44 protein-coding genes and 1 pseudogene (1 of these 45 running past the window's edge) are annotated in these 57,671 nt (G+C 45.2%); 30 read left to right on the forward strand and 15 right to left on the reverse strand.

From position 1 onward, the window contains the following. Positions 1-412 precede the first annotated feature (412 nt). Positions 413-1,624, reverse strand: coding sequence for an MFS transporter (locus tag NBH14_RS04915; protein WP_186958541.1), 1,212 nt, complete (start codon positions 1,622-1,624; stop codon positions 413-415). Between the two features lie 226 nt (positions 1,625-1,850). Here NBH14_RS04915 and NBH14_RS04920 point away from each other — a divergent pair, with 226 nt between their 5' ends. The 3 genes from NBH14_RS04920 to NBH14_RS04930 all read left to right on the forward strand — a co-directional run bounded on the left by NBH14_RS04920 (position 1,851) and on the right by NBH14_RS04930 (position 5,853). Further along, the gene (locus NBH14_RS04920; RefSeq protein ID WP_186958542.1) at positions 1,851-4,268 is read left to right on the forward strand and encodes an ABC transporter permease; all 2,418 of its coding nucleotides are present in this window, start codon (positions 1,851-1,853) and stop codon (positions 4,266-4,268) included. A 70-nt stretch (positions 4,269-4,338) separates the two neighbouring features. Continuing rightward, complete coding sequence (locus NBH14_RS04925; protein WP_186958543.1) at positions 4,339-5,139, forward strand: DUF4846 domain-containing protein; 801 nt, start codon at positions 4,339-4,341, stop codon at positions 5,137-5,139. A gap of 150 nt (positions 5,140-5,289) precedes the next feature. Continuing rightward, complete coding sequence (locus tag NBH14_RS04930) at positions 5,290-5,853, forward strand: DUF4840 domain-containing protein (RefSeq protein ID WP_186958544.1); 564 nt, start codon at positions 5,290-5,292, stop codon at positions 5,851-5,853. 184 nt (positions 5,854-6,037) lie between these two features. Here NBH14_RS04930 and uvrA read toward each other — a convergent pair whose 3' ends face one another. The 3 genes from uvrA to NBH14_RS04945 form a co-directional block, all read right to left on the reverse strand. Next, positions 6,038-8,824, reverse strand: a complete 2,787-nt coding sequence (gene uvrA / locus NBH14_RS04935) for an excinuclease ABC subunit UvrA (protein ID WP_186958545.1) — start codon at positions 8,822-8,824, stop codon at positions 6,038-6,040. A 147-nt stretch (positions 8,825-8,971) separates the two neighbouring features. After that, positions 8,972-10,090: a helix-turn-helix domain-containing protein gene (locus tag NBH14_RS04940; RefSeq protein WP_186958546.1), complete on the reverse strand. Its 1,119-nt coding sequence runs from the start codon at positions 10,088-10,090 to the stop codon at positions 8,972-8,974. After that, on the reverse strand, positions 10,087-11,277 hold the full coding sequence (locus NBH14_RS04945) for a helix-turn-helix domain-containing protein (protein WP_186958547.1): 1,191 nt from the start codon (positions 11,275-11,277) through the stop codon (positions 10,087-10,089). Before NBH14_RS04945 ends, NBH14_RS04940 begins: the two co-directional genes overlap by 4 nt. A gap of 418 nt (positions 11,278-11,695) precedes the next feature. Between NBH14_RS04945 and NBH14_RS04950 the strand changes: the two genes are divergently transcribed. The 12 genes from NBH14_RS04950 (at position 11,696) to NBH14_RS05005 (ending at position 26,794) form a co-directional block, all read left to right on the forward strand. Further along, the gene (locus tag NBH14_RS04950; RefSeq protein WP_186958548.1) at positions 11,696-12,295 is read left to right on the forward strand and encodes a DUF3575 domain-containing protein; all 600 of its coding nucleotides are present in this window, start codon (positions 11,696-11,698) and stop codon (positions 12,293-12,295) included. An 11-nt stretch (positions 12,296-12,306) separates the two neighbouring features. Next, positions 12,307-13,743, forward strand: coding sequence for a DUF3868 domain-containing protein (locus NBH14_RS04955; protein WP_186958549.1), 1,437 nt, complete (start codon positions 12,307-12,309; stop codon positions 13,741-13,743). Positions 13,744-13,791: 48 nt separating this feature from the next. Continuing rightward, the gene (locus NBH14_RS04960; protein ID WP_350464040.1) at positions 13,792-15,528 is read left to right on the forward strand and encodes an Mfa1 family fimbria major subunit; all 1,737 of its coding nucleotides are present in this window, start codon (positions 13,792-13,794) and stop codon (positions 15,526-15,528) included. A 206-nt stretch (positions 15,529-15,734) separates the two neighbouring features. Continuing rightward, positions 15,735-16,769 carry a FimB/Mfa2 family fimbrial subunit gene (locus tag NBH14_RS04965; protein WP_186958551.1) on the forward strand — a complete coding sequence of 345 codons (1,035 nt, stop codon included), beginning with the start codon at positions 15,735-15,737 and terminating at the stop codon, positions 16,767-16,769. Between the two features lie 14 nt (positions 16,770-16,783). Beyond that, positions 16,784-17,926, forward strand: a complete 1,143-nt coding sequence (locus tag NBH14_RS04970; RefSeq protein ID WP_186958552.1) for a hypothetical protein — start codon at positions 16,784-16,786, stop codon at positions 17,924-17,926. Between the two features lies 1 nt (position 17,927). Continuing rightward, on the forward strand, positions 17,928-20,312 hold the full coding sequence (locus NBH14_RS04975; protein WP_250817213.1) for a DUF4906 domain-containing protein: 2,385 nt from the start codon (positions 17,928-17,930) through the stop codon (positions 20,310-20,312). Positions 20,313-20,411: 99 nt separating this feature from the next. Beyond that, complete coding sequence (locus NBH14_RS04980; RefSeq protein WP_186958553.1) at positions 20,412-21,941, forward strand: glycoside hydrolase family 10-like protein; 1,530 nt, start codon at positions 20,412-20,414, stop codon at positions 21,939-21,941. Between the two features lie 9 nt (positions 21,942-21,950). Further along, a complete protein-coding gene (locus tag NBH14_RS04985; protein WP_128134165.1) occupies positions 21,951-22,802 on the forward strand; it encodes an AraC family transcriptional regulator in 852 nt (283 codons plus the stop codon). 125 nt (positions 22,803-22,927) lie between these two features. Continuing rightward, the gene (locus NBH14_RS04990; protein ID WP_250817215.1) at positions 22,928-23,842 is read left to right on the forward strand and encodes a DUF5119 domain-containing protein; all 915 of its coding nucleotides are present in this window, start codon (positions 22,928-22,930) and stop codon (positions 23,840-23,842) included. Between the two features lie 56 nt (positions 23,843-23,898). Further along, a complete protein-coding gene (locus NBH14_RS04995; protein WP_186958554.1) occupies positions 23,899-24,852 on the forward strand; it encodes a fimbrillin family protein in 954 nt (317 codons plus the stop codon). Positions 24,853-24,948: 96 nt separating this feature from the next. Continuing rightward, positions 24,949-25,881, forward strand: a complete 933-nt coding sequence (locus tag NBH14_RS05000; RefSeq protein ID WP_186958555.1) for a fimbrillin family protein — start codon at positions 24,949-24,951, stop codon at positions 25,879-25,881. A gap of 7 nt (positions 25,882-25,888) precedes the next feature. After that, on the forward strand, positions 25,889-26,794 hold the full coding sequence (locus NBH14_RS05005; protein ID WP_186958556.1) for a fimbrillin family protein: 906 nt from the start codon (positions 25,889-25,891) through the stop codon (positions 26,792-26,794). A 1,191-nt stretch (positions 26,795-27,985) separates the two neighbouring features. On the opposite strand, the gene NBH14_RS05010 is transcribed toward NBH14_RS05005, so the two are convergent. Both NBH14_RS05010 and NBH14_RS05015 read right to left on the reverse strand, forming a co-directional pair. Continuing rightward, entirely contained in the window at positions 27,986-28,522 is a 537-nt protein-coding gene (locus NBH14_RS05010; RefSeq protein ID WP_128134162.1) for a DUF3868 domain-containing protein, read from the reverse strand. A 7-nt stretch (positions 28,523-28,529) separates the two neighbouring features. After that, positions 28,530-29,090 carry a DUF3575 domain-containing protein gene (locus NBH14_RS05015; RefSeq protein ID WP_186958557.1) on the reverse strand — a complete coding sequence of 187 codons (561 nt, stop codon included), beginning with the start codon at positions 29,088-29,090 and terminating at the stop codon, positions 28,530-28,532. Between the two features lie 118 nt (positions 29,091-29,208). On the opposite strand from NBH14_RS05015, the gene NBH14_RS05020 reads away from it, so the two are divergent. After that, a complete protein-coding gene (locus NBH14_RS05020; protein WP_186958558.1) occupies positions 29,209-30,339 on the forward strand; it encodes a clostripain-related cysteine peptidase in 1,131 nt (376 codons plus the stop codon). Between the two features lie 65 nt (positions 30,340-30,404). On the opposite strand, the gene NBH14_RS05025 is transcribed toward NBH14_RS05020, so the two are convergent. From NBH14_RS05025 to NBH14_RS05035, 3 genes are all read right to left on the reverse strand, one after another. After that, on the reverse strand, positions 30,405-30,743 hold the full coding sequence (locus NBH14_RS05025; protein ID WP_186958559.1) for a hypothetical protein: 339 nt from the start codon (positions 30,741-30,743) through the stop codon (positions 30,405-30,407). A gap of 3 nt (positions 30,744-30,746) precedes the next feature. Continuing rightward, entirely contained in the window at positions 30,747-30,914 is a 168-nt protein-coding gene (locus NBH14_RS05030; protein WP_186958560.1) for a hypothetical protein, read from the reverse strand. Between the two features lie 121 nt (positions 30,915-31,035). Continuing rightward, on the reverse strand, positions 31,036-33,423 hold the full coding sequence (locus NBH14_RS05035; RefSeq protein WP_186958561.1) for a lamin tail domain-containing protein: 2,388 nt from the start codon (positions 33,421-33,423) through the stop codon (positions 31,036-31,038). A 129-nt stretch (positions 33,424-33,552) separates the two neighbouring features. On the opposite strand from NBH14_RS05035, the gene NBH14_RS05040 reads away from it, so the two are divergent. Continuing rightward, complete coding sequence (locus NBH14_RS05040; protein WP_186958562.1) at positions 33,553-34,563, forward strand: aspartate-semialdehyde dehydrogenase; 1,011 nt, start codon at positions 33,553-33,555, stop codon at positions 34,561-34,563. A gap of 484 nt (positions 34,564-35,047) precedes the next feature. On the opposite strand, the gene NBH14_RS05045 is transcribed toward NBH14_RS05040, so the two are convergent. From NBH14_RS05045 to NBH14_RS05060, 4 genes are all read right to left on the reverse strand, one after another. Continuing rightward, positions 35,048-36,607, reverse strand: a complete 1,560-nt coding sequence (locus NBH14_RS05045) for a sulfatase-like hydrolase/transferase (protein ID WP_186958563.1) — start codon at positions 36,605-36,607, stop codon at positions 35,048-35,050. Positions 36,608-36,946: 339 nt separating this feature from the next. Continuing rightward, positions 36,947-38,122 carry a helix-turn-helix transcriptional regulator gene (locus NBH14_RS05050; protein ID WP_186958564.1) on the reverse strand — a complete coding sequence of 392 codons (1,176 nt, stop codon included), beginning with the start codon at positions 38,120-38,122 and terminating at the stop codon, positions 36,947-36,949. Next, complete coding sequence (locus NBH14_RS05055; RefSeq protein WP_186958565.1) at positions 38,112-39,329, reverse strand: helix-turn-helix domain-containing protein; 1,218 nt, start codon at positions 39,327-39,329, stop codon at positions 38,112-38,114. Before NBH14_RS05055 ends, NBH14_RS05050 begins: the two co-directional genes overlap by 11 nt. Positions 39,330-40,134: 805 nt before the next feature. Then, on the reverse strand, positions 40,135-40,308 hold the full coding sequence (locus NBH14_RS05060; protein ID WP_250817217.1) for a hypothetical protein: 174 nt from the start codon (positions 40,306-40,308) through the stop codon (positions 40,135-40,137). Here NBH14_RS05060 and NBH14_RS05065 point away from each other — a divergent pair. The 10 genes from NBH14_RS05065 (at position 40,307) to NBH14_RS05110 (ending at position 52,919) form a co-directional block, all read left to right on the forward strand. After that, a complete protein-coding gene (locus NBH14_RS05065) occupies positions 40,307-41,302 on the forward strand; it encodes a DUF3575 domain-containing protein (RefSeq protein ID WP_186958714.1) in 996 nt (331 codons plus the stop codon). The genes NBH14_RS05060 and NBH14_RS05065 overlap by 2 nt on opposite strands. Before the next feature lie 3 nt (positions 41,303-41,305). Then, a complete protein-coding gene (locus tag NBH14_RS05070; protein ID WP_186958566.1) occupies positions 41,306-42,343 on the forward strand; it encodes a DUF6562 domain-containing protein in 1,038 nt (345 codons plus the stop codon). 53 nt (positions 42,344-42,396) lie between these two features. Continuing rightward, positions 42,397-43,902 (forward strand): DUF6562 domain-containing protein, encoded by a 1,506-nt coding sequence (locus tag NBH14_RS05075; protein ID WP_186958567.1) that lies wholly within the window; start codon positions 42,397-42,399, stop codon positions 43,900-43,902. Between the two features lie 237 nt (positions 43,903-44,139). Beyond that, complete coding sequence (locus NBH14_RS05080; protein WP_186958568.1) at positions 44,140-45,621, forward strand: hypothetical protein; 1,482 nt, start codon at positions 44,140-44,142, stop codon at positions 45,619-45,621. A 134-nt stretch (positions 45,622-45,755) separates the two neighbouring features. Then, a complete protein-coding gene (locus NBH14_RS05085; protein WP_186958569.1) occupies positions 45,756-45,974 on the forward strand; it encodes an HU family DNA-binding protein in 219 nt (72 codons plus the stop codon). A gap of 477 nt (positions 45,975-46,451) precedes the next feature. Continuing rightward, positions 46,452-47,306, forward strand: coding sequence for a helix-turn-helix domain-containing protein (locus NBH14_RS05090; RefSeq protein ID WP_186958570.1), 855 nt, complete (start codon positions 46,452-46,454; stop codon positions 47,304-47,306). A gap of 817 nt (positions 47,307-48,123) precedes the next feature. Continuing rightward, the gene (locus NBH14_RS05095) at positions 48,124-48,723 is read left to right on the forward strand and encodes a DUF3575 domain-containing protein (RefSeq protein WP_186958715.1); all 600 of its coding nucleotides are present in this window, start codon (positions 48,124-48,126) and stop codon (positions 48,721-48,723) included. A gap of 6 nt (positions 48,724-48,729) precedes the next feature. Beyond that, positions 48,730-50,241, forward strand: coding sequence for a DUF3868 domain-containing protein (locus NBH14_RS05100; protein WP_186958571.1), 1,512 nt, complete (start codon positions 48,730-48,732; stop codon positions 50,239-50,241). Between the two features lie 46 nt (positions 50,242-50,287). Beyond that, the gene (locus NBH14_RS05105; protein ID WP_186958572.1) at positions 50,288-51,862 is read left to right on the forward strand and encodes an Mfa1 family fimbria major subunit; all 1,575 of its coding nucleotides are present in this window, start codon (positions 50,288-50,290) and stop codon (positions 51,860-51,862) included. 88 nt (positions 51,863-51,950) lie between these two features. Then, a complete protein-coding gene (locus tag NBH14_RS05110; protein WP_186958573.1) occupies positions 51,951-52,919 on the forward strand; it encodes a FimB/Mfa2 family fimbrial subunit in 969 nt (322 codons plus the stop codon). Here NBH14_RS05110 and NBH14_RS05115 read toward each other — a convergent pair. Beyond that, on the reverse strand, positions 52,876-53,223 hold the full coding sequence (locus NBH14_RS05115) for a hypothetical protein (protein WP_250817219.1): 348 nt from the start codon (positions 53,221-53,223) through the stop codon (positions 52,876-52,878). The two genes, NBH14_RS05110 and NBH14_RS05115, sit on opposite strands and share 44 nt — an antisense overlap. Between NBH14_RS05115 and NBH14_RS28770 the strand changes: the two are divergent. Then, positions 53,107-53,391, forward strand: a pseudogene (locus tag NBH14_RS28770) (fimbrial protein); the annotation flags it as partial. The gene NBH14_RS05115 and the pseudogene NBH14_RS28770 sit on opposite strands and share 117 nt — an antisense overlap. Positions 53,392-53,439: 48 nt before the next feature. Here NBH14_RS28770 and NBH14_RS05120 read toward each other — a convergent pair. Further along, on the reverse strand, positions 53,440-53,886 hold the full coding sequence (locus NBH14_RS05120; protein ID WP_250817221.1) for a hypothetical protein: 447 nt from the start codon (positions 53,884-53,886) through the stop codon (positions 53,440-53,442). 63 nt (positions 53,887-53,949) lie between these two features. Here NBH14_RS05120 and NBH14_RS05125 point away from each other — a divergent pair, with 63 nt between their 5' ends. Beyond that, positions 53,950-55,377, forward strand: a complete 1,428-nt coding sequence (locus NBH14_RS05125) for a hypothetical protein (protein WP_250817223.1) — start codon at positions 53,950-53,952, stop codon at positions 55,375-55,377. Between the two features lie 263 nt (positions 55,378-55,640). Then, positions 55,641-57,671, forward strand: the 5' portion of a protein-coding gene (locus NBH14_RS05130; RefSeq protein WP_250817224.1) for a DUF4906 domain-containing protein. 615 nt of this gene lie beyond the right edge of the window; only the first 2,031 of its 2,646 coding nucleotides appear in the window; its start codon is at positions 55,641-55,643; its stop codon lies beyond the right edge, outside the window.

Here is a 57,671-nt window from a genome sequence, read left to right on the forward strand (position 1 = left end):
TTTCATTCTTTTCTTGCCGGCACATATTCAATTACTGAAAGACAGAGATACGAAAAATTTCCTCTTTAAAGAACGTTTGGAACGAATTCGACTCAAGGATATCAATGAATGGGCATCAAAAAACTATCGCCAAACCTAGTCTCCATGCGGAATCAAACACTAAAAAAAGTATGCTAAAATGAGAACACTTTACTGAACACCCTACCTGTAGGGGTGCGACAAGATTGAAAGGGCTGATATTTATCTTGTGCCGCCTCTACAGGGCGGAAAGGGAAGAGCGGGTTTTCATAAACCCAGGGTTAGAACCCTGGGCTGGTTTGTTAAAGCCTTACAGGCTTACATTGACACCGTAAGGGCGGTTCGCGAACCGCCCCTACCAACGACGCTACATTCATTTTTGATAAAAATTGAATTATCTAAACGCCTTGCTGAACGTGGTCATCAACAGAATACAAAGTCCCAGCAAGCCGACCACCATATAAGCATATTCCATATTAAAAGCCTGCGAGATTGCCCCGATCAGTAATGGTGCGACAAGCGAACCGATAAAACTAATACTTGAAAGAATGGTAAGCGCAATCCCTACCGGTGTTTTCGACTTTGCTCCGACAAGGCTATAAATAGTAGGAACCATACTCGAAATCCCCAGTCCGACCAACATAAATCCGAATGAGTTGACAATCACCTTCAAGGCCATCGAATCAACCGTACTGCCTAATAAGGCGGAAGTAAAGAACCCGATAAAAATAAAAGCGCCGGACAATTGCAACACCCGCTGCTTTCCCCATATCCGGTACGCATAATTAGCCAGAAAGCGACCGACAGTCATCATCACCATAAACACCAGAAAGCCAATCTGCAATGATTTAGGCACCTGCAAAACCGATTCAAAATAGACACCGCTCCAGTCAAACATCGCACTCTCAACCACCAAAGCGAACAAACCGACCAGCCCCAACTTAATCAGCAGCATCTCCGGCTTCTTTATATATTGCCATTTCTCCGACTTATCTTCTACAGCTTCCTCCTTCACTTCTGCAGTAGATACATCATCCTGCAAATACCTGCGGCTCATCATGGTAAGCAACAGTATCAATGCAGCTACCAACGTAAAATGCCAGAACGGAGTAATATCCGAAACGATCATAATAAAACCGATCAACGCCCCCAGACAGGCAGCCAGACTCCATCCCCCATGAAAAGAAGCCATGATCGTCCGCCCGTAAAGCCGCTCTATCCCGATCCCCTGTGTATTCAACGATATATCACACAGATTCCAGAACACGCCAAAACAAAACAGAAACACCCCAAGCATATAAATATTCAATGCCGTCCCAATCGCAAATAGAGAAAGGGCATATCCCATAATACTGATCTGCACCATAATACGACTTCCCAGCTTAGACACCAGATAACCCGCCAGCGGGATCGCCACAAACTTCCCTACCGGAATCATAAACAGCACAATCCCCCAATACAGAGCATCATTCACCGTAAAGATTTCCTTAATATCAGGAATACGACTTGCCCAACTTGAAAAGCAAAGCCCCTGAGCAAGAAAAAAAGAAAGAACCGCAAAACGTATATGTTCTTTCGAATAAGCTACATGGTTATTAGAATCCATTTCGTCAGATATTTATTGAACGGTTAAAAATAGACATATTTTCGTTATACCGGGCACCAATCTGTGAAACAAAAAATAAATATACAATTCAAATTGTGCGTTTATGAACACCAAACGTGCGATAAAGCACTCACCCTTCAATAGCCACAATAGAACAAACAACTATATAACAGGTATTTAATTCATGGCACATTTTTTGATTATTATCATTCAATAATACTTTATCATGATTAGACACTATTTCAAGACAGGATTCAGAAACCTGCTAAAATATAAAACCCAATCCTTTATCAGCATAATAGGATTAGCAATCGGATTGACCTTTTTCACCGTTGGGTACTATTGGTATAGATATGAAACATCTTACGACAGCTTTTACCCGGAGTCGAAACATACCTATAATATTTATACGATCGACAAACAGACTGGAAAAATGCAGCCAGGTGCCCCCGTCATTTTATGCGCTGAATTAAATGAAAACTTCCCCGAAGTTAAATATGCCGCTACTTTATCCAATGCTGGGGGCATATATACTTCTGATAATAAAACAATCGGTACCCCCTTATTTAAATGGGTAAATCAAAACTATACCCGGCTTTTTCCTCCCAAAGTTATAGCCGGAAACATGACTGATCCCATCCCTACAACCGAAGACGGAACAAAAACGAATCTGATGGTAACCCGCAAATTCGCTTTGAAATACTGGAAAACCCCGGAAGAGGCTATTGGTAAAATACTCACCGACCAGAATAAATTCACAAAGACAATAACGGCCGTTATTGAAAATCCACCCTCAAACAGTATTTTTCAGGCAGATGGCTATTATAGTATCCAAGTCGATAAAAGCCATTATACTACCCGTTCGCCGGAATATTACTGGAATTATCCACCTAATGAAATGTATGTATGCCTCCATGAAAATACAAATGTAAAAGCATTCAGTCGGAAGCTACGCACCTATTCGATAAAAAATCAGCTAAACCCTAATTTATATATCGAAATAACCCCTATCACTAAAACAAGATACCAATTGGGAGCGGAGATGTCCTTCAATCTAAACTATATCCGAACCTTTGTTGTTTCCGGATTATTATTGCTATTCTGTACTCTGTTCAATTTTATCAACTTACAGGTCAATCGCATCTTTGAGCGTTCCCGCGAATTTAAGCTACGAACCTCTCTGGGAGCAGTAAAAAAGAACTTGTTCTGCCAGATCATCATTGAAATTTCTATTCAGGTACTGTTAGCTTTGTTAGTCGGGGTTTCCCTGATAGAACTGACAACCCCTTATATCGAACAATTATTGGATACATCTATTCAAAAACAAGAATTATTCATAGATTTATTACAGACAGGAATATTCGGCTGGACTCTTCTGTTATCAATCGTCCTGCTTATCATCAGCCGCTTTATCCATAGGCAATCAAACGATTTCAAAGTGGGTCCCCAATTATTCCATACGACCAACAATGAATGGATCCGCAAAATCAGTATCGGACTACAGTTAGGTATTTGTGTCGGCTTCATGTTTACCGCACAAATATTATTCCTACAGATCAACCGGATGAAAAATACAGCGATGGGATTTGATACCGACAACCTTATACAGGTTAATATATCCTCACAAATCTACTCACAATTCACTGATGAGATAAAACAAATACCAAGTATTACAGATTGCATTCGCGGAGGAAACTTCCGGCTAAGTCATGATAACTGGCATACCGAAAAAGAAATAGGATGGGAGAACAAACCAGCCAATGCTTCTTATGAGATTCAGATGATACAGGCTGGCATAGACTTCGCACAGAAGATGAAAATTACATTGCTGAAAGGACGTTACCTGGAAGATACAGACATGCAATCAGATGATCCGTCCGGTATCGGATGCCATAAAGTACTTATCAACGAACAAATGGCCAATCTGCTTGACACCACCGATCCGATCGGAAAAATGATTAGCAGAAAAGATTATCTTCTAAGAGGAACGGACGAGACACCTCCCCTTTATTTTGAAATAGTAGGAGTCGTAAAAGATTTCCACGGGCTAAGCCTTCGAAATCCAATACCTCCTACAATCATTGAATATTGGAATTTCTATGATTACTATTTATATTTACGGACTTTACCCGGAAAGGAAAAAGAAGCATTAAAAGCTGTAAAGGAATTGATCAGTCGTATAACCCCCGAAGGATTTCCGTTGAGCGAGACAATGACAGTTAACGAACAGTTGGAAATACTGACCCGCACTGAAAACGCCAGTCTCCGGTTATTCACCTTACTGGCTGTTTTATGCGCATTAATTTCCATCTTTGGTATTTATTCTATTTCTTCGTCCAATATGCAGCAGCGAAAGAAGGAAATAGCCATCCGCAAAGTGATGGGAGCTACGTCGCGGGAGATCATTGATATGTTCTTGAAAGAATACACAATAATCACTTTGACTGCCAATGCCATCGCTTTACCTGTCGGCTATCTGTTCGCCCAAAAATGGCTGGAACAATATCCGCAGAACGTTCATATCCAACTCTGGATGTTTATAAGTATCCTGCTGGCTACTATTCTGTTAGTTATACTGACAGTCTTAGGACAAGTGATTCGGGCCGCAAACGGAAATCCGGCAGAAGTTGTAAAAAGCGATTAAAACTAAATGATGGGGACAAGAACCGGAAATAACAGAAAAAATCCGTATGTTTGCCGTAAACCTTCCGAGTATGACAAACAGAATATTACTGATTTTCCTGTTGTTTTTCTGCAAAACCTTGCTTTCAGGACAAACTATTGCAGAACGAATAATGCCTCCCGAAGGATATGTCCGAACAGAGGTAACAGCAAATTCTTTTGCTTCATATCTCCGTCAGCTACCTCTGCAACCGGAAGGAAGCAAAGTTCTGCTTTATAATGGAGAGGCAAAGCGTAATCAACTGGCTGCTTATGCCGTCGTCGATCTGGATATCGGGAAACGTGACCTTCAGCAGTGTGCCGATGCCGTTATCCGGCTGAGGGCGGAATATCTTTACGGACAGAAACAGTATGCAGCCATCCACTTCAATTTCACGAACGGCTTCAATGCCGAATATACCAAATGGGCAAAAGGCAACCGTATCCGTGTGAACGGCAATACGGTGTCGTGGTATCCATCCAAAGGCGAAGATTATTCCTATAAAACATTCCGTTCCTATCTGGATATGGTATTTTCCTATGCAGGAACAGCCTCCCTATCAAGAGAACTGGCTCCGGTCAATTACCAGGATATGAAGATAGGTGACGTATTTATCCAGGGCGGTCACCCGGGGCATGCCGTTATTGTCGTCGATATAGCCGTTCACCCAAAGACAAAAAAGAAAGTATTCCTGCTGGCACAAAGTTATATGCCTGCCCAACATATCCATATACTGACCAATCCGGTAAACTGGAAAAAATCCCCCTGGTACGAACTGGGTGACTCGGATGATGGAAAAGTCTATACCCCGGAATGGGTCTTCAATAAAAAAGATCTGAAACAATTCAAATAAAAAAACGTTTCAAAAGCAGCTACATATCAACGCATTACATTTAAATATATTATTTTTCTCATTTATTATTCAATAAAGATGCAGCCTTTTTGCAGCTTCTATCATCTTATTAGTCGTACATAATTTATTAACACTAAAATAAAAGAAAAAATGAAGAAGACGTTGAAATGGTCGCTTATGATGATGTTAGCAGTAGTTGGTTTAACTTTTGCTTCTTGCAGTGATGATGATGATGACACTCCAACAGTAGGAACTGTAGAAGATGTTAATGGCGAATTTACAGGAAAGATGACTTATGCAAAAGAAGCAAAAGAAGCAGCAGCTACAGGTACGACCCTGGAACTGAAAGTTGCAAATGACTCAATTCAGTTTGAGAAATTCCCTTATCAAGCATTAGTTGTAGAACTTTTGGGTGAAGAAGCATCAAAACCTATCATCGAAGAGATTGGCGAATCACTGAGTTACAAAATCAACTATACAGCAACAATGAATGCTGCAAAAGATTCAGTTGTAATGACTTTAAAACCGGAACCATTAAAAATCGATGTTGCTGGTGTTGAAGTTACTATTGAAGCAGAAAAGACAGCTTCATATGCAGTTAAAGACAAAAACTTAAAGTTCACTATTAAAGCTGCTAATGTAAAAGTAGGCGGAATAGACTTCCCTGGTGGTTGGACTCCGATGGACTTGTCTTTCGATATGAAGAAGAAATAAGACTAATTCTATCCAATATTAACGGAGGATGTTTCATTGAAAGCATTCTCCGTTTTTGTATTCCAACAATAGGTTCTATATAATTATGTATAGCGCGTCAAACTTTTCTCTCCTTCCGGCATGCGAATTAACATGTAACCGGAAGGAGATTCTTATATTCAACAATCTTTTCAGGATTGGTCTACTACAATTTCTCTTTCAAATAATGCCCTGTATAAGATTCCGGGCATAGGGCCACCTCTTCCGGCGTTCCGGCACAAACCAGATAACCGCCGGCGTTACCTCCCTCCGGTCCTAAATCAATCAGGTAATCGGCACATTTAATCACGTCCATATTATGTTCGATGATTACTACCGTATGCCCTTTATCAATTAATGCGTTAAATGCTTTCAGCAGGGTCTTTATATCATGGAAATGCAAACCCGTAGTCGGTTCGTCGAATACGAACAAAGTCGGCTGCTGCTTTTCCTGCCCCAGGTAATAGGCCAGCTTCACACGCTGGTTCTCACCGCCGGACAAAGTCGAAGAAGTCTGTCCCAGTTTGATATAACCCAGGCCGACATCCTGCAACGGCTTCAACCTTTTGACGATCTTCTTTTCCTGCGAACCGGTATGTGCTTCGAAGAACTCGATTGCCTGGTTGACAGTCATTTCCAGCATATCATAGATATTCACACCATGATATTCCACATCCAGCACGTCCTGTTTGAAACGCTTTCCATGGCAGCTTTCGCATTCCAGCGTGATATCCGCCATAAACTGCATTTCCACCGTGATACGACCGTCCCCTTTACATTCTTCACAGCGTCCGCCTTCCTTATTAAAAGAGAAATAGGCAGACGTATATCCCAGCTGTTTTGCCAGCGGCTGTTCACCGAACAGTTTACGGATCTCGTCGTAAGCACCGATATAAGTCACCGGATTCGAACGCGAACTCTTACCGATCGAGTTCTGGTCGACAAACTCGATACCCTGTATCATCTTCATATCACCTTCCAGGCCGGAACAATCCACCATCAGCCGGGCCGCATCATCCAGATAATGCTTTACCCCTTCGTAAAAGATATCCCGTACCAGCGAACTCTTTCCCGAACCGCTGACACCGGTAACAACCGTCATCACGTTCAACGGAAATTTCACATCCACCCCTTTCAGGTTATTCTTACGGGCCCCTTTCACCTCTATATAATTATTCCACAAGCGGCGGAAAGCGGGAACTTCAATCTTATCTTCACCGGTCAGATAACGGACCGTATAACTGTCGCTGCTGGTTTGCAGGTTATTCACATCCCCCTGGTAGACCACTTCGCCACCCAGACGTCCTGCCTTCGGACCTATATCTATAATATAATCGGCCGAACGGATAATATCTTCGTCATGTTCCACCACGACCACCGTATTACCCAACGCCTGTAACTGACGCAACACCTTTATCAGCAAATCGGTATCTCTCGAATGCAACCCGATACTCGGCTCATCCAATATATATAAGGAACCGACCAGGCTGCTGCCCAACGAAGTCGCCAGGTTGATACGCTGGCTTTCACCACCCGACAACGAAGCCGAAAGACGGTCAAGCGTCAGATACCCCAGCCCGACATCCAGCAGGAACTGCAAGCGGTTCATAATCTCCGTCAACAGACGTTTTGCCACAGCCGCATCCGTTTCGTCCAGCACCAAGTTATCAAAAAAGGCTTTTGCTTCCGTGATAGGCAATGCCACCAGTTCAGCAATATTCTTGCCGCCTACTTTCACATAGAGCGCTTCCGGTTTCAGGCGGGCCCCTCTACAGGAAGGACAAGTCGTCTTTCCCCGATAGCGAGCCTGCATGACACGGTATTGTATTTTATAAAGATTCTCTTCTACAAACTTGAAAAAGTCGTCGATGCCGTGCAAGCCGCGGGCACCATGCCACAACAGGTCTTTTTCCTTCTGCGTCAGGTCGTAATACGGACGATGTATCGGGAAGTTGTATTTCTCGCTCTTGGCGATAAACTCCTTCAACCACTCTCCCATCACTTCGCCTTTCCAGCAGACCACCGCCCCCTGAAAGACCGACAGGCTCTTATCCGGTACCACCAGGTTCTCATCGATACCCAGCACTTTTCCGAATCCTTCACAGACCGGACAGGCTCCCAGCGGATTGTTAAAGCTGAACATCATATCGGTCGGTTCGATAAACGTGATACCGTCCGCTTCAAATTTCTTGGAATATTCTTTTACCACCGTCCCTTCGGCAGCATAGATACGGATGATACAGGTATCATGCCCTTCAAAGAACGCCGTTTCCGCCGAATCAGCCAGACGGCTTTTCAATGTCTTGTCGTCCGAAACCATCAGACGGTCGACCAGCAATTCAATAGTGGGAGAACCGAGCAATGCCTCATCCGCCAACACTTCCTGGATACGGTAAGCCGTGTCGTTGATCGACAAACGGGTATATCCTTCTTTCTGTAAAATCTCCAGCTGTTCCTTCATGCCGCGACCTTCCGGCAGAACTACCGGGGCGAACACGGCAAAGCGGGTACCGGCCGGATATGCCAGAACCTCCTTCACGATGTCTTTCACCTGATGCTTTTTCACTTCCATCCCCGACACAGGCGAAATCGTCTTGCCTATCCGGGCATAAAGCAGCCGCAGGTATTCATATATTTCGGTAGATGTACCCACCGTCGAACGCGGATTGCGGGTATTCACCTTCTGCTCGATCGCAATAGCGGGCGGAATGCCTTTGATATAGTCGCACTCCGGCTTGCTCATACGCCCCAGGAACTGGCGGGCATAAGAAGAAAGACTCTCCACATAGCGGCGCTGCCCTTCGGCATATAACGTATCGAAAGCAAGGGAGGATTTTCCGCTGCCGGATAATCCGGTTATCACGACCAGTTTGTCGCGCGGGATCTCTACATCAATATTCTTCAGGTTATTAACACGAGCCCCTTTGATAAATATAGCATTATTTTCAGACATAAATCTTTTCCTAATAAGGATACAAAAATAGCAAAAAGAAACGAGAACCTGAATTTAGTACAGAGGTATTCGGGTTTGTTATTATTTATTATCTATTATCTTTGAACCGGATAAGAGACTTTCGCATATCTGTCTGAATTACATTTTTTAATCTACGGAAACAGAATCGTTTTTTACCATTTTTTTAGCTCGGAAATAACTTCGATAATTACTGAATCCAGCATGAATTACAATCTCCATCAAAGATATTTTTTGCTTTCTTTGTACAGCCTCCGCCTGTAATCTTTCAACTTCCTTCAATCGGTAATTATTGATAAAACGATTGAAATTCACCTCATACTCTCTATTTATAAATGCTGATATATAAGTTCTATTGGAGAAAAGATCCTTGGCCATGTCGGTTATTTTGAATTCCGGGTTTAGATAAGGTTTCTTATCCTCTAAATACTTCTCGACTCGCTCCCGCCCCAATTGCGCATAATTCCCCAACGCAGTCATTTCCTTTTCTTTGGCAGTAACAGGTTCGATAATCACATAATTCTCCGAAAGGATATTCAGGCACAGCACAATATGAGTAAAGACTGCCGGCAACGTTGTAAATATCCAAATAAACCCCAGCTTATTGAATAACCCGATACCCAATATCAATCCGGCTATCGGCAAAGTTTGCAGCAGGACCCTGAAGATAATGATAAAGGATAGCCAATCCAGCGACATCCGGTAAATATCAGCGGAATAATCAGTTACCTGACGTTTATAGGATTTTATGCGAAGCAAGCTCAATACAGAATATAAAATACTCAGCAAAATACAGACGATAAACGTAATGTCGATTATCGCACTTGTCAAGCTTACCTCATTATCGTAAATAGCAGTCCATCGTTGCTGGAACGGCACTATAAAGGCAATCACACAAATAGTTACAGTCAAACACGACGGAAGGATGAAATGGTATACCGGAAAACGCCTCCGTTCGCCTATTCCCGTAATAATATAGGTAATCAGGTACAGGAATATGGGAATAAAACTGAACGAGGAAAAGAAAACAGGCAGGTATGTTATGAAAGCGTCGCGGGCGACAGAATGCATAACCAATCCACTCCAGTACAACATTATCAAACAGTACACAGTGATTATGCTGTAATGTATTTTCCGATTGACTGTATTGGAAGAGCGAGTTATGTCAAGCGAAATCATGATGAGGCCGACCGCAGCGCTTACCACAGGTATTGAAAAAACTATTGCACGTCCGATATCTTGATTCATCCTTTTTTATTTATTGGTGGTTCCTTGTCAGTCTGTTCTTTATATGTATTTTCCAATTGAATCGCACGCTGGAAATGTCTAGAGTCTTTGAACCCCGCCATGGTCATTACCTGATACGGATTTTTTCGTTCGTTCGAAGGATGCGCTATCAGAGTCTGGTATTCCCTGATCCGACATTGGTTCAGGTAACGCCTGAAATTCACCCCGTAAGTTTGATTGATGAAATTGGACATCACGGTACGGTTTACCCCCATCGCCTCGGCCATATCAGTCAGTTTGAAATCAGGATCGAGGAATGGTTTTTGTTGAGACAAATAGTTTTCGAACGCCGTCCTGTTCAATTGTCTGCGGGTGTCATCCAGCGTAGGGTACTGTTTAGCGATCAAACCGTTGGTCCCGATCTCATTTTCATTGCCTGAAAACAAATCAAAGGTCTTGTAAGAGAGATATTGTCTACGGATAACCTGATATGTAAGCAAGATCTCCTGAGCCATAATGCATAACGCATTCAGCCGAATAATCCATTGGCTTGTGCCGACCAACGAAGGCAAAAAAGCGATTAGAAATATCGCGATAGAAAGTATGAAAAACACGATGAGCCAACGCGATGACTTTATACTGAGATATTTTCGATCCGTATCAGCCTTTTGAAATACCGTCTGCCTATAATACCGCAACAATAACAGGCCGGTCGGAACAATATAGGCCACCGCTGCGATAAACCGCAGTAAAAGACTGGATATAAAAAACGCCGTATATCGCTCAAATAATGACAATCCGGTAAAAATTCCTCCCTCGGGAGGCGATATCCAGGCTGCTGTTATCAGGATAATAGCGAATGTGGGTACCGGCCAAAGATAATTCAGTACGGGAAAGTTTTTCTTTTTCCCTAAATAGGCCAGGTAATAAACGATGTTGTAGAACAATACGGGAATATAAATATACGACAGGGCAAAAGGAATATCGACCGGAAGGAATATCGGATCGTCAGAGAGCACATGCCATAAAGCAGATGACCACCATATAGCTATCAGAATACAATAAATGCTCACGACCCGCCTTAATTTCCTTTCGGCAAGATTGCGATAATTCCATATCAATAATAAAGTAAAGACCGAACATATGACCGAACAAAATATCGGTAAAATATAGGTCATCAAGTTGCTGTATGTGACAAATGCTCCCATGTCAATCGAATTCAAATTATTCTTCTCGAGTGTGTGTTTCTGCTGGCTTTTTCCGGTGCACTTAAATTGCTTAAGTAGACAGTCATAAACTCACTGACATTACGGTATACAAAGATAGCCTTTTTTACTGCACTTATTTGTATTACAACTGTTAATAATGACTCCGCGCACTTCAAAAATGAATCAGACTTTGATGATTTGACATGCCCGTTACAAAATTGCAACTTGCGTAAAATGGTCATTACGATTTTACCGATATGATTTATACGTTTTGACACTATGCGATAACAAATACGCCGTTCCTTTGTGCAAAACAAAAATAAAGAAAGCGAGGTCACCGCAACTGACCTCTTGAGACTGTCTATGCAAGAACAGACTATAAAATTTACAACGTAATAATTAACTATAGCCATAAAATATGCACAATGGAATTATAAAACGAATATTGGTCCTGCTGGTAGTTGCCACCGCCGGTATGATGCAGGATACGAAAGCCCAGGACGTGGCCATCAAGAGTAATGTTCTGGCAGATGCTTTCCTGAATCCGAATTTGGGAATAGAGATCAGACTCGCACCTAAATGGACTTTGGACGCTACGGGACAGTTCAACGCATGGACACTCTCGCACGACCGGCGCTGGAAACACTGGGCCGTTCAACCTGAGGTCAGATACTGGTTCTGCGACCACTTCTCAGGGCACTTCGTAGGTGCTCACATTCATGGCGGACAGTATAACATCGGAGGTTTTGACGGAAAAATCAACATCCTCGGCACGGATGCCCGCAAGCTGAAGGATACCCGTTATCAAGGCTGGTTCGTCGGCGCGGGTATCGCTTATGGTTACACGTGGATACTGGGGCGGCATTGGAACCTTGAGGCGGAAATAGGCTTGGGCTATTCCTATACACGCTATGACCGCTTCCAGTGTGCCGGGTGCGGCAGAAAGTTAGAAACGGACAAACCACACCACTACGTGGGGCCAACGAAAGCGGCAATCAACCTTGTTTATGTATTTTAATCGTGTACAAAATGAAAAAGACAATATATATCCTATCAACCCTTTTGGGCATGGTTACGGTAGCAGAAGCACAAATCGCAATCGACATGCGGAAACAGGACATCGTGGACGGTGTTTCCGTGGAGAATCTTAGAATGGAACGCAACGGCGGGTACATCGCCATAGACATGCTTTGGGATTTGTCAGGGCTTGACGTGGACGATAATCGTGCCGTGCTTCTTACACCATGGCTAGTTAATGGCAATGACTCGCTCGACCTGCAATCGGTAGGGGTTTACGGCAGGCGACGTTACTATTTCTATGTACGCAACGGCGAGAGCATGCTGTCGGGCAAGGATGAAAAGAGCTATAAGGTCTCGGAGAAGCCCAGTACCCTCGAATACCACAATATGGTGCCATACGCCGAATGGATGAACGGCTCCGTGCTCTCGCTTCATCGCAACGACTACGGGTGTTGCAACACTTTGTTGGCAGAGCAGAACGGTATGCTCGGACGACACACCGAAGCATTTTTCCCCGAACTGGTATATGTACGTCCACAAGGACAGATCGAAAAACGAGATTCACTCGAAGGCTCGGCGTTCATCGATTTTCCGGTGGACCAAACGGTAATTTATCCGGATTATCGACGCAACACCGCCGAACTTGGAAAAATACAGTCGTCGATCGACTCCGTACAAGGCGACATGGACATAACCATCACTTCGGTATGGCTGAAAGGCTACGCTTCGCCCGAAAGTCCTTATGCGCATAATAAAGAGTTAGCTATCGGACGTACGGCAGCACTGAAGAAATACATACAGCAACTCTACCAGTTTGAAGACGATGTAATAACGACCGACTACGAACCGGAGGATTGGGCAGGATTACGCCGCTACGTGGGACAGTCGAATCTTGAACATCATACGAAAATCATCGCCTTGATAGACAGCGATTTAGAACCAGACACCAAAGAGCTGGAAATAAAACGTGCCTATCCTGCGGAATACCGCTTCCTGTTACAGAACTGTTATCCGGCATTGCGTCACACTGACTACCGCATAGTCTACACAATCCGCAGTTACAGTGACGTGGAGGATATAAGACGAATCATACGTGAACGGCCGCAGAAACTAAGCCTGAACGAGTTCTATCTCGCCGCACAGGAGTATGAACCCGGTACGGATGAGTTCGCTGAAGTATTCGAGACAGCGGTGCGCATGTTTCCGGATGACACCATCGCCAACCTGAACGCCGCCAACGCTGCCATGCGACGTGGCGACCTCACGGCCGCAAAGCGTTACCTTGCCAAAACGGACAATTCGCCCGAGGCTGTTTATGCCCGAGGAGCACTAGCCATCCGGCAAAAGGATTACGACAGTGCCCGACGCTACCTGAACGAGGCGAAATCGCTCGGATCAGAACAGGCCGGCATCACGCTTGAACAGCTTGAAAAAGGGAAACATTAAGGATAAACAAGATAATATATTATTAACAAAATTAGATTACAAACATTTATGAAGATGAATAAATTATTTTTAGGTTTGTTCGTATGTACCGCATTGTGTGCATGTTCGAACGATGAATCGGGAATCATTCCGGATGACACACCGAATGTTTTCACAGGAGACGAAGCGTACATCAATGTCCGCCTCGCTGATGCAGGCACACTTACAAGGGCGCAAGAAGGTGGCTTTGAGTACGGAATAAACGAACAGTCCGTAAAAAACGCCTACTTCTACTTTTATGATGTAGACGGTGCATTCGTAACACAAGGCAATGCTTGGGCTGGTGGTAACGCCTCGACGACAACCCCTGCCGGAAACATCGAATTTGTAAGCAACAATGTAGTTGTATTGAAAGGGCTGGACAAAAAGGACTATCCTAAGTATGTGGTAACGGTACTCAACAAACCGACCAACTTCGTGTATGGAAAAACACTCGACGAAATGCAAACGGTGCTTGCAGACAATAACGCGGAAGGTATTTATTACCCGGAAACGACCAATAACGTCACTACCAATTACTTTACCATGAGTACTACGAGCTATACCGATACCAATCGGACAAAGTATTTCGTGACGGAAGTTAAAGAGGATAATTTCTCCCTTGAACCGATAACAGATGTGAGTGCCATTAGCAATGCGGTGACTGTATATGTGGAGCGTCTGGCTGCCAAAGTAACCTTGAATGTATCCAATGAACTTCCAAAGGATGTAAATGGGCGTTATCCGATAAAAGTCACTGTAGCAGGCGAAGACAACTCAGCCGGAAGCGGTAATATCGCTTCGGAAGACCTTTATGTGGAACTGCTCGGATGGAAATTGAATGCCACGGCGAAGAAATCGTACATGGTCAAGAACATAGATGCAACTTGGGCAGATAATGACTTGGGGTTTACATGGAACAGACCGATTGACTATCGTAGCCACTGGGGCAAGTCGTTCAACTACGGTTTGTCCGGCTATCCTGAAAATGCAGCGGGAGTTCCCGCCAATTCCACATATCTGAATTATGTCGATTTGGAAAACGACTTAACCGCATTGGGAACCCCTGCCTATTGCGCCGAGAACACCAACACAAACACCATCGTGACTGGCAACTTTCCTTCTGCCACTACGAGTGTCCTGTTGAAAGCCAAGATATGCGATGCAAGCGGTAATGCACTCGACCTCGTACGTTACAATGGTGTACTGTTCAAACAGGACTCCTTCCTCGAATACGTACTCAACGTACTGAAGACGAAAAACCAACTGAACATGTGGTATGAAGACGGTCAAGATGATGGAGGTAATACAAAATATACCCAGATTGGTAAAGAGTATGTGAAGTTGGAGAATATGGGTGACGGAAAAGTGAAAGTGGTATTTACGAATGAGAATGAAACCTCATTATATACAGAAGACGGCTCCAACAGCTCGGATCAAATCATCGCCGCTCTTAACGATAATTTGGCCGCTGCTTCTGCAGACGCCATCGCTTACAACGGTGGATCGATGTACTACAATATACCTATCGAACACCTCAACAATGGCGATATCGCAAACGGAACTATTCCGGAAGCCAAATACGGTGTGGTGCGCAATCACCACTACGTAGTCACCATTGACAAATTGGAAAATATAGGCAAGGGGATCTTTGACGAAGACGAAAAAATCGTTCCCGGCGAAGATCCGGACGGTGACACTTATTACGTTGGCGCGAAAATCAATATCCTTTCCTGGAAGATTGTCAGCCAAAATGTGGAACTTTAATTTTTCTTGAAACAACCTTTATCTTATAAAACAACCATTCCATGCGGGATAAACCCCTCATGGAATGGCTTTAGAAAAGCGCTTCCGCTCCGGCGCAAAGAGAGGACGGAACCGGAAAGGGTGCATCTGCCATTTCCCACCGAAAATGAAAATCCCCTGCGGTATTTTCCGCAGCATACATATATAAAATAAATAATATAAATCAAATGAATATACGGTCTTACATAAGAAAAATAAACGTCAAGTCGATGGTGGTCATCGCTTGCACCTCAATGCTATATGCCTGCGACAGCTTAATCTATGACGATGAGGGCGACTGCTCAGTGAACTACCGTGTGAAGTTCCGCTACGATTACAACATGAAGTTTGCCGACGCCTTTGCCCACGAAGTGAACGTAGTGACACTTTACCTGCTCGATGTCAACGGCAAGGTGGTTTGGCAACGTACCGAACAGGGAGAATCCCTTGCGGCAGATGATTATGCCATGACCATAGATGTAGAACCAGGCGAATACAACCTGCTCGCTTGGTGTGGCACAACTGACAAAGGTTCTTTCTCAAGACCTGCAACAACCGTCGGCAAAGAACTGACCTGCACGCTTAACAGACAATACGATGCCGGGAACAAGGCATTCGTCAATGAAGACCTCGACCGCTTATTCCACGGGCGACTGCCGGAACAGACGTTCGGTGAAACCGAAGGTACGTACACTTATACTATACCGTTGGTGAAAAACACCAACAACGTCCGAGTGGTGTTACAACACCTCTCGGGAGAGGCAGTGGACAAAGACAAGTTCATCTTCACCATCACCGATACTAACGGGAGCATGGACTGGGACAACACATTGCTACCCGACGAACCGGTGACTTTCTTCGCATGGCATACCGACGCCGGGGAAGCAGGCATAGACTCCCAGTCCGAAGAAATACAGACTGTGTCTCGCGCCATTTTCAGCGCAGCCATAGCCGAACTGACCGTACCACGTCTTGTAAAAGGACAGAAAACACAGCTCACCGTGACCAACAAGGAAACAGGAAAACCAGTTTTCTCCATTCCTCTTATCGACTATGCCTTGCTTGTGAAAGGTTTCTATAACCGGGATATGAACGATCAGGAATATCTCGATAGGCAGGACGTATACGACATGGTGTTCTTTCTCGATAAAGGTGACCGTTGGCTCGATGCCTACATTTACATCAACTCTTGGAAAGTAGTACTGCAAAACAACGAATTGTAATAGGAGGAATACGAATGAAGAATGTGGTAAAACATATCATCATGGGGACTCTGATGCTCCTTGCGTTGTGGAATACCTCATGTAGCCATGAAACGGAAGTCTTCGGCATATCCGATAAAGAAACAGCTCTCGGCATCGGTCTCAGATTGCCCACTAGAAGCCCGGAGACCGGTGATGGCTATGAAGTTGGCGAAACCTATGAAAACTATATAGACATAGAAAATAACAACTACAGGATTTATTTTTTCACTTCCGACAATAAGCTCATCGCTCGTTTTGAGCCGGACGGTTTCGTAGTAACTGAAAAAAACGATTACAGGGATTATAATGTGCTTGGCAAGGCACCCGCCGCTTTGGCCAATCACAAAAACTTCAAGATGGTCGTGCTGGCCAACTGGCCGCAATATGGCGACGATACGATGAAAACCGGAGAAACGTTGCTTGCGGATATCTGTGATGCCGGCTGGGGGCAGTTCGATAGTTTTTCTTCTTTCGAGTTGAAACCGGAACGACTGATTCCTTTCTATGGTGTCCACGAATACAATAATATAGAGTTCAAGTCCGGAGAGGCCACATTGCTACCCGAGCCTGTCACTCTACTCCGTGCCGTGGCAAAAGTGGAGATGATACTCAAAACGGATGACTATTTCGACTTGTCGTTCAGTGAGGTGAAGGTTCGTCGCTATAATAAGAAAGGAAATTGTGCCCCAAAAGACATTTTTTCACAGGACGACTACGACCACGGTGGTAAGTGGAACAACGATTACGTTAACGACTTGCACCTTGTGGGAAATAGCAACGATGCGGAAGAAAAAATACAAAACTTCCGCTTTGCAAGCCAGTGGATTGATATTGACGGAAATAAATATGAGAAATGGATTGCTTACCTGCCTGAATACCAAAATATCGACGCAGGCGACAAATACGCATGTATTGAAGTAAGGCTCGATGCCCAGACTGGCGAGGACGAACCGTATAAAGTCTATTTCGCAAATTACGATGAGAGTGGAAAGACAGATAATAACGACAATACCAAGCGTTTCGACATCAACCGAAACATCCTCTACCGTTTCACCATCACCGTCCGCGACAACAGGCTCACTGTGAACGTGCAAGAATGGAAATATACTTATGATAATGAATATACTTTTGACTGATATGAAACATTACTTTTTAATCATACTTCTATTGGGAACCATCGCAATGGGAGGTTGCACAGAAGAACTGCAACTGGAGATAAGTGGAACAAATGGGGCAGGTCTTGATGAAGGCGAACTGACGGAAGCCGTATTGAATTTATCTGTCAATACATTTGCCGTTGAAGCACAAGCAGAGACAAGGGCGTCTATACCAAGCGGCACACCTGAAAAGGAGACTTCGGAAGAAAAAGAGATATACAACATCTGGGTGTTCCAGTACGATGCGACAACAAAAGAACTGCTGATAAAGCCGCGTTACTATACCATCGCCGACCAAGCAATGTTGCAAAACCTACCCGTATATCTGAAAGCCGGAGTTCCGTCCATTGTATATGTCGTAACCAACACGAGCTATGACAACTGGGCCAACGATGGTACGGATGCTTCATGGCAAAAGTTTGAGAAATTGGAACAACTGAAGAAACAGACCCTGCCTACCGCTTTTCCATTACGGTCGATAGATCTGGTGTCGATACCAATGGACGGAGCAAGCGAAGAAGTGGAAGTAACGACAGGTATTACGGTCACAGTACCGGTTACACGTATGTATGCCAAACTCAAAGTAAAGGTAGAAATGCTGAAGGAAGAAATGAAGCTGAACAACGTCAACGTAAGGCAAATTCCGAATATTTGCCGGGTAGAGACATTCGCCGGCGATGGAAATGGAGAGCCGATGGATGCAGTTCCATTTCCTGACGGAACGACATTCAGTTCCATAGCCTTTGCCGCCTCGGATTTGGAAAAAAATGAAGATAAAGAATGGGCTGTTTTCTATGTCCCAGAAAACCTGCAAGGGGAAATAGAAACTCAGGGCGGCAACAAGTCTGATGCAGCTCCCTCCAATGCGCTTGTGGTAGATGTAACCACCGAAATCGGTGGTGAAAGATATCTCTATGCAGCTTATCCCGGAGGAAACTCATTCAATAATTTTAATATACAACGTAATCAAGTTTACCGTATGACTGTGACTGTCACAGGAGAGAAAGGCCAAAATAATCCATCATCCAACTGTTTTGTTATAAAACCAAACGATTTCCTCTCTTTTGAGCCTTATTATCGTGTAGAGACAGGAGGCGGATATAATTTTGCAGACTATTTAAGTCCTCATGACGAGAATCTAAAAATAACTCGTGTCGGCATTATCTGGCAAACCAAAGACTGCATCGGTGATAATACGAATGGAACGTTGGTACAACTCGGTGAGAACACAGGCGACATTCATCAGAAAATCTATGTTAGAGCGCAAAAGAAAGGGAATGCCTTGATCGGTGCTTATAATAGCAAGGGAGACATTATATGGTCCTGGCACATCTGGGTTACAGACCATGAGCCGGACAATCTCGGCAGAGCTGTTACTTATTACACATACGACTGGGACAAGAACGGCATATATCCCGAGAAGCCACGCATTCAGGGCTATGCCGTCATGTCATGCAACCTTGGCGCATTGGCGGAGAATCAAAAAGGTCTGGAAAATGGTCTCCATCGGTATCCGGATGAAACGACGCAGGCTTTCGGCATGCTGTATCAATGGGGACGAAAAGACCCGTTCCCTCCATTACGCAATATTATAGGTGAACATCAGGATTATAACGACGAACATACAGATCTGCATTATGACAACTCCAACCAGATTGAAGTGCATAAGACATCCCTTACCGATGAAAACAAGCTGTTCCATTCGGTGATTGGAAGCACCCTGACCGGAGCTGTCAGACACACCATCGCCAATCCCACGGTTTTTATCAGTGGAACGAACGAAGTTAACCGAGGTGAAAATTATGTGCAAACAAGGGGTAACTATTTCAATAATGGAGACTGGTGTCCAACAGGAGAAAGCGACAACAAACTTTGGGGTGGACTGGAACCGGCCTCCGATGGAATGAAGGCCTACACAATTAACCAGACTAATAATGTACATATATACGATAACTACGGAACGGAAAAATCCATTTTCGACCCCTGCCCCACAGGCTGGAGGGTTGCCTCGGGTGAATTGTGGCTCGAATTTACAAATACGGGGCTCAATCCGGGATCTATGAGTGATATCAATTATGACGACAAGTTTCCGGACGGATATGGAATGAATATGTATATGCAGCAATGGAAAGACGGTCCGACGTCTTATTTCCCGACACAGGGAACACGTGTGGGCGATGGAGGAGGTATTCGCACAAACAGTTGCGGGAACTACCATAACGCAACCACGGACACGGACAACCGGGTGAACATTTTGCATATTCATGAGAATTATGGTCTGTTCCATATATTCGAATACCAATTCTATTTTTATTATGCAAAGTCGGTAGCTGGACCGATCCGATGCGTACGCGATTCGAAGTGAAACAGCCCTCTTTCTTCTGCGCTCAGTCTCACTTTTATTTCTTATCTTTGCCGTGGAAATGAAGAAAGTGTTACAATAATCTCAAACCAGACAATATTCATGAACAATCAATATATCCGCCTGCTTCTGGCAGTGGTCCTTTGTGTAGTTACCTCCTGTTCGACTACACGCCAACTTCCTGTCCGTGAGACAGAAGGAAAAGACAAACGGGAATTCAGAGGAGCCTGGATACAAACAGCTTTCCAGGGAGAATATAAGGATATGACTCCCGCCCAGCTACGGAAAGATTTCGTGCGTAAGTTGAATTACCTGCAATCCTGCGGTATCAACGCCATCATCTTCCAGGTCCGTCCCGAAGCCGATGCTTTCTATAAATCGGACATCGAACCCTGGAGCCGTTTCTATACCGGACAACAGGGCGTCGCTCCGGCAGGCAATTTCGATGTGATGGAATTTCTGATCGAAGAATGCCACAAACGGAATATGGAGTTCCATGCCTGGCTGAACCCTTACCGCGCCAGCACGGCTGGCAACACCCGTTTTGCCGATTCGCATATTTATAACAAACACCCGGAATGGTTCGTTACCTATAATAAACAGATCCTGTTCGACCCGGGATTGCCCGAAAGCCGCCAGTTCATTAATAAGGTAGTACGCGACATTGTCAGCCGTTACGATGTGGACGCCATCCATATGGACGACTATTTCTACCCCTATCCGGCAGCCGGCATGCCTTTCCCCGATGATGACAGCTTCCGCAAATACGGACTGAACAAAGGATATACCAATGCACAGCGCAGTGACTGGCGCCGGGAGAACGTGAACACCCTGATCCGCGAACTGAAACGGACCATCCTGCTCACCAAACCCTGGGTGCGTTTCGGCATCAGCCCGTTCGGTATCTACCGTAACAAGAAAAGCACGTCCGACGGTTCCGGTAGCGACACCAACGGCCTGCAAAACTACGACGACCTCTATGCCGACATCCTTCACTGGGTGAAAGAAGGCTGGATAGACTATAACATGCCACAGATATATTGGGAGATAGACCATCCGGCAGCCGACTATATCACCCTGATCCAATGGTGGAATAAGAACGCAACCCTCGAAGGTCCCCATCTCTATATCGGTCAGGACGTGGCACGCACCATGAAAGCCAGCCAGCTGACCCGCAAAATGCGTTACGAACGCGCCCTGTCGAAAGTCAAAGGCAACTGCTTCTGGCCTGCCAACGAACTGTTGTGGAACAACAAAGGCGTAGCCGACAGCCTGAAAAGGAACTACCACCGTTATCCGGCACTGATCCCGGCCTATACCCATATGCACAATCGGGCACCGCAGGAGGTGAAAAAGCTGAAAAAAGAATGGACTGCCGACGGTTATATGCTTCACTGGAAGGCCGAACAAAGCCCGACAAATCCGGAACTTGCCTCCTACTTTGTCGTCTACCGTTTCGAGGATAAAGAACCGATCGACCTCAGTAACCCGGCAAAAATCGTAAAAATCACCCGTAACACAAGATATTTAATGCCTTATGATAACGGAAAGAAAAAATATCGCTATATTGTGACCGCCGTAGACCGTTTTCATAACGAGAATACGGGAAAAAGTATAAAGGTAAAATTATAATGACCGTCTATGTTCTCTCCGGACCTTAGATACAGCAAATTTACGGATTGTGGCTCCTGTGCCGAATACAGGAGAAACATCTTTAAATATCGTTCCTATCCCAAAGGACTTATCATCCCACGGGAACGTTGTTTGCAGAATACATTGTATTTTCTGCTGAAAGGTTCCGTGCAAGTCAATAGCGAAGAACATCCCAATACCATTTTCAGTGCAGGCCAGTTCATCCTGCAACCGATCGGCTCGAAGGTCGAATTCAAGATCCTCGAAACCGCCGAATGTATCCTGTACCTGTTTGAACGCCCGATCAATATCTGCAACGAACGTTTCAACAAAGGGGCCAGCATAGCAGAGACCTCCCGTATCGAACCGATTGTAATGAATATGTGCCCGCCGTTACAGTATTTCGTGGAAGGGGTACGGATGTACCTGAACGACGACCTGCTGTGCGCCGGTTTCCTGAATGCCAAACGGACGGAACTGGTCTACCTGCTCAATTGCTACTATACATTAAAAGAACTGGCCGCTTTCTACTCGCCGATCTACCGGTACAGCAAAAGCTTCCGTTACTTCGTCATGCAGAATTATATGAAGGTAAAAGATGTGGAAGCCTTCGCCCAGATGGGTGGCTACAGCACACCTACTTTCCGCCGCCTGTTTAAAGAGACATTCGGCGAACCCGCTTACCAGTGGATGCTGAAAAAGAAATGTGAAGACATCCAGAACGACTTAACCACCACCGAAATGTCTATTTCAGAGATCAGCTACAAATACGGTTTCGAATCGCTTTCCAACTTTTCCCACTTCTGCCGGACCAATTTCGGCATGTCTCCCCGTGCACTTCGCAACAAGAAAGAGGAATAACCAGTAAAAATCAACAACTTTCGCAGTTTTTACAACTTATTGAATAGAAAAAGCAATTTTACGTCTGCTTTTTCCCGATACATTTGCGTCAGAAACAAGAAGAATTGACTTTCAACGCATATTAAATGATGATAAGAAGTGAACTAGGTTGCTCGTGCGGAATCGCAGTCTGTATATTAATGATCATTACATGTTTCATTAAATGCAGTTCGGAAGAAAAGCCAGAGCAGTCTTCCTACGGTTTCATTTGGTATTCGTTGAAATGGGAACAGGCCATGAGCGGCTATGAAAGTCCGAAGAAAGTTCGTTATTGCTTTTATCCTTTGGAAAAGGGTGCAATGATACAGATCGAGAGTGACACAAGCGGTCTGAAGTTCACACTGCCACCGGATACATACCGTTTACTGGTTTTCAATTGCGATGCCGACAACATCCAGTTCCGCAATATGAATTCATTTGAAACGGCAGAAGCATTTATCCCGGAAACGAAAGCGGCCGGGGGCACGACATCGGGACGCATTCCTTTATATGGAATAGCCATCGACAACCTGGTAGTGGAAGCCAACAACGGGACAAACAACCAACGTGAGTTCAGTCCGGCTTCATTGATCCGCGAAGTAACGCTCGACATAAAAGTCGAGGGTATGGAGTACATAAAAGAATGCAAAGGGCAGCTGACAGGCGTACCTGCCGCTTTCAACCTGAGCAAGCAAGAGATCGTATTGGACAGAACAACAACAGTTAACTTTGAAACAACAACCTCAGCGGAAGGTATAAAAACAAATGTATTGATATTAGGCACTCCCCCCAAACAAGGAACAACCCCACCTGCCCTCCCCAAAAACGAAGTACAGCTGGATTTCACCCTCAATGACGGAAGTACCACCACTTCCACCCTCGACCTGGGCAACTCGATCGGAGAAACGGAAGGAAACAAAGTAAATGTAGACGTATCAGTAACGGTAGAAAAAGACGCATCCTTCACAGTCACAATCAACAAGTGGGAAGTCTCTGCCGGCGATAACATGGTCATCGAATGAATTGAATGATAAAAATAAGCAACGAATAAAGTAATAACAATCTAATTTTTATAATTATGAAGACATTAGTATTAAGTATGATTTCAATTGCTGCAACAATTGCAGCAATGACCGCTTGTACAAGCGAAGGTGATCCAATAGATAATATTGATAATGGACAACCGGTGGAGATACAGTTGAATGCTGGGATAGTTGCTACAACTAAAGCCGCAGTTCCAAGTACACTAACAGCAGATCTAGATGTGATGTTTATCAGAGCGACAGATGCAGCTAGCGCAGATTGGACAACGGCAACTCCTCTTTTCGCTAAAATAGCAAAGGATTCTCCAAATGGAATAACATTCTATACAACAAATGATAGAGATATTAAAAGTAAACAATATTACAACACCAGTGAAACCCTTCCTTCTTGGTTAGCAGGTTATTATATAGATAATCTCGAAAACACCTCAACAGATAAAAATAAAATTAAATTTACTATAACAGGTAATGAAGATATTTTAGCAACAAAAGGTTTATCAGGAACCAAAAAAGTAGCTTTTCAATCATTCACCTTCAATCACCTGTTATCACAAGTAGAAATAACGCTAAAAGGAGATGCTGCTGCACAGGCAAACTACGGTGAAATATCCAAAGTGGAACTTACTAATTTAGCAACAGGGTTGGAACTTACATTATCTGAAAATGCTCCTGTTATTGCTGCAAATGGTTCAGAAACCAGCACCATTGAAATTTTTAATAATACCAGTACGGGAGTAAATATTACTGCCGACGGAAATACATTAACAAACATTCCCATGATTTATAAAACAGGAACAACTCTAAACCTCAATGTTTATTTAAAAAATGATCAAAGCACACCCATTCCAGTTACAGCAACAATAACAGACGGGTTAGAATCAGGTAAAAAACATGCTATCACGTTAAATTTCAAGGAAAAAATAACAGCAACAGCAAGTATAACTGCATGGGATGAGAACGGCCATACAGGTTCTGGCGAAGTTGATTAAGCATATATATAGAGACTCATCGTTTTTCTATAATATGAAAACGATGAGTCTTTAAACTTTATAATTCACATCACATTCACCCCTAAGTGATCATTTATGAAATTACCAATTTCATTTCTATTGAGCTTCATTCTCATCCTCACCGGATGCAGCAATGAAATCGGGATAGAAGAGGAACCTCATCCGATAAACGAAGTTCCTGTTCCCATCCTGATTATGCCAAAAGGGATTGATGCTACAACTAAGGCATTAGTAGATGTATTCACAAATGATAATATTAATGAAATAGGTATTTACGGTACAAGTAGTACAAAAGTTATTTACAACGGAATCTCTCCCAGCCAGATAGGAAGCAATCAGGAATTAATCTTTACAAACCCATCACTGGTTTATCCGACAGAAGGAAATTCAATCACTTTAGCCGGATATTATCCCCGCCAATCAAAAGGTACAGCCTATACAATCAATAATAACTCTTTAGAGTTCACATTGACCGGTGAAGAAGATTTAATGCATGCCGCTCCAATCAATGCCGGAAACAAAAAAACACCGGAAGCTGTCAACCTAAACTTCACCCACAAACTAACCAGTGTAAAATTCAACCTGGTAAACGGGACAGAAAATATGTTGCCTGACGGAAATATATCCATTACGACCGATGCTCCCAATAGCGGAAGTCTGGATCTGTCGAATGGCATAGTAACAATCGACCAAACTTCCACAACAACATTCACATTATCAACCGATATCAATGCAAACACAATGGCCAGCAAAGAGACAATATCCGTAAACGGAAATCTAATGCTATTCCCCAAACTAGCTTATACTTTCAAACTAAAGATTGGCGATCAATCTTATAATATACAGATAGACACAACCAACTCACCAGCATGGGAAGCAGGCATTTCCTATCTGTTGACAATCACAATCAAGAAATTAAACACTCTAAAATCATTCACTAAATCGGACAACAAAGCCGGATCGTCATCAGATTCTTTCGTTCAAGGCAATATCATACAAATAAAATAATGACAAAATGAAAAATATAAAACTATTACTCTCTGTTCTTTTCTTTGCGACTTTCAGTTGCAATAATGATGGCGATATTATAAAATCCACCGATGGTCAAGGAAGTATTATACGCTTTGGAGGTAATATCATTCTGACGAAAGCGATTGTCGACAATACAGCTTTTCCCGATAACTCCCAGGTCGGGATATTGGGTTGGGGATATAATAAAAACAATTCCGGAGGAAATATGACTCTCCGCAAAGACCTCAACAACTCTCCCTACACCAAAACCGCCGGCAGCAATGAACTCACCTGCGACGCCCATGCCCATTACCCCATCAACCCCGACACCTTACTAAACTTTTACGCTTATTACCCTTACACCGAAGCAGCGACAGCCGCTCCGTTAAGCATCCCCTTTGAGTTGAAGAAACAAGACGACATCATGTGGGCAACTCCCGTACTGGACCGGGATAAAACTTCTGGCGATACCCCTGTCAATCTCTCTTTCAACCATATCCTTTCCGCCATTACGCTTAAATTCAAGAAAGCGGATGATATTAAGGAAGAGATGATCCTGCAAAGCATTTCGATGGAGAACTATCCGTCAACCATACAGCTGAACGTACAAACTGGCAAGCTAAGTGCCGCTCCCTCAACTACGCCTTATACACTTATCGACAACCTGAATAAAGAAATAACTCCGACCGAAGAGACAATCGTTACCAACCATCTTCTTTACCCGGTAGAGAAACCTGTTTTCATTGTCCGGATGAGTAACAAAGATTACCGCATCGAATCGACAAAAGCATTCGAAGGAGGAAAAAAACAAACCTACTCTTTCACCATACAAGCCCAGGACATCAGCATCTCAGGCAGTATCAATCCTTGGCTGGACGGTGGCACCAGCGATGAAACAGTTTATTTCTAAGCATCATTTTTTACACACTCCAGAGTCACCCAACAATAAAACTCCTGGAGTCCCTGTATTTATCAGATATGAGCTATCCGATTATCGACCGGTTGTACCTGGCTCCCCTCTCGAGAGGGGGAAGGGGGGTGTGTCATATCCTTACCTATATAACTTGCCTTATCACAGCCATTTAGCCATTTCAGGTTTATTTGCCGTCTGCTTCAGCTGACGGTTTACAAGTTGTTTCTCTCTTTTGGCTTCAGCCACATTTCTCTTAGATAGAGACCTGTAAAAAATGTGACTAAAGTCCAGAGAAATAGATTATTTACCAATCCGTCAGCTAAAGCAGACGGCAAATAAACCTGTAACAAGGTCTGTTTTTATTGACTGGCTTTAACACACACCCTGCCCCCTCTCCAGAGGGGAGCCAGTTACAACCAGTCGCCATAACAACAAACTAAATAGCTCAATTATTTCTATATTGGAATTTCATAATAATGTTTCGTCAAATCCACTATCATACTATCACATTTTTACATAATACACATATAATCAATGTGTTATCCTATGATAGTTCCCATTTTTAACTATCATAATACTGTCATAAAACTATCATTCGGACTATATTTTAACTAAACATACATTGTTCTAGGACCTAAAAGAGACTTTATAAATAGGGTATATCGCACTTATATATCGCTTTTCCTCCTATATGTTTTGGTAAAACATATAGACTAATCTCACAGGAATACATACTTTTTGTTCTCAAGATGCCCTTTTCAGCCTGTTTTACACCCGGATATTGACTATGCCCAGACCCGGGTCTCAATATTGTCTACACCCGGGTCTCGAACAACATAAGTAACTACTTCTCTGAAAATAAGTCATATACTTCAGTAAAATAAGAAGCATGTATTGGGTTTCAGGACAAGATAATGATAGTTGCATGATAGGTAAATGACAGTTGAAAACAGGAACTATCATAGAATAACATATTGATTATATGCATATTATATAAAATATGATAGTATGATAGTTCTTTTATATCTGTGATGGTTCTGAGAAACGCCTTGCATCTATTTAATAGCTGTGTTCATAAGTATCTGAGTCTATCCTCTCAAGATCTTCATTAAAACCCTGATGAATACAAAGATAAAAGGCCTCACCCGGAGAGTGAAGCCTTATTTCGTAAAACTTTTTCAGGAAAAACTATTTTTCCTGCCCCTGACGAATATACAAACGATCGGTCAAAACATTTGTATAAGTCTGAACCGGGATATCATCGTAATCTGTCAGTTCGCCGAGAAGGATCAACTCTGCATTTTCCATCCACGGACGGAAAGAAATCTCTTTTTTATAGTTTACCTCCTGCAACAAAGTAGGAGCACTTTTCAATACAACATAAGCATCTCCGTCGGCCACCTGTTTACCTTGAAAAGCAACCGTGCGCTCATACATTTTATGTTTATTTGCTCCGTTGATACGGATGGGTGACAAACGAAGCAGGTAATTGTCCTTGCGCAAAACGGGAGTCAGTATCAATGTCTGATAACGTCCGACAGACAGGCCGCTCAGCAAAATATCCATATCCAGCTTCAAAAGGTCGCCTTCTACCTCAGCCTTATTCTGTTTGATATTAATCAGGCCGTTATAAGTAGTAGCCGGAGCTTGCGTCTGCGACTGTGCCTGAACCGGGAACAGCAGCGCAACCAGCAGAAAAATAAATATATAGACCGGAGTTTTCATCGTTCACTTATTTAATTATATATACAATACTGACACCGAGTTTAGTCGGTCCGAAGTAGTTATTACGGTATTTATAAGCCTTTTCATTATCCGAAGGGTAAGCAGACTTGTCATATTCAAAATGCAGGAAGCCGACTCCCGCCGAAAACTCGATGTTCCAATGCGGAGAAAGATACAACTGATATCCGTAAGAGATACCGCCGCCATAAGCGTTGCCGTCGTAAGCAAAATCCTTTTTCATTACCGACATGAAATTCACATGAGACATATCGTAGTCCATATAAACACCATGAACCCCGAAATAATGGCCGTTAAACTTTTCATGCAGCCAGTAACGAGCCTCAGGTTGCACCATCCAATGCTGCCACGACTTGTCGCTCGCAACATCCCAGCCATTGTAATTGCCGGAGATATCCAACGACCAGTGTCGGTTGAAAGCAACTTCGGCACCCAGGTTCACCGTTGCAGTTGCATCATACAGAATATTAGACTTGACTGCCACAGTCTGCGCTTTCGCTCCCCACCCGATACCGCACAACAACAGTGCGATGAATAATACTTTTTTCATATCAGTGTCTTTTCTCTACATGCTTTAAAATCTATTAGCACACAAAGATAGAAAAAAGAAATATAAAACATTAGAGACAACCAAATTATACGTAACTTTGTAATTTAAATAATAAGGCATGAGAATCAAATATATTATATATAGCGTTTTGTTCGCGCTATTACTGGGAAGTTGCAGTAAAGAAGACATCGAAATAAAAGGACCGGCCAAACGGACCGTGCTTGCTTATATGGTTGCCAGCTATAATCTTGGAGGTGATATACGTGCCAATATCAGACAAATGATGACAGTAGCCTCCAACAAAGCACTCAACGGAGGAAATCTGGTTGTATACTATTCGGAAAGCAAAAGCAGATCTTATTTGTTCCAGATAAAAGAAGACAAGAAAGGGAATATAGTAACAGACACCGTCCGTTTTTACGAAAACCAAAGTGCTATCCTGCCGGAAACCATGCACAAGGTAATCAAGGATGCAACAGAATTATTTCCCGCAGAAAGTTATGGCCTGGTATTATCCAGCCACGGCACATCATGGCTTCCGGGCAATTTCGGTTCTTTACGTTCTTTCGGAGAAGAAGACAGTCAATATATGGAAATAACTGAAATGAACGAGGCGCTGGAAGGTTTTCATTTCGACTTCATGTTGTTTGACGCTTGTTATATGAGCGGCATTGAATGTGCTTATGAGTTGAAAGACAAAACGGATTATCTCCTGGGATCGCCAACCGAAGTCCTTGCCCGCGGATTTCCTTATGAAGATTTCCTGCCTGCCTTGTTTAAAGACAAAGCCGATCTGGAAGCAGTTACCAAAAGTTTTTATGAATACTACAGCAATAACGGCAATGCTTCATACGGTACAGTATCTCTGATAAAGACAAGCGAATTGAACGAATTGGCACAAATTGTCAATGACATATTAAAAGACAAAACTGAAGAGGATATTTATGCTCTCCCTTTGTCGAATATGCAGATACTTGAATATCTAACTGCCAGGCAGCCACATATGCTTTATGATTTCGATGATTTTATCAAGTATCTAGCAAACGACGAACAGTATCAGCGTTTTTCCGCTTGTATGGAAAAAGCGGTCATCAGCAAATATACAACACCTTATTCATACTATGCGGCATTATATGGAGCAAGAAAAATCGAGCGTTTCTCCGGCCTGTCGGTCTTCGTGCCCCAACCCTCTCTGACGAAGTTGTCAGACTGGTACAAGCAGCTTGCCTGGTATAAGGCGGTTTATTAACTAAAAAATAAAAGTAGCTGTGAAGGGATTATTGTTAAAGTCTCCTCATAGCTACTTTCACCCTATTATAGGCTCGCAATATTATTCAGCTTTTTGCGTATATCTTCCCAGGTTACTTTATTCTGCTTCTTTGAAGCTTCCAGCATCTTCTTTTCATAAACCAGTTTAGGTATTTCCACTTTGGCAAATTCGATCAGCAACTCAGTTCCTTTCACCACATTATTCCAATCTTCCTCACGCTCTTCCGGTGACATTGCTTCTATTCGCTTTTTATCTTCTTCTGAAAAAAGACGACGCTCTTCTTCATCCATATCCATAAAGCGCACGAAATCATCATACATTTTCTGCGTTGGAAACAAGTTCCGATATTCCGGATGTGAATTCAAATATTCTATATTATCCATAGATTATTCCTCCTTTTGTTTTAGTAAAGCATTATACCAATCTAAAATGACATCGATATTTTTCATAACCATGTCTTTCTCCTGACCTGAACGATTATTTATCAAGCTGGAATACCTCATAAATAGTCCTTTCAATAGTTCTTTCTTTGCTTTAAATTCATCTTCTTTCATAGGCATTACAATTATTTTGATTAATGTTCTATGCCCACTGGAGATATTACAAAGGTAAAGCATCTGAACATCTCCAACAAACATAGAGCGATTTATTAATAAACGAGTTATCCACATTCTTTTACCGGACAAGGAATACCTGTTTATATCTTTTTACTGTGCCGCTGGTATGATACAATTCAGCATAGAAGATATAAACACCTGTCTGTAGTTGCTTCCCGGACAAGGCATAACCGTCCCAGGTCAATTTTCCCGTCAACCCCAGCAATTCGTGATTAGCTATTTGTGCTACACGCTGACCGGCGATATTGAAGACAAAAGCACGGCAGTTATATCCCGGCTGGTCCAGATAATAGGATATAGTATAATGGCCGGCACTTTCATCCCACTGCGGTGTCTTGATGCCGGTCGGTTCATCCGGAGTATCCGGATCATCGGGCAGGGAAATATCCGATTGTGAATTAGGATAACCGGGAGTTCCATAACCCACTGTAGCAGATGCAGAAGTCCAGTTCGAAGGCGATTGCGTTTCCGCATCGGGATCGATCCGTTCCAAGGAGACACCTTTCTGATCTTTTATTGAAGAAGCATGCCATTTGGAGGTATAGGAAACTTCATCGATCACTGTTCCGTCTTTGCTCCGGAACAGGACAAGCGTAGAGGAAGTATTCGCCAATATAGGAAGTTTAGGGACTTCAAACAGTGAAGAAGGAGACTGGATTGTGTAAAAATCGGTAACGCCCTCCAGATTCTTCGTCAACAACACATAACCATCCGACTCGATTGTTGCAGTAACGGAAGATAATGGATAGCGGGTATTTAATGTTCCATCGGCTTTCCTGACCGCGACCGATAAGCCGGATACCGGCAAGGCACGATCGGAACGGTTGTACAACTCGATATATTCGCTACCACCGGCAAAAGGATTGGGAAGTAGTTCGTTAAAAACAAATTCTCCCGGTTCTACGGTAATATCAGGGAGAGACGGATCGTCGGGGGTATCCGGCTCATCGGGGTCGTCAGGTGTAACAGGTTTATCCGGTTCATTAGGGGTTTCCTCACCTTTACCGGACGAGTTAACAGAGCCAGGAGTTCCGCCACGCGGATCGGAAGAGAGATGCCAGCCGGAAGAAGAACGTTCCCAGGATTTGGCAGGGGTGGCTTTTTCATAGGTTACTTCATCAATCAGGTTATTATCGCCATCAAACAGCTGCAACAACTTTCCGGTATTAGCCAGTGCAGACGGGAAATTATCCAACGGCACCTTCACTGCAGAAGGACCAGCCACAATATCCCTGCCGGAACGATAAAGTACCGCATACCCTTTTGTGGGAATTTCAAAGGTCGTCATAGGCTTCGCTTTTCCACCATATGAAAATTGCCAGTCTGTAAGCACAAATACATTATCTGTAGTGTTATAAAGTTCTACATATTCTGTTTCCGGCAACTCTTCCAGCCCCTTGGGATCGGCCATTATTTCATTAATAAGTATAGAACCGGGTTCAGCCTCCTCTTCATCTTCCCCTTCCAATACAAATTCTTCTGAAAAGGGAACCAGTTTATTTCCTTCCATATCAGTAAGACCATCATAAGTGATCGTATAATTAACGCCAGCAACCATCTCTTCCGAATATTTGGTATTGACAACAGTCTTCATCTGTTCATCAGCATATCCTATACGGTCAGCTTTCCCAATGTCGGATATCATAAACCTGGCTTCGCTTATATCGACAGGTCGGTCGAAGGTAAATTGAAGTTCACATAAGTTTAATGGCTGTACGGAAAGAAGTTTTGGTAATACAACCGGAGATACGGGCTCTTCCGTGTCAGGATTTTCCGGTTTTTCCTCCGACGGAGTTATATTTGAAGAGATTTCAATATTGTCAATGAAGTGACCTCTTACTTTCTTTGAATAATGACATGCCAATCCTGATTCTATATACTTTATCCCGGAAGATATCTTTTGTTCTTTTGTATCTAATAAAGTATATGTACTTTCCCCTTCTTCACGAACATATAAGGACCAAAGGCTACTGTTTTCCAGCGTTACTTTCACACTAAGCGAAACAATATTTTGTTTCAACACATCCAATTCTTTTTCTATAATACGCACAGGAGCCTTTTCCGTTTCACGAAAACGACGAAGAGTTATAGTTTTCTTAGTGCTTCCAATTTGTATATAATACTCACTAGATATCCCTAACAATGACAAGTTCTCTGTCAATAAATAAAAACGTATATGATTCGGATCACTTGGTGTGAAAGTCATTTTCACGTCAAACTTCCACTCCATATTATTAGAATAAGGTAGAGAGATTTTAAGTCTTGAATATTTCTTATCGGGATCTCCGACTAAAGAAAGCCATCCATCATCCGTTATTTGGAAATCAGACAAATCACCTTCCCATAAATTATTCGAATCGATCTCCGGACCATCAAATGTTTCTGTAAACTGTGCGAATGCACAAACAGGAAGTAATACAAGGATAATAAGAATAAATTGTTTCATAGTTATATAGTTTTGTTATAAAATTATCTATCTTTGCACGCTAATAGCTTACAACTATTATTGTGTCCGATTTTGGATGCGGTAAAGTTATAACAATTTTTTTATATTACAATTTAATTAGTGCTCAAAATGAAAGTAGCAATTGTTGGCGTGAGTGGTGCTGTAGGACAAGAGTTCCTGCGCGTGCTCGACGAAAGAAACTTCCCAATGGATGAGCTGGTGCTTTTTGGCTCATCTCGCAGTGCCGGACGTGTTTATACCTTCCGTGGTAAACAGTACACCGTTAAGGAGCTTAAGCATAACGACGACTTTAAGGGAATCGATGTTGCTTTTGTTTCGGCCGGTGGCGGTACATCTGTTGAATTTGCAGAAACCATTACAAAACATGGTACTGTGATGATCGATAACTCCAGCGCATTCCGTATGGATAACGATGTACCTTTGGTAGTTCCTGAAGTGAACCCGGAAGATGCACTGAATCGTCCTCGCGGTATCATTGCCAATCCGAACTGTACTACCATCCAGATGGTCGTTGCATTGAAGGCAATCGAAAAGGTATCGCACATTAAGCGTGTACATGTATCAACTTATCAGGCAGCCAGCGGTGCGGGTGCAACAGCTATGGCCGAACTAATCAAACAGTACGAACAACTGTTGAAGGGCGAAGAACCGACTGTAGAAAAATTCGCTTATCAGCTGGCCTACAACGTGATTCCTCATGTTGATGTGTTCACTGAAAACGGTTATACGAAAGAAGAAATGAAGATGTATAACGAAACACGCAAGATCATGCACTCCGATATCGAAGTAAGTGCTACTTGTGTCCGTGTTCCGGTTATGCGTGCCCATAGCGAAGCAACCTGGATTGAAACAGAACGTCCTATCAGCGTAGAAGAAGCACGCAAGGCTTTTGCTGAAGGCGAAGGAATCATCCTACAGGACGATCCGGCAAACAAGGACTATCCGATGCCGCTGTTCGTTGCAGATAAAGAACCGGTTTACGTTGGCCGTATCCGCAAGGATATCAGCAACCCGAACGGTCTGACATTCTGGACTGTAAGCGACCAGATCAAGAAAGGCGCTGCCCTGAACGCTGTTCAGATTGCCGAATACCTGATCAAGGTGAAGAATATAGGATAATAATCTTACAATCTTTCTATATAGAAAGGGACGGTCTGTTGGAGATCGTCCCTTTTCGTTTGATAGGATACAAACATATTTCTGTAAACATCGCCTCTATACCTCTTTTATCTTTTATGATCGATAAAATTGATGCAATATTATCTTTTATAATCGATAAACAGATAAACTACTCATCATTACTCACGATGAAGAAGAAATGATTGTGGAAGACGGAAAAGAGATCGCTGTTGTTCCGATTTGGAAATGGCTACTTGAACAGGACAGCCTGTTGGAAAACAGGTAGTGCCGACAGACGCCCGGAAGGAATGGATTAGCCTCCTGAACGAACCGACGAAGCCAAATGTAGAGTCAGCAAAATGCCAAAGTTTATTCATATCACATCTGTGATACAAAAGAAACTCAACCGTGATACAAACGGAATCCATCTGTGATATGAAAGGAACACAGATGTGATATGCATTAATCTGTGTTCCCTGAGTAGTTATCCGTATCTGTTTACCCCATTTTCCAGGCTTCCGTCACATTCCTTCAGCATAATAGCTTTCAGTTCTTCCGCTTTCTCCGGATATTTATCAATCACGTTCTTGCGCTCCTGCGGATCGTCAGACAAGTTGTACAACTCATAAACGCCTTGTTTCCTGTAATAACGGAGTTTCCAGCCATCGTTCATAACAATGCCCGGTCCGAGATTGGAGCCATATACGACATACCGTTTCGGATCTGTTTGCTTCCCATTCAGCAAAGTAGGCAGGAAAGAGATACCGTCTTTCTTTACCGGGAGCGAAACGTTTAACAGATCAGCCATCGTAGACAGGAAGTCGTAATTGGAAACCAATTCCTTGCTTTTCACGCCAACCGGTATCAATCCTTCACCGTAAAAGATCAGCGGGATATGTACGCCGCCATCCAGATTACTCCGCTTCATTCCGGCCATACCGGCATTCCCGTTAAAGATATCGCCTGCCAGGTCGCTGTAATATTTATCTGTATAGTCATCAAACAATTGGCCGGTTTGCAGATTCTTATAAGGTTTTTCACATCTTCCTTTCTGCGAATAATAGATCTCATGCCCGTTATCGGCGGCAAAGACTATAATCGTATTTTTATCCAACCCCAGATCACGAAGCTCATTCATAATTATCCCCACATGATCATCCAGCAACTTAATCATAGAAGCGTATTCTTTTTCTATCGGTGTTAACTCAGGGTTGGCCGCCAACTCCGGATGAACGGCCGGAATAGCTACCGGACCATGCGGCAACTGGGTCGGATGAAACAGGAAAAAGGGCTTATCCTTATTCTCACGAATAAAAGACAGCATCTTATCCAGAAAAAGGTCCTGCGAATAAACAGCTTTACCATTTCTATCCCATCGTTCCCGCAAAGTCTCATCTGTTTCATTTTCCGTACTCTTTCCACAGTTCGGAAGAGTATTCCCGTCAATCGTTACAATCTCACCGTTGTCAAACAGAAACGGCGGATAGAAACCATGGCAACGTACATGGTCGAGATAACCATAATAATAATCCCATCCATGTTCCTTCATCTGTTTGCGGGTAGCCGTAAAACCCCATTCCAGCTTTCCGATCTCGGCGGTTACATAACCGGCTTGCTTAAATACCTGCGGAAGATAATAATCGCCTTCCCCTAAAAGAATATCCCCATCGTCTATCTCTTTCTCAAGAGCCGGAATCAATGAGAGGTTATCAGTCGGAGGAATAAACTGTCCTCCCTTCGATATCATCCATTTATCCGGATGACAATCGTGATAGCCGGTCAGCAGAGAGGCTCTTGCCGGAGCTGACAACATACAACCGTATGCATTATCGAAAGAAGTCCCCCGGGTAACCATCGCATCAATATGAGGTGTCGTGAAATGCCGTTGACCATAAGCCGACAGCATACCTTTTCCCATATCGTCGGCATAGATATAGATAACATTGGGTTTAACCGGCTGCTGCGCCTGTACATAACCGGGTATGGAAGAAACGCCTGCCACAGACAAAACCGCTGCAAATGAAGATGAGAGAGTTTTATTCATACTATTTACTATTAAACCAATTCCATTGTACAGGATACAAATATACTATTTTACAAACACTAAAAAATCTACATTTCTAAATAAATATACCCTCAAAAGAGATAAGGTTCGCCTTTTCTCTAAACAAAAAAAGTTGCCCCTTTTATTGAGGCCCCTTTTTTAGTAGAAACCCCTATTCTACGATGTAGGTTCTCATGTAGGCTAATTAATAGCAACTGAGAGCAAATGGACACAATTAAATTAATGCGTTATATCAGGCCGTCAGGCGTATTTTGGATGATAAAAGAGTAGAAATTCACATAAAACCGCTTTGTACCCGATATTCGTTTTGATTATATATCACTCGTCGAGAGGTAGCAATTTCAGTTTATCCTGCTGTTTTTTAGCCCGGTAGTAGGCATGGTAACTTCCGAACCCCGCTTTATGAATGAGTTCCAGATTATCCAACCGGATATATTTCCCATCCGCTCTCAGTGCGTCCAACTCGCGCAGGCGGTAACCGTTTATAAACTGTGAGAAGTTCATGCCATAGGTCGTATTAATGAATGAAGAAAGGTAGTTTCGGTTCGTTTTAAGCGGCCCTGCCAGATCAGTGATCTTCAGGTCGGCTTTCAGGTAAGGTTTCGATGAAGTCATAAACTCCTCCAACTGCTGTCGCTCGATTTTCCCCGCGGTTATCTCCGTACCGGAGTCGGTATCCGTCGCATCGGTTTGCATCAGCAGCACATAACGGTGTGTGACCGTGTAGTAGCAAAGCACCGGCAACTGGATGAATATGACGATGGCAGGAAACGCACCCAGAAATGTTACCAAGGCTTTATAGGGGCTCGCCAAGGCGACGATCACCGGTGTGAGAAATAACGGAAAAGCCAACGCAATAGTAAAGAGTAACCATCCCAGGGAAGTGTTCTCCGTATCGGCGGAAAAATTCACGATTCTTCGACGATACCGCAAAATACGCCTGACCGCCAGAATTGAATATATCAGGCTGTAGAGTGTGCGGACAAGCGGCTTGGAACGGACGGCCGCATTGTACCAGGCAAGGGAAGGATCATTCAGGGACAAGTTACAGGTATAAAGTCCCGAATCACCGCTTTGGGCGGGTACGGCTATCGAGGCCATACGGGCTTCCGGCGGGACTTGTGCCGCCCAGAAGGTCAATCCGACAAATATGACGACCGGTAGTATGTAATGCCAGAATGTGAACGGCTTCTCGCCGGTATCGGCCGTAAGGATATATAGATAATGATATAAAAATACCTGTACCAACAGCAGGAGCGAGTAAACCAATCCATTCAGGCCGGCCACCACGGCGGGAGCGAAAAGCAGCAACATGGCAAATGTCCAGTTGACAGCGACTGTGAGAAAATAAGCCGTCAGTGGTTTACGGAGTTCCATATCCATACTTCCCTGTTTCCTGTTTCCGGCCAGATGCAGGAAAGCGATGGATAGCAGGCCCGAAACTACGGGAGCGCTATACACGAACAACATCAATAAGAATGTATCATTGTTCATCGTCTTCCTCCTTTCCCTTGTATACTTCCTTTGCTCTACGGTAACTATCGTAACTGCCGAATCCGGCTCGTGCGATCAGTTCGGTCAGCGGACGCTTGCTGTATTTCTTGTATTTGCGCAAGCGTTCCAGTTCTTGCAGCCGCCACTCGTTCACCCATGTATTGAAGTTGATCCCGTACGTCCGGTTGATGAAACCGGAAAGGATTACCCGGTTCGTACCCAGTTTTTCCGCCAATCCTACGAGAGTCAGTCCGGGGTCGAGCCACGGCTTTTCGCTGCGAAAATAAGATTCGAGATTTCCCTTAGTCAGTTTTACCGGTCGTTTTTCTGTCGTCAGCGGTTTCCGCCGCGCCTCTTTCTTTTCCGGTTTCATCTCTAATGCCGCGGAGTCATGCGCGTCTTCCGGCACAGACACGGGCACGAGGGCATTCCTCCTTGTTTGGCGGGGCGGGTAATTCTTTCGCAGGATATTCAGGGTAAAGATAAACAGGATGGTTATATTGGCAACACCTTGCGTTCCCGTCTTTAGCTGGTTGAAATAAATATGGCGGTTTCCGGTGACAGATACCAGACCGCCCGACAGGGCGAACAGGATGGAAAGTGCAAGGACGGCACTCATCCACCGCATCCGGTAACGGGAGTTGGGATGGCCTTCCATTGAGGTCGCCTTGCGGTAAACCAATAACCCGGCACAAGAGAGCGGAAGATATATCAAGCCGAAACCGAAGATGTGCAGCGACAGGCTCGTAAAGTATGCCGACTGCCACTCGTAACCGGGAGCCGGCTGCGCGAAATTCCGGATAATGTCCACCCGTACATCGAACGGAACCGACAAGGTGGTTATCACGGTCCATATCACGGTTATGACAACCGGAACAACAAAATGCAAGCGTGAAAACCGCTTTCCGCCTTTCGTATTTGTGAGCCCGTAAACGATTTTATAGAGCAGTACGGGGGAGATCACCAGTACAAACAATACCAGCGGAGCGATGCAGACATAGAACGCCGGATTTAAACGATAAACCACCCCGAAAAAGAATGGTAAGAATAAAACCGTAATATAAGCAATGACGGTTTTCAGGACACTCCGGTCGCCGGAGGTTTCACAGGAATGCAACACCAATAGCAGATACACGATGCAGCAAAGTGCCGTAAGCACTTGCACGACCCATCCTATTTCAGTAATCATACTATTGTTCAACTCCATTTTTGCTTTGTTTCTGACTTTTCAAAAATAGAACAAAAAACTTGAATAATAATGCCTTTCCCCCTTCTTTTTAGCCTTTTTCTTGCAATTCGTTACGCGTTTGTACGATCTGCAATAATTTTTCTGCCGATATAACGATTTGCGTAGTGAGATAGGTACAATCTGCAAGCCCTCCCAAGAAAATTCATCCCATCTTTGCGACAGGCGTTTTTTTATCGGAAAAGTTTTTCTCACCTCAAATTCAGATTGAGCAGACCGGACAACTTTTTATAAAATTAAGCCTGCATTTTTGCAGCATAACAAAACAAGATTGAAAAGATGACGAAGCGGTTATATGAAATACGGTTATCGAGGTATCGGGATCTAAGGGTCGCGAACATATCGCCGTATTGTGCCGCCGTGAAATCTTCCGCTCGGAAAAAAACATCTTTTCCTGTTGTTTTTGTGCCTGAAAATTTGGTTGTTTCAGGTTATTTGCTCACACACACACACACACACACACACACACACACACACACACACACACACACACACACACACACACACACACACACACACACACACACACACACACACACACACATTCCACCGCCCATAACGCGCGTCAATATACTTATTTATCAGCGAGTTCGCAAGAAAGGGAAGTCTCTTTTTTGCGAACTCGCTTCGTTTTTTTCATACCCGGAGTCTTGGGAGAATTTACCGTCCCGTCTTCGAGGGTCCGGCATTCCGACCGATATGCCCGGCACCTGCTTGCTTTTCAAACTACAAATCCTTTAAATCAAAGTGAATATATGAGAATACTTTACACATTATCATTAGCCGTCGTCTTGGCTCTGATGGCATTAGCGACACCGATGGAAGCGGTGGCAGGGAATCCGCCTGTAGCCTGTTTCAACCTCACGCCGTCCACTTTGCCGCAACCGCCTTCCTCCGCGGACACGCTTGTACGGTTCCGCTTCGTGGGGGGAGACGACATGCTCTACATTCCGTGGGCAGGCAACGGAACGGAACTGGAAAGGCTATTCATCCTGATCGACCGGTTTCATGACCGGATAGCCGAAGGTCGTATCCCGATCCGCGTGGACGGTTACTGTGCCTCGCTGCCGACAAGGAAGGAAAACCTCAAAACGGCTTTTATCCGTGCCAACCGGGTGAAGTCGGAACTGATAACCCGCAAAGGGTTACGGGAAGAACACTTCATCACAAAAAATCATGTTTCGGATTATAACGGGCATAAAGATGTAGTGGTGGTTACAATTTCTGTTCCTGCCGCAATTCTCGTTCCCGTAACGGAAGGGAAAACGCATCCAGAACAAGAGCATAAGCAGGAGCAAGCGTCGAACACCGAATCCGACAAGGATGCAAGGGAAATCCGCATAGCCGGGAAAGACGTACCCAAAGAGGCTGAAAACGCTTTTCAGGATACCTGCAAGCAACAGCCCGGCACGGTTATCCCTGAAACACCCGCATCACGCTACATTGCCGTTAAGACCAATCTCGCCGCATGGGCGGGTACGATAGTGAACATTGCAGCCGACGTGCAGGTGGGCAGACACATCTCCGTCGAACTGCCTGTACTGTGGTGTCCGTGGTACGCGAGCGGCGAACATGCCGTGAAGACCTTCACCATCCAGCCCGAAGGACGTTGGTGGCTTTCACGCCCCGGTGAAGGGCATTTCTTCGGGGTACACGCGCACATGGGATGGTATAGCGTGAAGTGGAAGCGTGACCGCTATCAGGACACCGGGCGGCCGCTGCTTGGCGCGGGTATCAGCTACGGCTACCTGCTGCCTTTCAATGCACATTGGGCAGGCGAATTTACCCTCGGCGCGGGTTATGCCAACACCCGGTACGATACCTATTATAATATAGACAACGGCGCACGGATAGATACCCGTACAAAGAATTACTGGGGCATTACCCGTGTGGGCATCAGTGTCGTTTACCGGTTCAACCTAAAAAAGCAATAGCTTATGAAACAGAAACACTACATAGGATTTATCACGCTGGTGACCGCAACCTTGCTTGCCGCCTGCGTACACGACTACCCGACGATGACACCGGAGGGAGAGGAAGGCATCGACCCCACGCTGGTGGTGGTAGATACCGAAGTGACGTTTGACCTCGACCTCGAACCCTTCGGGAGTATCACGAACAAAACCCGCTCGGGAGCCACGGAAGCCGCCACCGGCGACCACCGCCGCCGCTTCATCATCGAAGCCCGGAGGAACGGACGGGCGGAAGTCCGGCAGGTAGCGGTGATTGAAGACGCGGAAGAAACCGGCAAGACGCTGACGCTCCCTGTCCGCCTGCGCCTGCACGCCGTGGAATACTCCCTGGTCGTGTGGACGGATTACGTGCAGGCGGGTACGGACACCGACTTGCATTACAACACGGGTGACCTGAACGGCGTGAGGCTAAACGAGCCCTATGCCGGCAACACGGACTACCGCGACTGCCATTATGCCACCGTGCCGCTCAACCTGCGACCTTACCGTGACCAATGGAATGCCCGTGTGCAGTTGAATATGGAGATGGTACGGCCTCTGGCTAAATATCAGATCGTAGCAACAGATGTGAAGGATTTCATAAAAACGGTAGAAAAGAAGTACCCCGGCGAAACGGAATTCGGTATCCGTTTTTCTTACGATTTTTATTTTCCCCTTGCCTTTAACGTGTGGGAAGGTAAACCAACCGGTTCGCAACTTGGCGTAGCATTTACAACCCGTCTTACTCTACCCGCCGCCGGCACGGAAGAGATGACACTGGGCTCCGATCATGTTTTTGTCAACGGCTCGGGTTCGTATATTCCCCTTTCAATGGAAATCACCTCTCTACAGGATGGAAGTGTCGTAGGACGTTATAGCGGATTGAATGTGCCCTATCAGCGGGGACACCTCACCACCATTCGCGGGCGCTTCCTGACGGCGATGTCCGGTTCGGGCGGCATAGGTATTGACCCCGGCTATGATGATAAGGATATAGATATTGATTTAGATAAACTCCGATAAATAAAATATAGTGACAGTAATAATAATTTTCAAACCTTTTAAAAAGTAAAACAATGAAAAAGTACAAGTTCTTAGTTATGTTGTTCGCCCTCATCGGACTGGCTACATCGTGTAGTCAGGATGATTCTATCAACCTGCAAAACACCGGCAACAACCGTGTGGTAATGAATGCAAGTCTTGATGCCGAAACACTGACGTCTTTGAAATCAGGCCCCGCGACCCGTGGCGCTTCGGGTGACCTGCAACTGGATGGATATTCTTTGCGCTATATCCTTGAAGTGTTTCAACCCAATAACAATAATACTGTTTACCGTGAAGAAAAGTTGGTTTCCGATGCCACACAGGCGGTCGTTTTTGATTTTACACTTTCCAACGCCGCTGGTTACTGTGCACTGCTTTGGGCGGATTATGTGGCTGGTGATGCTGCCTTCGCGGACGGACATTATGCAGACCTCTATTACAAGACCGATGATGTTAATGGTCTGCGGGCAATAAGCCTTATCAGTTCTACTTATGCAGTCAATACCGCCTCTCGCGATGCTTTTTTCGGTAAGCATAGCTTTACGAAGGAACCTGACAAACCCGCTAATCTCGGAAGCGTAGAACTGAAACGCCCTTTCGGACGCATCAATATTATTGAAAAAGATGGCCTCATGCAAGAAGAACTGACCAGTATGGACATTTCTTACGATGTTCCGTCAACTTTCGATGTGCTGGATGGCAGGACTGTGAGTGGGACTCATTCCGTTTCTGTAAGCGGCATAACTGTTTTCCCCGCAGCGACTACCGAAAAAGCAAACCTTTTCTTCGACTATATTTTTGCTCCTGCCACCGGACAGCAATTACTGGGCGAAATGTCGATAGATTATCAATTAGCTTCCGGGGAGGATAACTCTTTTACCATTCCTGCCAATATGCCGGTTGAGCGCAATAAACGTACAAATATTTCAGGATATATCCTGTCAATCCCCGTTGACCCCACAGCAACCAGCATATCGGTGGAAATTGATGACACATGGACCGATCCTGGTTTTGAATTCGAAGCGCCGGCTGTCGGTTCATATTATTATGAAGGAGGATCGTTTTCTCAGCAATATATTCCTGCACTAACCTGTCTGGGAGTTGTTTTTCATGTCGATGACACACAAAAACATGGGCTGATCGTGGGGCTGGAGCAAACTAAGGCACAGTGGAGTACAGTTGAAGCTGCTTCAGGAACAAATATACAATACACTGGTCCGGAGAACCTGTCGAGCATAAAAGGTTGGGGGCAGTGGCAAGACCGATATCCGGCTTTTAAATGGTGTGTTGACCAAGGTCCGGAATGGTATATTCCAACAGTTTCGGAATTGCAGTTATTAGGTGAAAACAGTTCTGCGGTTAATATCGCATTGGAAGCTGCCGGAGCAGACGTAATAGATGTTGATGCTCGATTATGGTCATCTGCAGAATCTGGCACTCCGAACAGCTACTTCGTATTTAAGATAAGTCAAAAATGGACGTATGGAAACATCTCTAAAACTGAGTCCAATAACGTACATATCGTGAGAGCTTTTTAAACATCGGAAGTTTAGTGAGTCATGAATAAAAAGATGACATTAGAAACTTGTTCCAGGAAAGGGGTAATACGGGCAGGTAGGTCATTTATTTTCATATCTATAGTATTAATCATAGTTGGATACCATATTCTGGGCAAAATAAGACCATTCCCTTTCAGGAAATGCAGAATAGCGATCTCCTATGCCGGGCGGGAGCAAGTGCCCGGCAAATTTTCTCAAACTTAAAAAACAATAGTTATGAAACCATTAAGAAAAGAAAACGATCCTCACACTAATGCGGATATTACATCTTCCTATTTAGAGAGTATCAAGAGAAACTATGCCGCACTGCGCCAGTTCTTCACCGAAATGCCCAAAGGTGGCGATGTACATAACCATTTGACAGGTTCAGCTTATGCCGAAACTTACTTTGAGCTGGCTGCAAAAAAAAATATGTACGTTAATCTGGAAACAGGCAAGCTTTATGCTCAAAAGCCGATGGATATAGAAACCATACAGCTTTCGAAGGACATGGACGACTTACATAATCACCGTATGGCACTTATCGACAAATGGAGCATCCGCAACTTCCAGCCCTACAAGTATCCCCTTGGCCCGGACGAATACTTCTTCGGCACATTCGGTTTGCTTTCGGCATTGACCGGAGACATTAATGACCTTGCCTACCTGATGCATGAACTGAAAGTTCGTGCTGTGAAAGAAAACGTGCAATATCTTGAAGTGATTGGGACTTCCCCCAGCGTTCCGGAAGACTGTTTTCTGGGTGATGACTACGAACAGTTTGATAAGCAACTGAAAGAATGTGTAAAAGACGGGAATTATGAAGATGTTCAAGACACATTGGACGAAGTTTTCAACCTATTCGAAAAAAACTCAGAGAATACTGTTGAAACCTATAACAACTTTATAAATGAACTGGATAATATGAGCAACACGTTCGGCAATCATTTGAATGTGGACACCTCAGACCTTGTATGCCGTTATCAAGGCTATTCCTCACGTGGTAGTGAGCCTCTCAAAGTATTCGCTCAACTTTATGTAGTTCATAAAGCATGCTTACAAAAAGAATATAAAGGCAAGGAGAATGTTCTGAAAGGATGTAACATCGTAGCCGCAGAAAATGGAGAGAAGTCGATGATGTATTATCGGTTGCACATGGAAATGTTCAAGCTGCTGAACAGTAAATTCTCCAATATCCCTACTTCACTTCACGCCGGAGAATTAACCATAGGACTGATGCGTCCCGAACACCTGACCTATCACATAAGTCTTGCCATAAATACGGGTAAAGCTAACCGTATCGGGCACGGTGTAGATTTACCTTTCGAACAAGACAGCAATGATACATTGAAAATGATGGCGGATAGTAAAATCCCGGTAGAAATCAATCTGACCAGCAACGAGTTTATCCTTGGTGTGAAGGACTCTGAACATCCCATCATGCTCTACAAAAATGCTGGTGTCCCTGTGATTATCTCTACCGACGATCCAGGTGTTCTGCGTACATCGCTTACCGAACAATATACCTTGGCGGTATTACGCTATGGATTCTCGTATGAAGAAATCAAGTCATTTGTTCAAAACAGTATTACTTATGCTTTTCTTGCCGATGAAGATAAGGCATCCATAAATGAAGATATGAAGATTATGTTCACCGATTTTGAAAAGAGAGTCTCCTCGCGACATCCTGCGCCTAATGTTCCGGTAAGTGAGGATTAACCCTTGTCCGGTATATTCCGGCCACTAAATATTCTGATATGTGCCACCGAGTATAATCTATGGTTCTGCCTCGATAGCTTGGAGGCACTTATCTGAAGCCTGTAAGATAAAGTAATTTTAAGTTTGGAAAAACAATGAATAAAAAGCAACTTATAGATGCTCTTAGCACAAAACTAAAGCAAAAAAACATACATTACCCCAAGTGGGAACTGGAATCTTTTGTAGATCCGGTATTAGAAGTAATCATCGAAACATTAAGTCATGGTGAAGAAATCAAACTAAACAAATTCGGTCGTTTTTCCATAAAGCACAAAAAAGGTTCTTCGTATACCCGTAGATTGGGATTAAGGTAAGGTTTCTTTTCACGTAAATAATGTTCAAATTATTTTCTTCTAAATAGGGAGTATTAGCCGTTACATTTCATGTTTTTCTGTAATTTTGAAGTAAACAGAGTCAATATAGAAATGAAATTTTTATTCCTATATAATTGGCAGTTTTTATGCGTATATTGGTAACAATACTTTTGATTTTATTATGTAGGTTTGCAACTTTGAATTAAATGGAAGACAAATATCAATTCTCTATGGGAGATTCTTGATTGCGGAGGTGTACACGTAATAAACAAAAAACCGCATGAAACAGATACTTGGATATTTAGATATCCACTGTAACACATTAAAAAAGGTATAAATTAACAGATGTTGAAATTACCGAATCAATTAACGTTGAATTATCCCTGAATATATTTTTCATTGGTATAATCATATGAATGAACCACTATATATTAATCGTTTCAAATAGGTAATATAGAAAAAATAAAATTGGTAAAAATGCAGAAACCTAACAACAATCAACAAGCATGTCCCTACTATTCTCCAGAATACAAGGTTATGCCCCAGTATATTGAAATGGAAGCGGGAGAAAATATAGAGTTGAACAGTAAAACATCCAATCATCTTATATTCGTACTCACGGGTGGCATTCTCATTGATTTTAATCAATACGTCAATCGTCCTATATCAGAAAATGAAATGTTCTTTCTTTACAAGAATAGCCATTTCAAATGGAAAGCTGTTTCAAAAACGACTCTGATTCTTTCAGGATATAATACAGTTACTTTTCCATGTACCAGCGCGAAGTCCAGAGTGCTGTATGAAATAAAAGCCACCACGAAGTTCCAATGCCGTGGGATTCCCATGAATGAGGAAATTAAAACCATAGTCTGTCAAATGAAAAAGTACATTGACCTTGGGATAAGCTGCCACCACATGTATCTTCTCAAACAGAAGGAGATGTATTTGGTTTTCAAGCACTTTTATACCCATGAAGAAGTAACGCAGCTATTTTATACGTCATTAGGAAGCGATCCGCTTTTTGCCGAGCAGGTTTTGGAAAACTATTTAAAAGTAAAAACTTCAAAAGAATTAGCTTGCCTCATGGGGTACAGTATAAGAACCTTTGAAAAACTTTTCCGGGAAAATTTTGACGAAACTCCATATAAATGGATGCAGAATCGTAAAGCCAAACAAATTCAGCAAAAGCTTATGAATCCCAACATTCCGTTAAAGCAAATAATGAACGAATTCAAATTCGCAACCTCTTCTCATTTTAATTTCTATTGCAGGCAGCATTTAGGTGGCACTCCCATGCAAATAAGAAACAGCAATAAAGATGATTTATATTAAAATTCACTTAACTATCATTGTAAATGGTGTATAACTAACATTTGGTCTACATAATAAAAAGAGACTTTAAAGAGTGGTCTTATCCGTATAAGCTTTTGTCTGTGAAGATACGAGCTTATTTTGTTTGTGTTAGAGATGTGACCTTTTCAGCGGAGAAAGTCGCATCTCTTTTTACTAAAATCGAAAAGCAATACTCCTTAATTACTATCAAATATCATTTTTTTTGAAGCCGTCCGTTCGATTGGTAGAATTTCTTCGCGAATTGGAAACTAGGCAAAATGACATATTCGATAACTTTGTCGCCACATTTGTGTGATTACAAACTATCAGAGAGAAAACTCACTTTAAAACACTATAATGGTAACATAAACCAATATGCGTAGAGGGTATAATAATAAAATCGGCTTTAAGTGGGGTTGTATGAAAGAAAATAATATTTTTTCTTCTATTTTTATGCTTGAAAATTTGGAGGTTTCGAAAAATTATCTAACACACACACACACACACACACACACACACACACACACACACACACACACACACACACACACACACACAAGAGCAGACGTATTTAACGTTCGCCCGTGCGCGCATAATATACTACATAATAGTCATTTACAATACATGTCCGTCAAAAAAGGTATTCCTTTTTGGCGGATTTTTGTGTCTAATATCCTGCCTTTTATTTTACCACGCACCCGTCGTCTGATGGTGCAGGTGGCAACTATGAAACCGGAAATACAAACGAACGAAAATCAAACAGTATATGGCATACGAACAGAAAATTAACATCAGTATCATAAGAAAGAAGAAAACGATGGTCCGTACAGCCATCGCGCGAATAGTGGGGATATTCATCCTCGCCCTGCTTGTTCCGCAGGTTGCGCACGCCCAGAAAGCGGCGGTCAAGACCAACCTGTTGTACGGAGTCTATACCCGTACTCCCAACCTGGGTATGGAGTTCGCTCTGGGAGACCGTCACACGCTGGATCTCGGGGGCGGCTATAACCCATGGAACTGGAAAGGCTCGCCCGGCGACAATAAAAAGCTCGTCCACTGGCTTGCGCAGGCGGAGTACCGCTATTGGCTGTGCAGCAAATACAGCGGTCATTTCCTCGGCCTGCACGTACTTGGCTCCCAATACAACATCGGGGGGCACGAGTTGCCCCTGCTGTTCGGCAAAGGCTCCAAAGAGTACCGCTACGAGGGATGGGGTGCCGGAGGCGGAATCTCCTACGGCTACAGTTTCTACCTGGGCAAACGGTGGAGCTTGGAAGCCAATATCGGAGTCGGGTATGTCCGGTTGCACTATGACAAATACGACTGCGTGAAGTGCGGAGAAAAAGTCGGCACCGAGAGCCGGAACTACTTCGGCCCGACTAAAGCCGGTATATCCTTAATCTATATTATTAAATGAACAGGCATGAAGATGAAAGCAATTTATATCCTCCTGATCCTTCTGGCTCCGGCACTGGCAATGGCGCAATACAAAGGCAAAATCAATGTGACACCGTTGAAACTGGAACAAAAGGGAGATTCCCTATATATAAGCATCGACATAAACATGCAGGACGTCCGCGTGGACACCCGCCGGTCGGTCGAACTTATTCCCGTGTTGACAGCCCCGGAAATGGAAAAGGCACTGCCCGCGGTACTGCTGAAAGGCAAATCAAATTACCACATCTGGCAGCGCAAGCTTACCTTGATGAACAGGAAGGAACGTCTCGGGTATTTGCAGGACGCTCCTTACACCGTTGCCAAGGGCTTTAAATCCAAGGACGAAAGACGTATAACCTATAACAAGGTCATTCCTTTCGAGGCGTGGATGAAAGACGCCCGTCTGGACATTCGCAAAGACGTGTGCGGTTGTGGAAATCCCCCGAGCATCCTTGAAGTGTCCCAACTGGCACAGGTACAACTGGAGAAGATCGTGGTACCCTATACAGTCACCCCGCATCTGGCCTATATCACCCCGGAGGTGGAAGCCGTCAAACGGCGTGAAATGTCGGGTGAAGCCTTCCTCGATTTCGTAGTGGGAAAGACGGATATCCTTCCCGACTACATGAACAATCCCGGAGAGCTTCAAAAGATTACCAACATGATGGCGGCGCTCAGAAACGATCCGGCGGTGACGGTGAAAGGAATCGTCGTGTCAGGGTATGCCTCCCCGGAAGGAACGTTAAAAATGAACCAGACCCTTTCCGAAGGACGTGCCAAAGCACTGACAGATTACCTGGTCCCGAAATTCGATTACCCGGAAAACCTGTATACCATTGCGTTCGGCGGTGAAAACTGGGCGGGACTGCTTGAGAAGGTCGAAGCCTCGGACATGAAACACCGCGAAGAGGTCATCCGCACCCTGACCACCGTTCCGGCAGAAATCAATTACAGGACCAACAACAGCCGCAAAAAATCGCTGATGCAACTGGCGGCGGGTGTTCCATACCGTTTCATGCTCAAAGAATATTTCCCCCATTTGCGCAAGGCTGTTTGCAAGGTGGATTACGAAGTGCGGGGGTTCAACGCCGAAGAAGCCCGGGAAGTGATCAAGACCCAACCGCAGAACCTGAGCCTGAATGAAATGTATATGGCAGCCAATACATACGAGGCAGGCTCACCGGAATTTACCGGTGTATTCGAAACGGCGGCAAGGATGTATCCCTCCGATGCCACGGCCAACGTGAATGCCGCTTCGGCAGCCCTCGCTCGCGGGGACACCGTTTCCGCCGGACACTATCTCGAAAAAGTGGAAACCCCGTCCCCGGAATACGACAACACCATGGGAGTACTCATGTTACTTCGCGACGATTACAGGCAAGCGGAAGAATACCTCACCCGGGCGGCGGCAAGCGGCTCACCAAGTGCTTCCCGGAATCTGGAGGAGTTATATCTCAAGCTGGATAACATCCGTCAGCTCCGGGAGCAGGACAACTGATAAACGTTACGAATCCAATTTATTAATTAACTAAATAAAAAACTGTATGAAAGTAAAAAAACTATTCCTTCCCGCATTGGCGGCGGTGACTCTTTTGGCGAGTTGTAGTAAAGACGGCCCGGATGAGCCTGTAAACCCGGTGGACGTGACAGGCAAAGCCTATCTGTCCCTGTCATTGAAGAACAATAACGAAGCCATGACGAGATCCAATGAGCAGAAGCCCGGAACCGAGGCGGAAAGCAAGGCCGACAGGGTAACGGTACTGCTGTTCGACGATGCGTTCCTGTGCCTCGGTACGGCGGATTTCAGCGGCCTGACGGTCGGCAATAGTGGCGGCAGTAACACCCCCACAGCAGAAAAAAGCGAAGCCAAGCTGGTTCCGGGAGCTACAAAAAAGATATTCGTGGTAATTAATCCCGTAAGTTCGAACGGCTGGGACCTGACCGACAATGCCGTCAAAGGCAAGTCCTGGCAGGATATCAACACAACGATAAAAGATGCCAACCTGACCATCGGCAATCTGACCGCAACCAACTCCTTTATGATGACTAGTGCGGGTAACCAGACCTACGGGGCACTCACCACTGTGGAGGTAGCCAAGCCCGCATCCGACAGCCAGGCCGATATAGATGCGGCCAAAGCCCTGGCAAAAACCCAAGCGGCGGAAGTATATGTAAACCGTATGTCCGCCAAGGTCACCGTAAGCGAGAACCAGAGCGGTGTTACCACAGGCAACAATAATACCGACAAGTTCACCTTTCAGGGCTGGGAGCTGAACATTACCAACAAAAGCATCGGCCTTTACACGGACATCGTGACTTACGATAACGCTTCCACCAGTGCCGTACAAGGCATCTACCGCAAGGATGCCAACTACCTGCTGACAGACCAGCCCGCACAGGCAAAGATCAGCGAGGAGTTCAACTGCCTGACCAACGGTGGCAATGACCCGGCTAATGATATGTCTCCGGTTATCAAAGCTCAAGGAACAGACGCCTACTGTTTCGAAAACACCATGGACGCTCCCGCCCAGAAACTGGGTTATACCACCAAAGCGGTTGTCAAAGCTAAATATACACCGGTAGGCATTACCGAAGGCAACAGTTATTTCTTCTGGCACGGCTCTTACCTGACCCTCACGGAACTAAAGGCGCTCTACCTGACCCACAGCGACGGAACGGGACTAAAAACAGACCTGCCCATCTTCCTGAAGAAAGCGGGACTGATGACCTCGGACGTAACCGACCAGTCTGATATAAATGATGCGGTAGCCGCACTGACTGCCGACAATTTCGATGCTGTAACCGGAGTTAAAGGCCGTTATTGCGCCGTGCGTTACTACCACGAATCGGTTTGTTACTACGATGTGCTGATCCGTCACGACCAGAACGTGACCGCCGACATGGCACTGGGCAGATACGGTGTGGTTCGCAACAACTGGTACGGCCTGACGATCAACAGCGCCGGCAGCCCGGGCACGCCGTGGATACCCGACCCGACCGATCCCGATGATCCCACCAAGCCGGGTACGGATGACGACGATAACAGCGAGGCATACCTGTCCGTATCGATAACCGTTAATCCGTGGACTTTCTGGAACCAGGGCGTGGACCTGAATTAATACGATATACAAACAACCTGACCAATGGCGGACCGGGCACAGATCCGCCATCGGTTTTCGGGCAACAATAGCCCCGCGTGAATAGAAAATGAAAATATTTAATATACGGAGATACATGCCGGTCCTTGCCACCCTTTTTATGGCAGGGTTTTCGGGTTGTGACGTACTGCACGACGACCTGAGCGACTGCGAGCTGACGCTGCAATTCCGGTACGATTACACCATGGAGGGTAAAGACCTGTTCACGGAGCAGGTACAGGAAGTAAAGGTTTTCATTTTCGATGACAACGGAAAATTTCTGCGTGAGTTCATCGAAAGCGGCGAGCCGCTGAAAGCTACCGGCTACCGGATGCGGATACCCTACCGGTACAAAAACCGCACAATGGTCGTCTGGGCGGGAAAAACGGAAGAACCCTACCGGCTTGCGGTTATGGAAACCGGCGACCCGATAGAGAAACTGACCCTCCGGTTCGAACCGGACGGAGGAACATACAACAGGCATCTCGCCACAATCTGGCACAGCGGACCCGCGCAAATGGTATTTCCCAATGAGGGAGGCACGGCACAAACCGTCGGGCTGGTCCGTAACACGAATGATATAAAGGTAAGCCTGACCCGCAAAGGCGAAACGCTCGGTGCCGGAGATTTCGACATCCGTATGGAGGGAGCCAACGGCGCTTACGAATATAACAACCATATTTCCGGACAGCGCGAAAACATTGCCTACACCCCCTGCAAGGAATGCGGCGCGGCGGCACCCGCTTCTCATGCGCAACTACATACCCTCCGGCTGACAGAGGGCGTACCCATGAAACTAACCGTCACGGAGAAATCCACCGGACGGAAAATAGATATAGGCGGCTCAGAGGCCGTAAACTTAGTTGAATACCTCCTGAAAAGCCGCCCCGAAGGAATGGGCAGGCAGGAATACCTCGACCGCAGGTACGACTGGGACGTGAGCCTCCGGCTCGGAGATAACGCCCAAAACGGCTATATAGCACTGAGTATTACCATCAACGGATGGACCTACTGGTTCCACCCGACAGACCTGCATTAAATAAAGAATGAGAATGATAACAGGCATCAAACATATACTGCTGGGAGTGTTTCTCCTGCTGGGCGCCTCTTGCGCCAGGGAGGAACAGATACCCGAACCCAATATCTACCTGGGGAAAACACTTCCCCTGAGTATCCGGCTGGGCAGCCGCGCTCCCGGCGATGACCCCGACGGGAGCGTCACCACCATGCGTGCCATCGTGTTCAACGACAAAGGGCAACTCGTGTGCAACGAGGTTACGCCAGCCACCCTGGATGGAAACGTCTACACGGCGCAGGCAAAAGCTGTCCGGGGAACCAACCACTTTTACATCATCTGCAACGAGACGGAGGAACTTGCCGGAAAACTCGCCCAGGTCACCCGGCAACCCGATATCGAACAGATCACCTTTTCGGCTGTGGGGCTCACTGCTCCGGTACCCATGTACGGCAAGGTGACCGATGCCTGGGTATCTTCCGACAGCGACGGCTCGAACGCGCAGGTAACGGTCAACAACGTCACCACCGGCGTATTGCCCGTATCAGTCAACCGCATGGCGGCACGTTTCAGTTTTACGGCCATCAAGAACATAACCGGGGGGGAGGACTTCGCGGTAACCGAATTGCGCATCAGGGTATGCCGGATGCCGGCTTACACCACCATCGCCGGCAACGCGGCCTATACCGACGACAAATGGTCGGACCGGGTTACAATGGATAAGCCCTGCCTGCTCGATAATAACGGCACATATACCGTCAGCGATAATAGCTATACCGTTCCCGAAGGTCTCGACCGGGTCGAATTCCCCAATATATATATCCCGGAGAACCTGCTGGAAAGCCCCGTAGACCGGTCGCGGGCCACCTACCTGAAGATAGAGGCGAAATGCCGGATGAAAGACGGCACCGACCAGATCAGGAACGTAGTCTACACGCTCAACATCGGCCAGGCCCCGCCGCAGAACCACAACCTGAAACGCAATAACCATTACAACATCTACGCCACGATCACCGGTCTGGGGGCGATGGGCATCTATGCCGACATCGTGCCGATGGACCTGTACGAGATTCCGGTCACTTGGAAACCCATCGAGGGACTGGTCATTGTCAGCGACAAGGCTTCCGATTTCGACTTTGACACCGGAACCTCCAAAAACGTGAATATATGGAGCGATTACAAAGTCTATTCAGGCATATTGAAAGCCTATCACGAGAACACCGGTTATGAAGACCTCCTGTTCAGGTACGGCAGCGTGGTCGCCGTGAGCAACAACGCCGCGAATCTCGGACAGGGCTTTACTGCCCCCTCAACCCCCGAAACATTGAACGATATCCTGTGGTATCCCTCTTCCTACGGGAATCCGCACAACCGGATTAACGGATGGACCGATATTCCTTATCTTCCGGCTGGCGATGTTCCGGTGGACAATTCACAGGTCGCCCAAGGACTGGGCGACCCGTGCAAGCTGGCCGGACTTTCGGAAATACAAATCCGGGACGAGGGAATCACCGACAACCAGCAGTGGCACATGGCCACACCGGACGAGTACGCCTTGCTGGTTTTCCAGGGGAACAGCACGCAGGACAACTCCGGTTACGGCTCCTTCCACTTGCTCCATATCCCCAACGTGAATTACCGGGATGAGAGCGGCAGGCTTACAGCGGGCGATGGCGGGCAGTACTGGACAACGACAGACGTTTCGGCATTCGGCTTTACCCACACGCCGTCCGCGAGCGCCGCGGTTGTGCCGGCGGACCCGGGGCGGGGCTACACGGTACGGTGCGTGCGAAATGTGATTCCGACCAGCGAAATGTCGGTATCCCGACATGCAAGCGTGTCTTACCAGGGTAACACGACGACAGGGGTAACCTTCGGCATCCTTTCCAACATCCCTTACTGGACGGCGACACTGATCGAATCGGGCGACGACGCGGGAACAGCGACGGAACCGGTTGATTTCTCGTTCGCCCCGGGAGTGACCGCCGTTCATGCCACGACCGGCAGTTATAATCAGAATATCCCCGTATATGTCAAACGAAAAGAAAGCCGGACTCCCCGCACGTTCAAGGTAAAAGTAGAGGGTACGGGGCTGGACGGTAACAGGCTCAGCAAAATCGTCACCGTTACACAGGATGGATATAACCTGTGGGGTAACTTCACGAATCTCGATAAGGCCACCATACCCCAGGCGGGAATCACTTACAACGATTTACAGATCAAGTTGAGTCCCGACGACATCGTGTTCCCCGAGGGAATGCTTTGGATACAGGCATATTATAACTACGACAAAATCGCGGAGAGCCTGGAGGTGTTCGAGACCGAAACGGATAAATACACGTACGGGGGATTCACTCTGACCGTTCCGGCGAATGACTATCCGGATATAAGAGGTCTGACATTCAGTATCGCGTTTCGTCTATCAGGCTCTGCAACATATACTTTGTATGGTAATGCCTATATACTACAAGACAAAAAATAGAAAATGTATACATGAAAAAGAAAATAATAGATCGTTACTTTACGACAGCTTACTTTGCACTGCTGGTACTCTGCGGCTGCACGAGTGAGGAGGGAATAGGAGTTCCCCGCCCCCAAGCTACAGGCAAGACAGTTAACGTCAGCCTGAAAGTCAGCATTCCGCCTGTCGTCGATCCGGTTTCCGCCGGGGATGCTTCAAAAACACGTTCGGAGTCGCAGGGCGGACCGGGATTCGTCGTCCGTTTCGCTGAAACGTGCCCTGGGGTGCAAACCAGGGGTTCGGACGGGAAGACCGAACTACACAACCTCTGGCTGCTGCAATTCAATAGTGACGGTACGATCAACGGTACGGCCCATAAAGTATCCGACAAGGTGACAACCGTCAACGACATGGTAACGCTGGAGGTACCGATGGTGGTCTCCACGAACCAGACGCTCTACCTGCTGGTGCTGGGGCCGAAGCTGGAGTGCGACCTGAGTTCGGTCACTACACTCGAAAATCTGGAAAAGATGACGCTGGAATACACGGTCGGTCAGGGAGGACAAACCGTGTCGCTGGTCACCCGCGATGAAGAAATACCCTTGGCGGGGCAAGTATCAGGCGTGACGGTGGTCCAGACCGAATCCGGCGACCAGGGACTGGTCGAATACAACAAGCCCGACGGATTTGCCGGAGGTATCGAGATTAAGCGCCTGATGTCAAAAATCAGCCTGCGGTACAAATTCGAGGTGCCGGAATACAAACTGGATGGCATGAAGCTGCTCAACGCCAACTCGGTGATCCGACTTTCCGGCAATCCGGACATCAATACCCGCGATGACCGTTACGTGGAGATCACGGCGGCAAGCGCGGCGCAGCCGGATGGCGAGGGATACCGTACCGTTAGCTGGTACGTGGCGCAGAACCGTCAGGGAAGCGTAAGTAGCATCCTGGCCGAAAAGGACCGGTTTAATAAGGTTGTGAACAATACCCAGGCGGGCAACGCGCCCACTTTGGGTACCAATATCGAAGCATGGGCCTATTCCACCGACAATGTGAACCTTTACGCCATCTACCAGATATACGTGGGTAAAAATAACACGAATAACTTCGATGTGGATGCCAACAGCTTCTACAGTCTTCATACGATGATTGATATGTCCATCGACGCAGCGCAAGCCGATGGCCGCATCAGGGCACAAAACGCCGCCGCCCAGACAGTCTATTTATGTAGTAGTTGGAAAAATGACCAATCAAGTTCCTACGGTTTCGTGGGGCCAAACTATGATCTGGATGCCCACCCCGACTGGCGACCACTGTTAGTGAAAGCGCGGGGCAGGAAAGTAACCGTCGGCATATATACCGATGAGCAGTGTACGCAACCGGCAGCCCCTTCGGATTCATGGCTGCACATCTCCTCGTCGCCGAACTATACCGAAGCTTATAATAACGCAGGCGAACCACTGGATACCCGTGCCGAGACGATTGTCATACTGCCCACCGAACTTATTTTCTACCTCTACAGCAATGAATACGTATTCGGCGAAGACGGTTCTCTGGCTTTCAGGGAAAATGATTTTACAGGTAATAAACGCTCCCTCTGGATCAGGGTAGCCACCACCTCCGAAGGGGTTATGGAGGGGAATTCATCGACAACGACGATAACTTACCGAATGGACCAACGGCCCGCCGCCTTTATGGGCAATTTCGGAGGTAAACAGCTCAGTGACGGCTATTCAGAGGGACTGGTTTATGACCGCATTGTGGAATACAATCAAACATACGATGGTTCCGGTACTAAGACAAAATTTGTTCCTTATGGTTATGACAAGCAAAGTACGGCAAATGCGGGATACCGGACAAACGACCTCTCTTCCGGCCTGGAGGCGACACGCTACCTCTCGGAGAACCCCAATAATCTACCGTTCAACATAGCAAATCTTGCCGGTCCGCAGCGGGATGCCCTCGGTCGGGTCAAACTCTACCAGTACGGCTATTACGAGGTACCTGCCGCCAGATATTGCTACGACCGTAACCGTGACGAGGACGGCAACGGGGTCATCGACCCCGACGAATTGAAATGGTACCTGCCCGCGGGCAATCAAACCATGGGGTATTGGATAAATTTACATCAGGATGAAACTATCGCTTCAAATACTTTGACGACCACTGAATATAGCAAAACGGACGTACTTTGGGCGACAAATAGTTCTCTTATGTCATGGTCAAAATCATCAGAAAGGAGTCTTCTCAGATGCGTAAGAAATGTCCCTCGCCAGAAAAGTTCCCAGCAAGTAGAGGTGGTTACTGATACT

Origin of the sequence: Parabacteroides caecihominis (assembly GCF_023656785.1) — a bacterium.
Taxonomy (GTDB): domain Bacteria; phylum Bacteroidota; class Bacteroidia; order Bacteroidales; family Tannerellaceae; genus Parabacteroides; species Parabacteroides segnis.

Excerpts from the sequence above, each read along its gene's own strand:
- uvrA (WP_186958545.1), bottom strand. The coding sequence starts at position 8,824 with ATGTCTGAAAATAATGCTATATTTATCAAAGGGGCTCGTGTTAATAAC.
- NBH14_RS04995 (WP_186958554.1), top strand. The coding sequence starts at position 23,899 with ATGAAGACATTAGTATTAAGTATGATTTCAATTGCTGCAACAATTGCA.
- NBH14_RS04945 (WP_186958547.1), bottom strand. The coding sequence starts at position 11,277 with ATGGGAGCATTTGTCACATACAGCAACTTGATGACCTATATTTTACCG.
- NBH14_RS05125 (WP_250817223.1), top strand. The coding sequence starts at position 53,950 with ATGGACCTGTACGAGATTCCGGTCACTTGGAAACCCATCGAGGGACTG.
- NBH14_RS05100 (WP_186958571.1), top strand. The coding sequence starts at position 48,730 with ATGAAGATGAAAGCAATTTATATCCTCCTGATCCTTCTGGCTCCGGCA.
- NBH14_RS04990 (WP_250817215.1), top strand. The coding sequence starts at position 22,928 with ATGATGATAAGAAGTGAACTAGGTTGCTCGTGCGGAATCGCAGTCTGT.
- NBH14_RS05030 (WP_186958560.1), bottom strand. The coding sequence starts at position 30,914 with ATGAAAGAAGATGAATTTAAAGCAAAGAAAGAACTATTGAAAGGACTA.
- NBH14_RS05055 (WP_186958565.1), bottom strand. The coding sequence starts at position 39,329 with ATGGAGTTGAACAATAGTATGATTACTGAAATAGGATGGGTCGTGCAA.
- NBH14_RS04980 (WP_186958553.1), top strand. The coding sequence starts at position 20,412 with ATGAACAATCAATATATCCGCCTGCTTCTGGCAGTGGTCCTTTGTGTA.
- NBH14_RS04985 (WP_128134165.1), top strand. The coding sequence starts at position 21,951 with ATGTTCTCTCCGGACCTTAGATACAGCAAATTTACGGATTGTGGCTCC.
- NBH14_RS05000 (WP_186958555.1), top strand. The coding sequence starts at position 24,949 with ATGAAATTACCAATTTCATTTCTATTGAGCTTCATTCTCATCCTCACC.
- NBH14_RS04960 (WP_350464040.1), top strand. The coding sequence starts at position 13,792 with ATGAAGATGAATAAATTATTTTTAGGTTTGTTCGTATGTACCGCATTG.
- NBH14_RS05050 (WP_186958564.1), bottom strand. The coding sequence starts at position 38,122 with ATGAACAATGATACATTCTTATTGATGTTGTTCGTGTATAGCGCTCCC.
- NBH14_RS04930 (WP_186958544.1), top strand. The coding sequence starts at position 5,290 with ATGAAGAAGACGTTGAAATGGTCGCTTATGATGATGTTAGCAGTAGTT.
- NBH14_RS05060 (WP_250817217.1), bottom strand. The coding sequence starts at position 40,308 with ATGTCGTCTCCCCCCACGAAGCGGAACCGTACAAGCGTGTCCGCGGAG.
- NBH14_RS04975 (WP_250817213.1), top strand. The coding sequence starts at position 17,928 with ATGAAACATTACTTTTTAATCATACTTCTATTGGGAACCATCGCAATG.
- NBH14_RS05090 (WP_186958570.1), top strand. The coding sequence starts at position 46,452 with ATGCAGAAACCTAACAACAATCAACAAGCATGTCCCTACTATTCTCCA.
- NBH14_RS04925 (WP_186958543.1), top strand. The coding sequence starts at position 4,339 with ATGACAAACAGAATATTACTGATTTTCCTGTTGTTTTTCTGCAAAACC.
- NBH14_RS04950 (WP_186958548.1), top strand. The coding sequence starts at position 11,696 with ATGCACAATGGAATTATAAAACGAATATTGGTCCTGCTGGTAGTTGCC.
- NBH14_RS05040 (WP_186958562.1), top strand. The coding sequence starts at position 33,553 with ATGAAAGTAGCAATTGTTGGCGTGAGTGGTGCTGTAGGACAAGAGTTC.
- NBH14_RS05045 (WP_186958563.1), bottom strand. The coding sequence starts at position 36,607 with ATGAATAAAACTCTCTCATCTTCATTTGCAGCGGTTTTGTCTGTGGCA.
- NBH14_RS04915 (WP_186958541.1), bottom strand. The coding sequence starts at position 1,624 with ATGGATTCTAATAACCATGTAGCTTATTCGAAAGAACATATACGTTTT.
- NBH14_RS04920 (WP_186958542.1), top strand. The coding sequence starts at position 1,851 with ATGATTAGACACTATTTCAAGACAGGATTCAGAAACCTGCTAAAATAT.
- NBH14_RS05070 (WP_186958566.1), top strand. The coding sequence starts at position 41,306 with ATGAAACAGAAACACTACATAGGATTTATCACGCTGGTGACCGCAACC.
- NBH14_RS05085 (WP_186958569.1), top strand. The coding sequence starts at position 45,756 with ATGAATAAAAAGCAACTTATAGATGCTCTTAGCACAAAACTAAAGCAA.
- NBH14_RS05010 (WP_128134162.1), bottom strand. The coding sequence starts at position 28,522 with ATGAAAACTCCGGTCTATATATTTATTTTTCTGCTGGTTGCGCTGCTG.
- NBH14_RS05005 (WP_186958556.1), top strand. The coding sequence starts at position 25,889 with ATGAAAAATATAAAACTATTACTCTCTGTTCTTTTCTTTGCGACTTTC.
- NBH14_RS05020 (WP_186958558.1), top strand. The coding sequence starts at position 29,209 with ATGAGAATCAAATATATTATATATAGCGTTTTGTTCGCGCTATTACTG.
- NBH14_RS05105 (WP_186958572.1), top strand. The coding sequence starts at position 50,288 with ATGAAAGTAAAAAAACTATTCCTTCCCGCATTGGCGGCGGTGACTCTT.
- NBH14_RS05120 (WP_250817221.1), bottom strand. The coding sequence starts at position 53,886 with ATGGTTATTGCGTTTCAGGTTGTGGTTCTGCGGCGGGGCCTGGCCGAT.
- NBH14_RS05095 (WP_186958715.1), top strand. The coding sequence starts at position 48,124 with ATGGTCCGTACAGCCATCGCGCGAATAGTGGGGATATTCATCCTCGCC.
- NBH14_RS04965 (WP_186958551.1), top strand. The coding sequence starts at position 15,735 with ATGAATATACGGTCTTACATAAGAAAAATAAACGTCAAGTCGATGGTG.
- NBH14_RS05075 (WP_186958567.1), top strand. The coding sequence starts at position 42,397 with ATGAAAAAGTACAAGTTCTTAGTTATGTTGTTCGCCCTCATCGGACTG.
- NBH14_RS05025 (WP_186958559.1), bottom strand. The coding sequence starts at position 30,743 with ATGGATAATATAGAATATTTGAATTCACATCCGGAATATCGGAACTTG.
- NBH14_RS05035 (WP_186958561.1), bottom strand. The coding sequence starts at position 33,423 with ATGAAACAATTTATTCTTATTATCCTTGTATTACTTCCTGTTTGTGCA.
- NBH14_RS05080 (WP_186958568.1), top strand. The coding sequence starts at position 44,140 with ATGAAACCATTAAGAAAAGAAAACGATCCTCACACTAATGCGGATATT.
- NBH14_RS04970 (WP_186958552.1), top strand. The coding sequence starts at position 16,784 with ATGAAGAATGTGGTAAAACATATCATCATGGGGACTCTGATGCTCCTT.
- NBH14_RS05065 (WP_186958714.1), top strand. The coding sequence starts at position 40,307 with ATGCTCTACATTCCGTGGGCAGGCAACGGAACGGAACTGGAAAGGCTA.
- NBH14_RS04955 (WP_186958549.1), top strand. The coding sequence starts at position 12,307 with ATGAAAAAGACAATATATATCCTATCAACCCTTTTGGGCATGGTTACG.
- NBH14_RS05015 (WP_186958557.1), bottom strand. The coding sequence starts at position 29,090 with ATGAAAAAAGTATTATTCATCGCACTGTTGTTGTGCGGTATCGGGTGG.
- NBH14_RS04940 (WP_186958546.1), bottom strand. The coding sequence starts at position 10,090 with ATGAATCAAGATATCGGACGTGCAATAGTTTTTTCAATACCTGTGGTA.
- NBH14_RS05110 (WP_186958573.1), top strand. The coding sequence starts at position 51,951 with ATGAAAATATTTAATATACGGAGATACATGCCGGTCCTTGCCACCCTT.